The sequence below is a fragment of the Methylophaga sp. UBA2012 genome (assembly GCF_002335235.1).
In the GTDB taxonomy this organism is placed as follows: domain Bacteria; phylum Pseudomonadota; class Gammaproteobacteria; order Nitrosococcales; family Methylophagaceae; genus Methylophaga; species Methylophaga thalassica.
The window spans coordinates 1-57,671 of record NZ_DDCG01000017.1 but is presented as its reverse complement, the minus strand read 5'-3'; the positions used below and the strand labels follow the sequence as shown (position 1 = coordinate 57,671).

Here is a 57,671-nt window from a genome sequence, read left to right as displayed (position 1 = left end):
GTTTTATCTCCCCAACGCTCAGCCACATAATTGATGACTTCAGCAATTTCTTTAGAACTTAACCCCGTACTGACCACGCCAGGTACATGCATAAGGTAAGCCCGTCCCTTCGCATCTGAAGTAAAGGTTTTTATCAGCTGTAGAGGAGGGATACCACCTGTTTTTGAGCCAGTGCCATCCATTGCATGACAGCCGGCACAACGCAAAATGTAATTCGTCGAGGCATTGTAATGTGCTGGTTCGGCCATTACCGACGTCACTGACAGCATCGTGATGACTAAACCTAATAACTGTTTGAAGCGTTGCATCAGCATATTAATTTTGTTTCCGTATCTCACGTAGTTTTGTATGGCTCATGGGGCTCGCTTTTAGTTTATCGATAAGCGCGACATCCGGTGATGTTTTACTGCCGTTTAAAGTGACCAGTACATACTCAGCAATTTTGGCCAGATCCTCACTTGGAATCATCGATTGTGGCGGCATCACCATGGCGCGGTATTTGGTACCGGCAACAGTGATGGTGCCACTCATTCCAGCGGTCATGACGCCAGCAATATACTCATTGCCTTTGCTACCAAGACGTTGCCAAAGTTCAGGGTTTTGCAAGGGTGGGGCTAAGCCTGGCGTGCCCACACCTGCTTCGCCATGACATGCTGCGCAGGTATTGGCAAACAAGGCTTGACCACTGTCAGCAGCAAAAGCGCTCGATACGCTACTGCCTAGCAGCAAAACACATGAAATGAGGCGCTGGCGATAATTGAGGTTATTCCTCATCAGCAATACCCACGAGAAGTGCGACCGTGCAGTAATAGCCTTTATTATCATTGGCCATACACCAGTTAATATCATTGTGCAGCCCCATACGATAACCGGGTTTTTCACCTTCACTGGTAAAGCAGTAAGTGCTGCCCACCAAGGCTGCTTTACCGCAGCAATCGTTGTAAGAGACCAAATAATCTTTGCCATCATCCGGGTTAAGACAGGTGCCTACCCATGAGACTTTTGATGCTTCAGAACCAGGTGGGCATGAGGTTGTGGTGCCACCTGAGTCATTACATAAAGTCCCATCCAGCGAGCAATAACGCCAATAATCACATGAGGTTTCATCGGCCACCTCAGCGGCTTCAGCCCGACCCATGGAACGATCGAAGGGAAGAACAGGTATCATGGCACTGGCGACCATTAATCCGCCGACTTTTGATAAAAAGCTTCTTCTTCCGTGTGTTTCAGCACTTTTACGGGCTTGCTTTTCTGCTCGGTTATCAAGCAATTGGAGCATTTTTTCTAGTTTAGTCAACATGGATGTCTCCTTGGTCTAATAAGTATTTTTAGTTAATCGTGTTTTGTTTGGCTAAGTCTTGGATAGAGGCATATCCTGTTTCTGCCGCATTAAATAAGCTATCCAGTTGCTCGCGCGTATTGACTAAACCTTTGGCAAGCACAACACCGTCTTTATTGAGTAACACTGCAAATGGCAGTCGTGAAACCCGGTAGGTTGTGCCTAAAGGCTGTGATAAAACATAAGGGAAATTAGTAATATCGTGTTTTTGAATAAACTCGCGATGTTTGGTCGCATCACCATCACTGGCTAAAATCACATTCAGCGAGCGAGCTTCACTGCTTTGAATTGATTTAATGGCCGGTAACAGCTTGTTACAGATTGGGCAGGTGGGAGATAAGAAAAACACCAGCGTGCTTTTATCACCTTTATAACCAATCTTCACATCACCGCCGTTTAAACTTGTTAAATCAAAACTGGGGCTGGCTGAACCAATTTCTGGGCCTGAGTCGTTAATCATGGCGCCCACCGGCGAAATTCTTTCAAACAAAATGCCAATCTGGCGTGTCATAGCGAAAACCATAATCGTCAGCATAATCACGATGATGGAGAGAACGGCGACAAGAAAAATAAGTGTATTAATCATGGTGTGTATTTACCGGTTTAAATGATGTGAGTGATGAAAGTTGGCCAGTAGTTTTTCAGCGATGGTGAACATGAGAAACAACAGGGCACCACAACTGACCGCGATGAATGTATCGAGCATGTTTATATTAGTGACCGGTGAAAACAGGGCCGGTATGGCTATCAATACAAGCAAGCAATTACGTAATACCAGGTCATAAGATAAATACATCACTGGCCCGCCGCAGCCGCATTCAATTTGGGTATTGCCTCGGCGGATATTGATCAACATAGCAATGGCATAGCCCAATAACAGCAATATTGCAGTGCTCATGGCAACAGTATTAAAGGCAGGAATCATCAGTCCAAGACTGATCATTATCTCAATACTAATGAGCAGATAAGTGACGGGCTTGATCCATGCCTCTGGTAAGAGGTCATAATTCATCACATAGCCAGAAAAATGCGTCACATCGGAGAGTTTATGCAAAACCGAGATGACGAATAACAACAGCAGAAATGTTGTTGCTGTTATCGAGGTCAGATGTAAAAGCTGAAGCGTATCCATTATTTGTCGATCCAGATAGTATCGTAATACCCCACATCTTCAGCCTGGTCTTGCTGTAGTGTTGCAGCGAAGCCAGCTTTTGGATCGATGGTGAAGCGGTAGACCACGCCCAGTTCAGCATCATGAGCAAATAACAAAGGCTCTTTATCATCTGTGACCGCGAGAGAAGCGATGCCAGAGTCTTCTATCTCAACAGCCGTACGTGACAGCACTTTTTTACTATCCAGACCAATCGCCCAGATTTCTTTCGCTCCATCTTTATGGCTGCCGTCATAGGCATCAGGATGCATAGTTACAAACAGCACATTATTGGCTTTGTTGTAGGTCATAATGGCAACACCACCGGGTGCCCAGCCACCATCGATACCTTTTACATAGGAATAGCTATCAACCAGTGCTGGTTTTTCTTTGGTATCAGACACGCGGTAGAGCGTGCCATTAAATGAAGTAAACAATAGATCGCCATCAGCACGCACACTGTGAACATAAACAGGGTCCGTATCGGCATCAAATATTTTTGCACTTTTTACTGGCGCACTGGCTTTGCCATCATCTGAGAAGGAATAACTGGTTAGCGTACCATCACCACATAATGTGCTATAACGATTACCTTCCGGAGCGGGGTAAATTCCCACACAGCCTGGGTTAGGAATTTCGGTCAACACTTTGCCTGCTGTTAAATCAACCACGGTGACCGACGTGGCTGGAGTCGCGTTTTGCACATAGGCGTAATGACCATCAGCAGAAAATTCAAGATAACTTAGCTGTGGCGATGACTGCGCCATTTTGGGAGAAATAATGATTTCACGTTTCTTGACGAGACTATCTGCATCAAACTCTTCTAATACAGCTTCCGTTGGCCCCGACATGATTCTTTTGGCGTAGACCGATGTCGTGTAGGCTGTTTTTCGGTCTTTACTCATAGCAAATTGAGAAACAACCCCGGAACTCAGGCTGCCTTTAATGGAGGTCAGATCTTCAGCGGAGAGAACATGAACCCAACTGGAACCATCCCAGCTTTGATCCAATACAAAAATATTAGGACCAGGCCGGATAGTAGGCTCAACGGTTAATACTTCAGGAACAAACTCATCTTCTGCATAACTCAATGTTGTGCTTATTGCGCCTATCAACCCCAAACTCAGCATCAACATATTTTTATAGTGCATGATTTATCTCCCGATTAACTGAAAAAAATTTATTACATCAAATGAGGCATTAAATATGCCAAGGTGTTTAGTTAATTCAGATTAATAAGTGTTTATCTTTAATAGGTTGATTGTTAAAACTATTTTTTTTGTTGATAAGCACTGAAATACAGAAATGAAAGTCGGCTGTATAAATTTATGCTTTATATCTGTGCATAAGCCACGTTGAGTGCACTTTTTTGAGTGGTTTGCGTGTTTAATAAAGTGGCTAAGCTTGAAACATTGGCCATGCAAAACTGTATGACGTCTTATCGCAGTGTTTTTTTTAATTGAGGTTTTTATTCAATGATTATTATTTACGGTATTAAAGAGAGGCTTAATCCAATTAAAGCGCAGTTATCAGATGTTATTCATCGATGTATGCAGACTGTGTTGGGATTACCTGAAGATAAACGGGCTCATCGCTTTATTCCGATGGATAAAGATGATTTCTATTATCCCGGCGGACGAACAGACGCTTATACGGTGATAGAAATTCATATGATGTCAGGGCGACAAGTTGATACACAAAAACAATTGATTAAGACTTTATTTCAAGAAATTGAAACACGGCTTTTTATCTCTCCCAGTGATATTGAGATCACTATTCACGAACAGGCACCTTATCAGTGGGGATTTCGAGGTATGACAGGAGATGAAGCCAGAGATCTCAATTATAAGGTGAATGTCTGAGCATCAAAGCTCACGTATTTATTGAATATTGATATGATCCAGCCTTTTTCATTTGGAATGTAAACAATGGCATCTTCACCGTATATCACTGCCGAAGGCTACGCAGAGCTGAACCAAGAACTCACTGCGCGTTGGGCACGACGCCGTGATGTGGTGAAAGCGCTTTCAGCGGCGGCAGCTGAGGGAGACCGTTCTGAGAATGCTGAATATATTTACCGTAAAAAAGAATTACGTGAGATCGACCGTCGAATTCGTTATTTGCAAAAAAGATTACCTGATTTGAAAGTGGTGGATCAGGCGCCCGATAATAAAGATCATATTTTTTTCGCTGCCTGGGTCACTGTTGAGACAGAAGAGGGTGATGAAAAGGAATATCGCATTGTCGGCCCGGATGAGATTGATGCCTCAAAAGGCTATATCAGTATCGATTCGCCATTAGCGCGAAAGTTACTGGGTAAGACGATAGATGATGAGGTAGTCATTGAGGTTGCTGGTCAGAAAAAAGTCTACTTTGTCTTGGCAATACGCTATTAGTTCAGTGATGTTTTTTCTAAACGTCTAATTCCATTTTTAGTTTGAACCATGAATTTTCTTGCATCTGCTATTTTTTAACAATATGATACGATATATCATAAATTAAGAGGTGCTTATGAAAGACAATATTGCAATTGCTTGTTCAGGCTTGTGCTTAGTGCATTGTGTTATTACATCGATGTTAATGGGGTTAGCGGCATTAGGTGCTGTCAGTGCCTGGCTGGACTCACCCTGGATACATCAGGTGATGTTAGTACCGGTTATCTTATTTGCTCTGTTGAGCTTACCTTTTGCCTATATCAAGCATGGTAATCATGTACCCATGATTCTAGTAGTTCTGGGAATCAGTGCCATGGTGTCGACCTTTTTTCTGCCCGAGCATTATGAGTTCTGGATTACGATTCCATCGGCGCTTGCGATTATGAGTGGGCATTTCTGGAATCGTAAGTTAGTCACTAAAAAATCCTTAGTGATGGAGCCAAGTAATGGATGAAAAAGCCTTGTTGGCTATGGACCAGGCTGACTATATGAATGCTGAGCAGTTAGCTTTTTTTGATGCCAGGTTGCTTGAGTTGAGGCAAGAGACACTGGATGAAATTGAAGCATCAAAGGTGGACATTAACGATGAAAGAGTCAGTGATGTATCGGATCGAGCGACTCTGGAAGACGAGGCTCAGCTTGCATTAAGACTGGCCGTTCGTAAGCGTCAGCTGATTCCTAAAATTGACAAAGCCAGGCAGCGGATACGCCAGGGAGATTACGGCTATTGCATAGAAAGTGGGGAACCGATTGGCATAGCACGGCTATTGATTAGGCCAACGGCAGAATACAGTACCGATATCAAGAATATAAATGAAAAAAGAGAACGACGTTATGAAGACAAACGATAAGCGCCTGCCAGTGACTGTTTTGTCAGGTTTTCTTGGCGCAGGCAAAACCACTGTACTCAACCATATCCTGAATAATCGTGAGGGTAGGAAAGTCGCGGTTATTGTGAATGATATGAGTGAAATTAATATTGATGCTCAGCAATTAAATAACGAAGTGGATTTTAATCGGGCAGAAGAAAAGCTGGTTGAAATGAGCAATGGCTGTATTTGCTGCACTTTACGTGAGGATTTGCTGATTGAAGTCAAACGTTTGGCAGATGAAGGTCGGTTTGATTATCTGGTGATTGAATCAACCGGTATATCCGAACCCTTACCCGTCGCCGAGACGTTTACCTTTGCCGATGAAGAAGGGGAGAGTTTATCGACGATTGCCCGGTTAGATACGATGGTAACGGTGGTCGATGCCGTCAACTTTTTAAAAGATTTTCGTGAAGCGCAGTTATTACAAGATACTGGCGAACATCTCGGTGAAGACGATATGCGTAGTGTGGCGGATCTGTTAATAGAACAAGTCGAATTCTGCGACGTGATTCTAATCAGCAAAACTGACTTATGTAGCACCGCAGAGTTGAATGAGCTGACATCCATACTGAGAAGCTTAAATACGCTCGCCGAAATTATTCCCCTGAAACATGGCCAGGTACCACTGGAAAAAGTCTTGGCCACACATAAGTTTGATTTTGATAAAGCGTCACAAGCACCAGGCTGGTTACAAGAGGCCCGTGGTGAGCATATTCCTGAAACGCAAGAGTATGGCATTAGTAGTTTTTCATATACAGCACGCAAGCCTTTTCATCCGCAGAAGTTTTATGAGTTTCTGCATCAGGAGTGGCCGTGTGGAAAATTAATCCGGTCTAAGGGATATTTCTGGTTAGCCAGTCGCCCGCAGTTTGCCGGGCAATGGAATCAGGCCGGTGGTATTGCCCATCATGGTTTCGCGGGTATGTTCTGGAAGGCTGTCCCTACTGAACGCTGGCCACAAGATGATGCATCAATTGAAGTCATTATGGAGAACTGGCAAGAACCCTTTGGTGATATGCGTCAGGAGTTGGTTTTTATCGGACAGAATCTCAATGAAACTCAGGTCAAAAAGCAATTAGATGCTTGCTTATTGACGGATGAAGAACTATTAGCGGGTAAGTCAATGTGGCAGACATTACCTGACCCCTTTCCAGCGTGGCAAATGCAATGACAGCATTAAAAAGGCAAGAGGTTGAGTTTCCAGGTAACATTAACTATGTATCTGAAGTGTATGATTTATCAAGTATATATAGTGAAAATATTAACTTGGCTTTATGGCGCAGAAATAGAAGTTCAGCATTGCTTGATGATATTGCTGGCTTAGTGAATACCCATTCAAGTTTTGCGCTCAGGGCGGTGTTGAAACCCAGTGAAGTGAAAGAATGGTTGAGGGCCTCATTAAAACAACAGGCATTTACTGCACTGGAAAATGATATGACGTTTCTGGCGGAAGTGTTTGCAGATTTATTTGATTTAACGCATGTCGGCTTAAGACTGGAGTTATTAGATAAAACAATGTGCCCACGCTTTCATGTCGATAAATTATTATGTCGCCTGGTCACAACCTATACAGGTGATACAACACAGTGGTTACTGGAAGATAATGTCAATAGAGACAAGCTTGGTGCAGGAGCGAATGGTCAGCCTGATGAAAGCTCAGGCATTTATTGGCATGAGGATGCCATACAAAAAGCCATGCCAGGTGATGTTTTATTGATGAAGGGGCAGGGCTGGACTGAGTCCAGAGTGGATGGTTTAGTTCATCGATCGCCACTAGCCAGTCCAGATAACCGACGTTTGTTTCTCGGTATTGATTTCGCATAGGAATAATTCATAGTCTGTTTCGGAGTTAGTTCCTGATAGGATGGTTAACTGTTAAAATTCCGTTATGATTGACCTGTCATCGTTAATGTTCGCGCCTGATGACCGCTACACCTTTAAGTGATGTTATGGATAAAGAGAAAGCAATAAATCAAGCTGAAAAAAGTTGTATTGAGCATGGAGGCAAACTGACACCTAAACGTAAAGTGGTGTTGGAGCTTCTTCTTGAAAATGCTCATCCTCAGTCTGCCTATGAACTCGCTGATCTCTATCAGCAAAAATTGGGTGAAAAAATTCCAGCAATGTCAGTGTATCGAATGCTCGAATTTCTTATTGAACAGGGCCTGGTCCATAAATTGGCCTCAACCAATAAGTTTCTTGCTTGCTCTCATATTACTTGCACACATAAACACGAAACACCACAGTTTCTGATTTGTGATAATTGCCAGTCAGTCAGTGAAGTTGGGGTCGATACTAAGCTTATTGAAGCATTAGAAAAAAGCATTCAACAAAATCACTTTCAATTAAATAGTCCCCAGTTGGAATTACATGGGCTATGTGAGCACTGTCAGCAACAATAAAAACCCAGAAACGCTGGGTTTTATTTATAATTAAATTTGATATGATATATCAATATCTTGAGAATGATTATCAAATAATAATAGGTCATGGACACGAAACTACATGTTAGAAGTCAGTAATTTGAACAAATATTATGGAAAGAACCATGCTGTAAATGAGTTAAATTTTACAGTAGATTCTGGTGAAATTTTATGTCTGTTGGGTGCTAATGGTGCTGGAAAAACAACTACACTCAATATGTTATTAGGATTTGTTAAACCAGATTCTGGTCGTGCTGTTCTGGATGGTATCGATATGTATCATCAGCGGACTGAGTGCCGTGAGCAGATGATGTATATCCCCGAAAATGTTCATCTCTATCCGAGTTTTTCTGCCGTAGAAAATATCAGCTATCTCGCTGAGCTTGCCGGTGTAAAAGTTATTCAGTCAGATATCAAGGATGTGCTGCTTAGAACAGGGATTACAGAAGCACAATTAGAGCGAAAAATCGGTAGTTTTTCTAAAGGCATGAGACAAAAAGTGGCGATTGCCTTTGCACTGCTAAAACATGCCAAATTGGTTTTGATGGATGAACCCACATCCGGGTTGGATCCTGTTGCCACTCAAGAATTTATCGAGGTAGTCAATACCATCAAACAACGCGGTACTGCGGTTTTGATTGTCACCCATGACCTGCTATGTGCTCATCAATTAGCAGACCAGATCGGCATTATGAGTCAGGGGAAATTAAAACAGCTAATAAAAAATGATGATCTGACGTTACCTGATCTAACAGAACAATACTTTGAGCAATTCTCAGCTTAATTTAAGGATTATTTTAGTGAAAAAAACACTTCCCTCAACACTGGTTGTGACAAGTTTATTCCCAGTACTTCTGATGGCTGATAGCGATTTACCTGCTGAAATTGCACCGATGGTTGTTACAAGTGATGCGCCCGATTATGTGAAAGATAATCTGGCGGGTTCTGTGAATGAAATAAGCAAAGAAGAGATTCAGATACAACAAGTGACTAATGTCATGGAGTTATTTACGCGGGTACCTGGTGTGTATTTGGCTCGCTATAACCAAGGCATTGTTGACTCTGAAATAGGTATCAGAGGTTTTTCTGCTGAGGGAACGACTCCTCATGCGGCAACACTGATAGACGGGATTCCATCTAACACACACTCTGGTTTCAGTGAAATGAATCAATTATTTCCAGCTGATATCAGTAATATTGATGTTTATAAGGGAAATAGTGATCCACGATATGGATTATTTAATATTGCTGGCAACTACAATATCGAAACACGTAGTGATATTGGCCGAGAGGTCACTTTAACTGCAGGTAGCTATAACGAAAAACAAGTACAAGCCTATGCGGGCGAGCAGACTGGCAATTTAAGACATAATTATTTCTTTGGTTACCGCGACGCTGACGGCTATCGAGATAACGAGAAAACTGAAAAATACAGTGCTTCAGGCCGTTGGTTCTATGATTTTAATGATGATACCTCACTCGGTTTTATCGCACGTTTTTCAGGTATAGATGCCGATGCAGCCGGTTTTCTGGATCGTGACGTGGCAAAAAAACACCCAACGCGATCAGCTGATTATGCTGCTCAGGATGGTGGTCAAAAGCATACCAACTCATTTAGTTTGCATTTTGACCACGCTTTCTCAGACAGCCTCGACTGGTCACTAAAATCGTATTTCAATCATTATGAACGTGAGCGTTGGGTTAGATTTAAGCAAGATACCGCTTTACAGAACAGAAATGATGAAGAAGATCATTATGGATTTATCTCTACACTGAGCTGGGAAATCAATCCTGAATGGAAAGTCCAGTGGGGTGCAGATGTACAAAAGCAAGAAGTATTAGAGCAACGCTTCGGTACTGACGGATTTCAACGCGAACGCGATCGCAATGCGGTGAACCGTGATCGTCATTATGACTTTGTCAGCTACGGTAGTTATATACAGATCTCAAACTCTCCGGTTGACTGGTTATCCTGGAATGCTGCCATGCGTGCAGATCGACTGCGTGGTGAGTACTGGGATAAGGATTTGAATTCAATCAGTAAAAACGAACGCAATATCTATGATTTTGGCACCATTGTTCAGCCTAAATTTAATGTGTTTATTTATCCGACAGATGATGTCACCGTGTTTTTTAACTATGGCCAAAGCTTCCAGCATCCGGTTGGAAAAAATGCCTATACAGCTGGTAATACTTCAGCACGTGATGTGTCGATGAATGATGGTTGGGAGCTGGGCAGTAAATGGGCAGCTCTATCAACTTTAGAGTTGAGTCTTTCTTATTGGGAGCAGCGAGCCAGTGATGAATATATACAGCTAGTTGATGGCTCATTTAGCAATGTGGGAAAAACCCTGCGTCAGGGCGTGGATTTGAGCTTTAGCTGGCAGGCTAATACGCAAACAACAGTTTGGGGTAATGTTTCAAAAATAGAATCAGAAATTCAAACACCCGGTGCAACGGATGGTAATCAGTTAATTGGCGTGCCAGATTATACGACTTCAGTTGGTGTAAATTACCAGCTCACACCAAAGCTGATGTGGCAAACCACGCTGGATTCGCAAAGTGGTAGTTATGTGAACTCAGCTAATGAAGGCGGAAAGTTTGGTAAATACAACCTCGTTAATACCAGTCTGAACTTTGACGCGGGCTGGGGCGATATTAATTTCCGGGTCAATAATTTATTCAATGAATATTATGAATATGTTTACGACTGGGGTACTGATGGTACTGATACGATTCATTCGCCCGGAAATGGTGTTAATGCATCATTATCTGTTTCATATCGCTTTAAGTAAGTAGGTCAGTAAAATGGTTTTTTCTATTGCTCGTCATGAGCTTAGCGAGTTATGGCGACACAAAACGTTAAAAGTTCTATTGCCATTGCTGATCTCTCTCACCTTGCTGGTCGCTGTCAGTCACTGGCAGCAACAGCAGGATTTTATAGCGGTTCAGCAACAATGGCAGCAAACCAACGATGAAAAGTGGGAGGCTCAGCCTGATCGTCATCCACACCGGGCTGCACATTATGGGGCGATGGTGTTTCGCGTTATTTCACCACTGAGTTTTATGGATGCTGGGGTGAACCCGTTTGTAGGTAATGTGTTGTTTCTGGAAGCACATCGACAAAACAGCAGCCAGTTCAAGCAATATCTGAGTAGTCACAGTTACATGCAATTGGGCTATTTATTCGGGGCGACCTTGATATTAGTGGTGTGGCCATTGGTACTGATCGCTCTGGCCTATAAGAGCATCAGTGGTGAGCGTCAGCAGGGCACGCTACGTCAAATTATCTCGCTGGGTGTGAGTTTCAGGCAGATGATTGTCGGTAAAGCGCTGGCATTTTTATTTATCTCATTACTTTTCCTGGCATTGGTGTTTTCGGTCGCTGCTATCTTTTTAGTGATGGCTGAGGTGGAAGCTGATGTCTATGTACGTTTTGCTATGTTATTTGTGTTGTATTTTCTGTATTGCGTGATATGGGTCAGCCTTATCCTTTTCGTTTCAACGCTGTCTCGCGCTAATAATCAAAGTCTCTCAACATCCTTACTATTGTGGTTAGTGATGGTGGTGGTTTTACCAAAGCTGGCCTATGCCGTTGCCGAGTGGCGTTATCCACTTCCAGATAATGCAGTGTTTGATATTCAGACAGCTCAGGCCGTTGCCAAAGTCGGGGATTCTCATGATCCGGATGATCCGTATTTCAATGATTTTCGTGAACAAACATTAAAAAAATACGGTGTTGAACGTGTTGAAGATTTACCCGTGAATTGGAAAGGCTTGTTGATGCAGGAGGGTGAGCGTATCACCAGCGAAGTCTTTGAAGAGCAGTATGGACAGCTTTTGAACCAGATAGCTAAGCAAAATGCCTGGGTATCACGCTGGTCACTGTTCTCGCCTTTTTTAGTGACAAGTCGTTTATCTAACCTGCTGAGTGCCACCAGTTACCAGCAGATCAGACAATACGAACAAGCCGCTGAAGCCTATCGTTATCAGTTGATTCAGTCATTGAATGATTTACATATCAACGAAGTGGATATGGCACATGATAATAGTGACCATCGGATCTCAAAATCTCATTGGGCTGAGCTTGCAGAGTTTGACTATCAGCCAGCTAAATTAGATGAGGAGTGGACATTTATGTCATCGTCAGCTGCCATGATTGGACTTTGGTTGCTGAGTTTATTGGCAGCGATTATGGTTATTAGGCCGAAGGTGACCATAGTATGAGTCTGTTTTCTTTTGAATTTAAATTATTTTGGGCGAATCGGCTGAACAAATGGTTGTTACTGACTTATCTCGTTGCTGGTGTGATTGCCATTGCGTTAAGTCAGGCAAAAATTGAACGTGAACTCGACCATTACCAATTTTCTCAAGCCCATTATCAGGATGATATTCAACATTATCGTGATCAGTATGATAAAAACCAGCTTCTTCCGGGCTATATGGGCTATTACTTATTTCATCCTGTGTCACAAACGCCGCAAGCCTGGTCTGCCATATTTCGTGGTGAACGTGATGAAACTGCGACGCATCTTCGGGTGAGGTTATTAGGCTTACAAAGTCAGGTCAATGCAACTGCACCAGGCAATGTGGATGCTCAACGGTTTGGGCAATTTGATTTGTCCTTCCTCTGGTTATATTTGATGCCATTACTGATAGCCGCAATGAGTATCAATGTCTTAGCAGATGAAAAGAATACCGGACGCTGGCCCATGTTAGTCGCCCAGGTTCCCAAAGGCACCCGGTTGATCTTCAGAAAAATGACAATACCGGCGTTGATGGTACTGTTCGTCAATGTAGTTTTGTTAGTTGTTGCCACGGTAATCACATCAATCAGTCTTGATAGCAATTGGTTTGGCGTATTAGCTCAGATTATGCTGTATCAGCTGTGTTGGTGGTTTATTTGTGGCTGGATTGTGTTTTTGAATAAAGAAGCCAGTTTTAACTATCTGTCATTTATTAGCATCTGGCTGATTTTTACTTTTGTCGTACCCGGTTTAGCTTATCTTTATCAGATTCAACAACAGGATGCCGGTAAAAATGCGGCTATTGTATTTGAACAGCGTCAGTATATGAATGATAGCTGGGATAAAGATAAAAAAGCAGATTTTGCTGCGTATCTCGCTCTATTTCCCCAATGGACTCCTACGGCACCATTGGGTGATGAATTTGATTGGCGTTGGTATTACGGGCAGCAACAAATGAGTGATGTGATTGTGGCTGATTTAGTTAGTCAGCGCCATCAGACACAGTTAGCGAGCTATCAACAAGGGCAAGCCTTTTCCTGGTTTTCGCCAGTGATGAGTATGCAATATGGTTTTAATCGTTTAGCCAATGCGGACACGCTGGCCAAGCTCGATTTTAATCAGCAGATTGAACAGTACCATCAACAAATACGTCATTTTTTCTGGTCAATTTATTTCCCTGACAAAGCCTTCGAAGAAGCAGACTTTGATGAAATTCCTGCGTTTAACTACAGCAGTAATATTGGATCGGGTTTATGGCAAAGCCTGCTGAAACTACTTGTGATAACTGCTGTATTTGCTGCCTTGATGTGGCGCCAGCTACGCCGGTTTCATGAGCACTAAACCGCGGAGAAGCGTACCTACCAATATCATTACCGGCTTTTTGGGCGTGGGTAAAACCACATCCATTAATCATTTATTGGCAAAAAAGCCAGTCTCTGAACGCTGGGCTGTATTAGTGAATGAATTTGGACAGATAGGACTGGATAAAACGCTGCTCGAAGCGGAGTCAGCTTCTCCTGGTTTACTCATTAAGGAAGTCCCCGGCGGGTGTATGTGTTGTAGTGCTGGCTTGCCTGTCACAGTGGCATTAAACCAGATTTTACGTGAAGTAAAGCCCGATAGATTATTGATTGAACCGAGTGGGCTGGGGCATCCGAAAGAAATTCTCGAGATACTCTCTGGTCAGCAATATCAGAGTTGGATTGAGTTAGGCGCGACGATTACCTTAGTTGATGCCCGTCATTTCAATGATGAACGTTACACAACTCATAACATCTTTTTGCAGCAACTAGCGGTGGCTGACCTGATTGTCGTCAATAAATACGATAAGCAAAATCCGGCTGACTTGCTTCAGATGCAGACTGTTTTAGCTCAGTCTGAAGCTCAGGCCACTCCCATACAGATGACAGAGTGGGGGCAATTATCTCCTTCATGGCTGGATATACCATCCTTATTTAAACGCGCCATCTGGCAAAAAGTGACTCAGACAAAACAACAGCAGGACGTTATCAATCAGTATTCAGAAGCTGGCATTGTGGTTTATGAGCACCAAAAAGAGAGCTGGGCTAGCCTTGGGTTTCGTTTCGATAGTCGACATCAATTTGATGAGGCGGCGTTATTGCATTTTTGTGGGCAGCTGAACGTAGCGCGTATTAAAGCTGTTGTAAGTACTCAGTTAGGCACACTTTTTATCAATCAGGTGAGCACAGAGCTTAATTTTAACCAAGGTGATGCCGTGTTAACCGAAAGTCTGATCGAATTTATCAGCATCACTGCGTTATCAACTGAAGCTATAAAAGCCGGATTATCAGACTGTCTTATTTTTAAGCATCAGTGAGGTTTTATGTATTCGTGTATAAAAAATGCTCGTGCCTATGATCCTGTTCAAAACTGGCATGGGGAGATACGTGATATCTGGTTCAGACATGACAGAATCTGTGACACACCCGCTATAGAGCAACAGAAAAAAGCCACTATCTATGATGTGAATGGTGACATCGTGATGGCGGGAGGGATTGATATTCATAGCCATATCGCTGGTGGCAATGTGAATACGGCACGATTACTTCTGCCTGAACAGCACCGGAAACACTTAATGAGACAAGCAGCAACACCTTTTGCCAATGCACGATGGTCTTCGTTTGAAACGGGGTATAAATATACTGAGATGGGCTATAGCATGGTGGTAGAGCCTGCCATGTTGCCAGTGAATGCGCCACAAGTGCATGCCGAATTTGCTGATATTCCTATTATTGATACTGCGGCCCTGGTCATTCTCGGTAGTGATGATTTATTGGTCAATTTAATAAGGCAGGGTGCCAGCCAATCACAAATCAATGATTATGTTGCTTGGACGCTGCATAAAACCAAGGCTTTGGGATTGAAGGTGATCAACGCCGGTGGTTCTCAGGCATTTAAAGAGGGTGCCGAGACATTCAATCTGGATGATGTATTGAGTGATTACGGTATTTCGTCTCGTCAATTATTACAAACCCTGCAAACAGCTGCTGTGCAGACTGGCTTACCGCATCCTGTTCATGTTCATTGTAATAATTTAGGTACACCAGGCAACATTCAGACGATTGTGGATACGATGGAAGCTGCACAGGGATTGCCTATGCATTTGGCGCATGTGCAGTTTTATGGTTATGGCAACGAAGGTAAATTTGGTTTTTCTTCAGCTGCGGCACAATTGATGGCAGCGTTTAATCGCTATCCCAATATTACGATGGATGTCGGGCAGGTGTTATTCGGCCAAACCGTGACCTTATCAGGTGACGTGATGGCTCAGTTTGCTCGCCGTGGTGATGCCAGCCCGAATAAATGGCACGTCTGGCATGCTGAGAATGAGGGTAGTGGCGGTATTGTGCCTTATCAGTACAAACAAACCAGTTTTGTGAATGGTTTGCAGTGGGCGATAGGTCTGGAGATTTTCTTATTATCTGAAGATCCATGGCGACTCTTCTTTACCACTGATCACCCAAATGGCGCGCCATTCACGCGTTATCCTGACTTATTACATTTACTGATGAGTTATGAATATCGAATGTCCTGTCTGGAAAATCTGCATCCTGAAATTACCGAGATGACCTTATTAAAAGATCTCAAAAAAGAATTCAGCCTGTATGAAATAGCCATTATGACGCGAGCTGCTCCAGCAAGATTGTTAGGGCAAAAAGACAGGGGCTCATTGGAAAAAGGGGCGAAGGCTGATATTGCGATTTATCGAGATCAGGAAGATAAAGCGGCGATGTTCCGTCATGCTGAAAAAGTGTTTAAGAACGGTGAGCTTGTGCTTGATGATGGCCGGATAACACAACGCACCAATGGCCGTACAGTTACGGCTTCTGTTGGTTTTAATCAGCAAATTGAACAGACCGTGCAAGATTACTTTGATCGGTTTTACACAATGAAACTAAGCCACTACGGTATAACTGATGCCTTTATGGAAGAGCAGCACAGGGATTATTTAGCGACAAATGTATCAGGCCAATATTCCGCCTGAGCTTAATAAAAAAAGGGCATGGTATTTACCATGCCCTTTGACTTTAGAAGTCTAAACGTAATCCAGCAAATACCGTTCTTGGTGCACCGACAGAGATGCGATATGCGCCGCCCGACGCTGTGTAGTATTCTTCATCCGTGATATTTTTGACGCCTAAGTCTACTCTTAGAGTTGAACTGCCAATAGCCGGGAAGTAGTACCAAATACCGGCATCAACCAGTGTGTAGTCACCTAACTCAAAGCTATGTTCGCTATCACCATAGCGATTACCGACATGGGTAATACCACCGCCAATACCAAATCCACTTAAGGGATTATCTACGCCTTGGAACTCATAACTTGTCCATAGATTAGCGGTATGTTCTGGCACATTAGTGGGACGGTTACCATTGGTTTCAGTATCTTCGCTGACAATTTCGGCATCAAGCAGCCCGAGTGATGCCCGGATATTCCAGCCAGAAACTGGGCTCCCGGTAACACTGAATTCGACACCATTGGTATCAATGCCCCCAGTCAGTTCAGCTTCGCCATTAACACTTTCATAGACATTTTCTTGTTTAATATCAAAATACGCCATCGTCAGCAGAAGTCTGTCATCAAAGGTTGACCACTTTACACCCGCCTCGTATTGTCTGCCTTCCTGTGGTGGCAGGGCAGTTTGTTGCTGCTGACCCGTATAGACATTTTGTGCCATGAACGTATCAGCATAAGAGGTATACAGTGATACTTCTGGAATAACGTTCCAGACAATCCCGGCACTTTTTGTGAATTTACTATCACGCGGTGTATCGGCTGTGGTGACGACACCTGAACTAAGTACACGACGTTCAAAATCTGCCGAATAAAACTCTTCTCGAAAGCCTAGCGTGATGGTGATGTCATCAGAAGCTTGCATATCAAGCTGAGCGAATGGGCCGTATGACTTCATATTGACATCACGGTGATCACGGCTTGCTATTTCGATATCGTTGATTAAGCTATAGCTGTTTGGATTGGTTACGGTGCCACCTGTTTGATTGCTACCTGCAAAGTTAATCCATTCTTCATCCTGTTCGTGATATTCAACACCGCTCACCAGTGTCATTGGCAAAAATAAGTCAAATTCGCCACGAGCTTGTAAACGTGCAAAAAAGGTATTTAATTCACGATCTTCATTCCCTTGAACACGACGCGTTATGGTTCCATCGGATGTTACCGCTCCTACTTCAACATGAGTATCGTCCGCTTTTTCACTGTTATAAAACAGTTTGGATTCGATATTCCAACCGCTTTGCTTGATGGGGAAAACAGTGTCGATTTCTACCAGATTGGATTCCACTTCATTAAAGCTAAAACCGGCGTCATAACTTGTATCGCTAGACACATCAGCAATTTTCCGTTTGCCATTTGCTAGAGGTACTGTAATCAGACCACGGTCAAACGATCGTTTTTCTTTACTGTACTCATAATTCACATTGATATATTCGCCCTTATCACCAAACCAGGATAGTGAGGTAGATAAAAAGCGTCTGTCGATATCTGAGTTGTCACGAAAGGTTTCACTGTCTTCCCATGAACCAGTGACTCGATATGCCAGATTATCGCTATCGGCAATTGCGCCTGTTGAGTCAAAAACAGCACGTTGCTGACCATACTCATCAAAGCTGGTTGAGAGATGATTTTCATTCTCTAGCTGAGGTTTTTTAGTGATAATGTTAACAAGACCCCCCGGCATCATTTGTCCTATATCTGCCACAGGGCCTTTGATAATCTGAATATTATCAACGGTGGCGGGATCGATACGTCGGCCTGTTTTGAGGCGAACACCGTTGCGGTAAATATCCGCAGGTCGTCTGAATCCCCTGATCAGATAGTCTTCGCGGGTGCCGCCATAGCCGTCAGAGTTGACCACGTTTGGTGATAACTTATACACATCTTCCATTTCACGCGCTTGTGAGTCTAATAACAGTTGCTCAGGGATAATATCGACACTGCGCGCCATTTCTGTCACATCTTTAGCAATACGGGTGCCTGTTTTAACCTCACGACTGTCATAACGAAATTGGGGGGTTCCCATGACCATTAACGCATCCAAATCAACGGAGTCAGTACTATCATCCAGCGTGAAGTTTTGTTGTTGCTTTGGTGCCGGTTTTCTTTCTAAATAATAGCTATTGTCAGCAGATTTAGTGAACGTGAGTCCGCTGCCGGCCAGAATCAGGTTTAACCCTTGTTCGGTTGCATAGTCGCCGGACAGGCCTTGACTGGATTTACCGCTGGTTAATGCAGCATCTGCTGAGAGTAAAATCCCGGCACGGCTGGCGAATTGGTTCAATACCGTCGCTAAATCACCTTGTTGAATTTCATAATGTTGCTGAGCGTTGTCGGCAAAAACGCTCTGGGGCTGGTATAACAAACTACCGCTCAGAACGATGGAGCTTAAAATGATCTGACGGGCTTTGCGTCGTTTATTAATCGGTACCGCAGCCATCTTTTGGTTTTTCATCTTTTTCCTCATCTGCTTTAGTGTCTTTGATAGCTATGCCGGACAGCAGCAGAAAAAGGGAAGCAAGTCATAAAAAAATTAACGTGTTTTATCGATACGCCATATTTTTTCGTTGACCTGCCAGATATGTACAGGCAATGAGTGCTCAACGGCCGTTAACACTCTGGGAATATTATTGAGTGGGTAGCTGCCCATCAGTCGCAGTGTATTGAGTTCGTTTGGACAGATAATCATTGATTCCTGGTAACGATTGAACTCAGTAATAAAGTCACACAGGGGCATATCGTTGGCGAGCAATATGCCGTTGGTCCAGGCTTCATTGACCGGATCTATAGGCAATGAGTTTGTCAGTATCTTTTGTTGATTAAAAATGGTTTGTTCACCAGCTTGGGTGATGATCGCCGTTGGCTGTTGGCTTGGCGCTGTTTTTACAGCACCTTCGAAGACGCTCAGCGAGGTTTTATTATTTTCATAACGAACATTGAAACGCGTACCCAGGGCGGTGAGTCGGCCATCTTTTGTATCTACTACCAATGGACGATGATGATATTCCTTATCTTTACCACTGCTAATAAATATTTCACCTTTATGTAAGATGATTTGACGTAAATCAGCACTGAATTGAGTATCGACCCTGCTATTGGTATTAAGCCAGAGCTGAGTACCATCAGCCAAGTGAATCAGGCGTGTTTCTCCCACGGCTGTCTGAAAATGCCTTTTATCCATTTCTGAATAAAAAGGAGTGAAAAAAGAGAAAGTTAACAGTGAAACGATGATGACCAGTACAGCACTGAAAAGAGAGGTCGTTTTAGAGGTAAAAAACCGCGAGGGTGTCTGTTTAATAACGTATTGTGATGTAGATGAGTTTGCCGCTTGATTAAATTCTGCCTGAATACCTTCTATTTGTTCCCAGGCCAGTTGATTCGCGGGGCGCTGCGATAGCCATTCCCGCCATTTTTGTTGATCTTCTCTGCTGACATTTTCGCTTTGTAATATGGCGAACCAGGTTGAGGCTTCCTGTAATACCTGATCTTCAATAATGGCCTGATGTTTGGGATGCATATTTATGAATAGGCGTTTTTAACACGTAAGCATTGCAACATGGCATCAGCCATATACGTTTTTATTGTGCGTTCGGAAACACCGAGTTTGTCACTGATTTTCCGATAGGTAAGGCCTTCTATCTGAGATAAAATAAAGGCATCACGAACAGGCTTTTTCATATTTGCTAATAAGCTGACTAATTCCATTAATGTGTCTAAAGCGATAGCACGGTGTTCTTCAGATGGGCAAAGTTCTTCCGGATATAAAGCCAGCGCCTCAAGATAGGCTTGCTCTACATGCTGGCGGCGCCAGTGATCATTAACCAGGCCGTGTGCGATGGTGGTCAGATATGCGCGTGGCTGTTTAAGTTCGTTAATCGTTTCAGGTTTAAGCAATAATCTGACAAACGTCGATTGCACCAGATCACGCGCTAACTCATCACATTGAAGCTTGTTACGTAGCCAACGGTGTAGCCAGCTCTTGTGCTCAATATAGAGAGCAGTGACTTCTTTATCCTGTTGGTAGGTAAGATTGTTCAAGACTAGCCTTAATGTTAATGTGAATTATTATCATTATTTATTAAGGCGTGCTGACTGTCAAACTGCGACGGTTTTATGCCGTCGATATTCTATCTATTCTGTTTTTGGGGAAATACGGTAGATATCACCAGAGTCACTGCTGATCAGCAATGCACCATCGGGTGTTTCAATGACATTTCTAATTCTACTGGACAGTGTGTTTAATAAACGTTGTTCATCAGTGGCTTCATTCTTATCATTGAGGCTGACAATATTCAGATGTTGCAAGCTGAGTGCGCCGATGATGAGCTTTCCACGCCATTCTGGAAATAATGTACCTTGGTATTGGATAAGACTGCTGGGTGCGATGGAGGGGATATAGGTTTTAATGGGCTGTTCCATACCTTCCTCGTGAGTACCATGTCCCACAGAAAGCGGTGCCCAGTATTCTTTGCCATAAGAAATTTCAGGCCAACCATAGTTTTTGCCGGCTTCAATTAAATTGATTTCATCGCCACCACGAGGGCCATGTTCAATTTCCCATAACTGCTGGGTTTGCTGGTTATAAAACAGACCCTGAGGATTTCGGTGGCCATAACTCCAGATTTCCGGCAGGGCTTCATTTTTGCCAATGAAGGGGTTATCAGCTGGTGCCGTCCCATCCATATTGAGGCGTAAAATCGTGCCGGCATGAGTCATTAAGTTCTGCGCATTGGGACGTTCACCGCGTTCGCCGACTGATAGGAAAATATGGCCATTGCCGTCAAACGTAATGCGTCCACCGTAGTGTACATCGTTACCGGTACGCGATTGTGTCACCAGTAATTCCTGCCAATGGGTGAGAGTGTTGTTTTCAATTTTCGCTCTAGCCAGAGAAGTGGCACCTTCGTCATCCACATCTTTGGCATAACTCAGATAAATCCAGCCTGTTTTTTCATAGTCTGGTGAGCGTTTGACATCGAATAAACCGCCTTGGCCCTGCACCAGAATATCGACGGGTAAGCCGGTAATTTCATGTAATCGTTTTGTATCCTGATGAAATTGATACAAGTGTCCATCGCGCTGGCTGATCAGCAAAACATTATCACTCAGATAATCCATGCCCCATGCGACAGGAATATCAGACAGTATTTTTTCAATATTAAGATCTTTATCCCGACTGATATCGGCAGCAACAAATGAGCTGCTAATGAGAAAAGCGAAAGCGGAGAGCGTCTTGACCAGGTTCACTGTCATTTCCTTAATAAATTACAGACTATGAACTACATGAGAGCATTGAGCAGCCGGGTTTGTTCCTGGCCCAGTCAGGACGTTTTGCTGCATAGCTTTCATATTGTGGTTGTTCATCATAGGGGCGACGCATTACCTCCATAAGTTCATTGATTAGGCTTGGTTCGCCTTGTTCAGCTTTATCGATGGCAAGCTGCGACAAATAGTTACGCAAAACATATTTGGGGTTAACAGCATTCATCTTTGTTTTACGTTTTTCGTCACTGATGCCTTCTTCCTCAACACGTTTGAGATAATCTCTGACCCAGTTGGCGATGTCTTTTTTATCTGCCTGACTGAGTGCATCAGGTGAATAAAAAGCCACCATTAAGGGTGAGAGAAGCTCATCATCGGTTTTATTTTTATCAGTGACTTTTACATCAGCGAGGTGCCGATAGAACAAGGTCATATCGGTTTCGGTGAGTTGCATAACGCGATTTAGATCCTGATGTAAGGCTTCATCTGCAGGCTTAAATTCAGCCAAACCTAATTTATCGGCACGCATTTGTTGCCATTTATCTGTATAGACAGTGACATAGTCATTCAGAATATTTCTCAAAGCTTCAGCATCATCAATTAGTGGATAGATGGCGTTAGCCATTTGCAATAGATTCCATTGGGCAATTTGTGGTTGTGCACCAAAACGATAACGCTTACCGGTTGCGTCAGTGGTGTTGGGCGTCCAGTTGGGATCGTAGTCATCAATCCAGCCATAAGGGCCGTAATCGATAGTCAGGCCGAGCACGGATGTGTTATCTGTATTAAACACACCATGCACAAAACCCACTCGCATCCAGTCAACCACCATATCGGCTGTGCGTTCACAGATTTCTCGGAACCAATCTAAGTAGCTCTGTTTACTTGGCGTACCTAAGTGAGGATAAAACGTATCAATGGTGTAATCGACCAAGGTTTTTAAGGTTTCGCTGTCGCCACGGGCACTAAATATTTCATAACTGCCCAGACGCAGAAAGGAGGGCGCAACTCGGCAGACGACTGCACCAGGTTCGCTCTGTGGCCGGCCATCATAAAACATATCCCGAATCACATCGTCACCTGTGGTGATAAGGCTCAATGCTCGGGTTGTCGGAACGCCAAGATGGTACATGGCTTCACTACATAAAAACTCACGTACGGATGAACGCAACACGGCCAGACCATCAGCTGTACGTGAGTAGGGCGTATCTCCTGACCCCTTAAGTTGCAAGCTCCAGCGCTGGCCTGACTCACCAATAACTTCACCCAAATTGATAGCACGACCGTCGCCTAGCTGACCAGCCCAATTACCAAACTGGTGACCGCCATAACATTGGGCATGGGGTTGCATGCCTTCAAGTTGTTGGTTGCCGACAAAAACCTGCTTGAATAAGTCGCTGTGACAATCCTCATCACTAAGCCCAAGTTCTTCGGCCATTTCTGCTGAGTAGGCTATCAACGTCGGTGATGTTGCTTTTCTTGGTGTGACATAGGAAAAGCAAGCACCGAGCACTTGCCTGCGGAAATTACCTGTTTCTGGATCAGCAGGTAAACGCTGAATAAATTGATTATCAAACTGCCAGTCAAGCAGGCTATTTGTGATGTTGCTTTCATTTGTCTGTGTCATGTCACCATTACACCAAAGTTAGGCGAAACAAAAAACCTGTTAAACGTGTTGTTAATCAACACAAAAACACTAATTTAGCTGAGGGTTAAATTCGACAGCTGGATTCCATATCCGTTGCCACACCCAGTGAACACCTTCCTTACGGTGATTGCTGCTTGCGAATCGGTTCGGAATGCTGGGTATATATTGGTGCTGACCTTTTTCTGCGATGTTAAAGCGGAAAAAATAACTGGGCTCCATCCCCATGCGTAAATCTGAAGCCACGATATGATCACCTTGCAGTTCGAGTTTGAATAAGCCGTTGGTGAACCAGTCTATGCGTTTATAAGCCGGGTAATGTTCTACTTTATCAATGAGCTCAGCACCACGATCATATGTTTTGAAAATGATGGGCTGACGACCCTCGAATACAGAATGAAAGCCCTCAAAGTAGTGTTCATCATTGACAGCAATCACTCGCCACAAAAGCGTATTAAAAGCGGTTGCAGAGACTTGCATATGATCGACCTCAATACCTTGCTCTGCAAAAGCAGTTTCAGCTTCATGCTCAACCCACTGTTGAGCAAGCAGTCCCCAGGTTAGATACACACAGCTAAAAGCAAAGGTATAACGCATGAGTTTCGTACTGGTGATTTTATCTGGTGCAATTAATACCGTTAAAAAACCAATTAAAAGCGGGATGGAGTAGGTCGGATCAATAATGAACACACTGCCACCAGAAACCGGACTCGGCATTAACGGCCAAAATAATTGCGTACCATAGACGGTGAGCGCATCCAGCCCTGAATGGGTAATTAAGGCCAACCAGGTTATCAAAAACCAGCTGAAGTAGCTGAAGGTTTTATCAAAACGATGGAATAATATCGCGAGTAGAGGAGCGACTGCCGTCTGGACAAACCAGGAATGACTCCAACTTCGGTGCATTGTCATTGAAGCCAGATCAGTCTCATGGGGAATAAAGATATCTAAATCGGGTAACACGGCAATTGCCGCTCCCCATAACACCGCTTTTCGTGGGGATTTTTTACCAGCAACCATATAACCTACGGCACCGCCGAGTAATGCTTGTGTTACTGTATCCATCTGATTTTTATAACCTTAAAATATGTAAGTTGATTAATGTGAGATTTTACGTTTTGCCAACGGTTGCGGGAAAATATTCCCTGGGCTACATTCGGCTATCTTAAATGATATCGATAATCTCTGAATTCAAGACGCTGAGCTCAATATGAAAAAGAACGCGCCCCTAAGACCACTATCTCAAGCAGAAATTCAACCCATCATCAATGCGTTAAATTCAGGTCAGTTAGCGATGGCGGAAGCCATGTCGAAAAAACTGCTTAAACAGTTTCCTAATGCGTTTGTTTTACACAACCTCTATGGCAATGCCTTAGCGGGACAAAATAAAACAAAAGAAGCGGTTGAGGCTTTCCGTAAGGCGATAAAAATCGATCCCAGTATTGCCGAAATACATTTTAATCTAGCGGCGCTTCTCACCAATATGAACCGTCATGAAGAAGCTATCCAGAGTTATAAAAAAGCCGTCAGTCTTAAACCGAATCTCGTCGATGCTTATTATAATATGGGTATCGCTCATCAAGCCTTAAAACAATATCCGCAGGCAAGCCAAAATTATCAAAAAGCCATTGAGCTTGAACCGGGCTTTTATGAAGCCATGGTGAATCTGGGCGTTGTTTTGCAAGAACAGGGCATGTTGATTGAAGCCATCAACACATACAATAAGGCTTTACATATTCATAACGATGCACAGATTTATTTCAACCTCGGCACAGCCTACAAAAATCAGGGTAAATTAGGTGATGCCATCGCTGCATATAACAAGGCTTTAGAGCTTAATCCGAATTATGCCGATGTGTATCGCAGTGTCGGGGAAGTCTTGCGTGATCAAGGCCGATATGACGAATCGGTTGCTGCCTACAAACGGGCCTTAGAACTCAATCCTGATCTACCGATGGCTAACTACAGTCTGGCTGTGTATCTATACGATAGTGGCGATCTGGAAGGTGCATTGGAACATTTTCAACGTTCGCAATATGCTGACTGGCAGGAGCGATCCTTATATTGTCTTTATAAAACAGGGCAGTTTGAGGAGTTTAAGAACGGCCTTGATGCATTAAAGCGAAGTAAAGATAACTCGCCATTTTTAGCCACATTAGCCGGGCATTATGCTGAAAACTTTGGCACCGAGAATGACTACAATTTCTGTAAAAATCCACTGGATTTTGTGTTTCATACCGAAATCCCCGAGCTTAAAAATAATAGCGAGTTTTTAGACCAGCTTTTACAAGATATTTATACCTGCGATGTGGATGAAAAGTCTCAGGGACGACTCTACAACGGCGTGCAATCTTCCGGTAATTTATTTAAACGCCCCGAAGCATCATTTAGACAACTGGCAGAATATGTTGCTCAAGCAGTAGAACGATATCGTCAGACTTTTGCCGGAGAAAACTGTCAGTTTGTTAAAGCTTTCCCGAAAACCACCGAGTTCGCCAGTTCCTGGTATGTGAAAATGAAAAGTGGTGGTCATCTGACCTCTCATATTCATGAAGAAGGCTGGGTCAGTGGCTCGCTGTATTTATCATTACCCAAAAATAAACAGCATGAACATGAGGGAAGTATCGAGCTAAGCACCCATGGTGACGACTATCCGAAAAAGCATGACAACTTTCCAACAAAGACTATTGCTCCGGAAGTCGGTGACCTGGTGATGTTTCCTTCATCCTGTTTCCATCGCACCATCCCATTCAGCTCAGATGAAGAACGTATCTGTATTGCGTTTGATTTGAAACCGGTGTGATAGCAAATTAAAAAAGCCAAAAGGATATTGCTTAATGCAAAATCAATCATTATCACCCAGCAGAATTCTTGAAATTTTGCTGTTTTTACTTTTTGTCGTTTCGCCGTTTTACATTACGTCGAGTATCGGTGGTACAGGTTTTGATTTACCTTTTAATATTTCGGTTTGGTTTGCTGCAACGTTGGTTATTGCTTATATGCTCTGGCATATCGCTAGTAGTGACACGATTACCCTACCCAAAAATTACCTTTATCTGTTGATGTTGCCAGCGGGAATTTTATTATCCGCCGTCATTGCCGGCGTGGTTGAACCCGTCACCTGGTTATTCAGAATTTTATATATCCTTGCCGGTGTTATTTTCCTATTTGGTTTGTTTCAGTTTAAAAGCCTGTCGGTTGAGCGGGTATTGTTCTTTATTGTGCTATCAGGCTTGCTTGTGTCCATCTATGGTGTTGTTGAAATTCATCAATGGCAAGCTTTTATTGGGGATTGGATACCTAGATCTAATGACACTTTACCAACCACTATTTTTCAGCAGGTGAATGTCACGGCCAGTTATTTAGTCACTGGAATTTTGATCGCTGTATTTCTTTCATTTGATAAGTGGACTGAGAATAAAAAAATAATTCAGAGCGTACTATTTGTAACTATTGCGTTGTGTATATATGTAGTAATTTCATCTGGATCAAGGCTAGGACTCTTGTCTTTAGCGTTGGGAGGATTACTGTTGATTATTGGGTCACTTGAGTCAATAGCCAAAAGAAAATATAGCTCTATATTGTTAATTTTGATATCTGTTCTATCAGTTTGGATTGCTACAGCTGATTTTGCAGAAAAAACGACTGGGTTAAATTACGCCCTTGATAAAACTTATCAACTGACAAAGGCTAATCATACCGATATAAGAGCGATTTTATATGGTGTTTCTATAGATGCAGTGAAATCATCACCACTTGTTGGTCATGGCATCGGAAGTTTTGGTAAAGAGTGGGTAATTAATGCAAGTAACTGGTATGAAAATTATCCATCTGTAGAGAACATGCCTTACACAATCGACCATCCACACAATGAGATATTGATGTGGGCAGTGGAGGGGGGCGCAATAGCTATTTCTGGCATTTTGATTGCTATCTTTTCAACAGCTTGGGTAGTGATACAGTTTTATGGGAAGACAAGTCTTGTCTTCTTTGCTTTATTGCTACCTATATCGATTCATACCCAGTTAGAGCAACCTTTTTACTTATCTTCCCTTCATTGGTTTTTATGGCTTTTCCTCATTTACCTCGCGCTAAAACACATAGTGTTTAATATCAATAATGGTCTTAGCAGAATGGCCAAAGTAACTTTAAAAAGTTTAGCTTTGTTTTTCTTATTTGCGACATCATTGTTTTTATATCAAACAGTAAAGGCTCAGAAAGACATAGCAAATTATGTGCTCGATAAGCAGGTTGAGCATCCCCTTCAGCAAGCATTGGTTAATCCCTATTTTCAGAGCAAGGCAAGAGATATGGCCAACCGTAGCGTGCTTTATCATGCCATTGAAAATGGCAATAAACAAAAAATTAGTCAGTTGCTGACTAACATACAAATGCAGTTGAAAAACTCGCCAGATTTGAAGTTATACGAAGACATGATCAATGGGTATGAAGCCTTATCTGAAAAGCAGCAGAGCTGTTCAATAGCTGAGCAGGCATTAAACTTTTACCCTTGGAACGTTGGTTTAAAAAAATATTATTCAAACTGCCCTCAAGAGTGACGTAATTTGTCACTTATTGACATTTAGTGGTCGCTTAAAAATATCTTGATTAAATCAGTTTTTATTAAGTTATTGATAAATATTATTAAAATAATTGGCATGATAACTGTAATAGCTAAACGCAAGCACAGTGCTTAACTAAAGTAATATGGAGATAAATAATGAATAAAGTCCAACAAGGTTTTACATTAATCGAACTGATGATTGTTGTAGCTATCATCGGTATTTTGGCGGCTATTGCTCTGCCTGCTTATCAACAATACACACAAAAAGCGCAGTTTTCAGAAGTCATTCTTGCGACATCTGCTGCAAAAACAGCCGTTGAAATTTGTGCACAAACTAATGCATCAACTTCACCATGTATCAGTGCGAGTGCTGGTTCAGTGAAAGCAGCAACAGATGGTGCTGCCGGTGGTGCTAATGTTACTTCTGTGGTTGTGACTGCCCCGACAGCTACTAGATCTTTAATTACTGCTACAGGTGCAGGTCCTGTTGCGAATGAGACTTATATTTTAAGGGGAGATCTTGCTAATGGTGCTGTTTCATGGTCTATTGATTCTAGCAGTACATGTGATGATAAAGGTCTTTGCTAAGCTTAAATTATTAGAGAAAAAAGCCCCGCAATGCGGGGCTTTTTTTTGCCTGAAATTTAAGTGAAGCTTATTTCACTCTCATTCCTGGCTGAGCACCCTCATCAGGATTCAAGATAAACAAGTCTTTTCCACCCGGCCCCGCTGCCAAAACCATACCTTCCGATAAACCAAAACGCATTTTGCGTGGTGCCAGATTAGCGACCATGACGGTTAATTTACCGATAAGGTCTTCTGGCGAGTAGGCTGATTTAATACCTGCAAATACGTGGCGTTCACCTAAGCCAATATCTAAAGTGAGTTTAAGCAGCTTATCCGCACCTTCCACATGTTCTGCATTCACAATTTTGGCTATACGTAAATCAATCTTGGCGAAGTCATCAAACTGGATTTCATCGGCTATTGGATCAATATTTGTATTGCTTTTTGTTTGTTTCTCTGCCGGTTTTGTTTCTGTCATATTTTCTTTTGATTCTTCAATGATGGCATCGATTTTTTCTTTTTCGATACGTGTCATCAACGGTGTGAATTTATTAATCGTATGGCCAAGTAGTGGTGATGCAATATCAGTCCAGTTCAATGGTTCGATATTGAGGAAGGATTCAGCTTGCTCAGCAGTTTTCGGTAATACCGGTTTTAAATAAGCGATTAATACACGGAATAGGTTAATGCCCATGCTGTAAATGGCTTGAACCTCTTGCTCTTTACCTTTTTCTTTGGCTAGCGCCCAAGGCTTCATTTCATCAATATATTGGTTAGCACGATCGGCGAGCGCCATAATTTCACGCATGGCTTGACCAAACTCTCGTTTTTCGTAGCGTTCAGCTATTGGTTCAGCCTGATTGACAAAGCTATCAAACAAATCCGCATCGGCTAGTGAATCACTTAACTGGCCATCACATTTTTTACTCAGATAACCGGCGCAGCGGCTGGCGATATTGACGACTTTACCCACTAAGTCAGCATTAATCCGGGTTTGGAAGTCTTCCAGACTTAAGTCAATATCATCAATACCACTGCCGAGTTTGGCAGCAAAGTAATAACGTAGATATTCTGGGTCAAGGTGATTCAAATAGGTACGAGCTTTAATGAAGGTACCGCGAGATTTCGACATCTTCTTGCCATCGACGGTCAGGAAACCGTGTGCATAGATATTATCTGGTTGACGGAAACCTGCACCTTCCAGCATCGCTGGCCAGAACAGGGCATGGAAATAAATAATGTCTTTACCAATAAAGTGCACCATTTCGGTATCGCTGCCTGGTTTCATAAAGGCATCAAAATCAACGCCGGTACGATCACAGAAGTTTTTGAAACTGGCTAAATAGCCAATCGGCGCATCCATCCACACATAAAAGAATTTATTCTCTGTATCCGGGATTTCAAAACCGAAGTAGGGCGCGTCACGTGAAATGTCCCAGTCTTGCAAACCGCTATCAAACCATTCGCTGAGTTTACGTGTCACTTCTGGCTGAAGATGATCACTGTTGGTCCATTCTTTTAATGTTTTTTCAAAATTACCGAGTTTGAAAAAATAATGCTCGGATTCTTTGGTAATCGGCGTAGCGCCAGAGACAGCAGATACCGGGTTTTTGAGTTCGGTGGGTTCATAAGTGGCACCACAGACTTCACAGTTATCACCATATTGATCGGCAGCACCACATTTTGGGCATTCGCCACGAATAAACCGATCGGGTAAGAACATTTCTTTTTCTGGATCGTAGGCTTGGCTAATGGTTCTGGCTTCAATATGACCCGCATCTCGGTTAGCCAGATAAATCTGACTGGCTAAGGCTCGGTTTTCATCACTGTGGGTACTATGAAAATTATCAAAGCCAATATTGAACTCAGAAAAGTCAGCCTGATGCTCTTTGCTGACATCGCTAATCAGTTGTTCTGGTGTGATGCCTTCATTTTGAGCACGCAGCATAATCGGTGTGCCATGTGCATCATCTGCGCAAACATAAAAGCATTGGTTGCCACGCATTTTCTGGAAACGTACCCAGACGTCAGTTTGGATGTATTCCACCATATGGCCCAGATGTATTGAACCATTGGCATAAGGGAGAGCGCTGGTGACCAGAATTTTTCTTTGCATGTGTGAACCGAAATTAACCGTGAGAAAAACGATAAAAGATACCAGAATTAGGGTGTTTACACCACGTATCAGTCAGCTTTGTCGATGCGATTTATCCGTATGTTGAAAAGCATCAGGCTTTGCATTAGATTGAACCCAACACGCAATATCTAATTCACGCTTTCTCGGGGTTATCAATGGAGCTGATTTTACACAACATTCATGCTGACTCGGTTGAGTTGGCATTAGAAAAAGCTCGCCAATATCGTTCTTTAAATGAGCCTGAGATTGCCGAAAGCATTTGCTTGGATATTTTGCACATCGAGCCTGATAATCAAAAAGCCATTGTTTTGTACATTCTGGCTTTGAGTGATCAATTGCATCATGCAGGTAAAAAGACGCAAGTGAAATCGATTGAAGAAGCCATTGAAAAGTTACAAAGCCGCTATCAGCAATTTTATTATACCGGGCTGCTTCACGAGCGGCGTGCACGCTTTATGCTGACTCAGAGTATGGCGAGAGTGTTCGCTTATGACTATTTTATAGAAGCTTTACAGTTTTATCAGAAGGCGGAAAAGATAAGGCCGGAACATAACGACGAAGCCACACTTCGCTGGAACAGCTGTATCCGTACCATTGAAAAAGAAAACCTGAAACCTCGTCCTGACAGTAAGGATGCCAGATTGGATATGGAAAGCTGAGCATGACGTTATTACAGATTCAAAAACGCACGATGACTATAGCAGGAACGGTATTAAGCGTTTATCTCCTGTTTCATATGTTATCCAATCTCAGCTTCTTTTTTGGCGATAGCTTTAATCAGTTTTATCAGATTTACAATTCAGCCTGGATACGTTGGCCTGTGTTAGCCATCGTTCTATTCTGTTTGTGGATTCATGTTCGGGCAGCAGTAAACATACGCCGGAAAAACAATCAGGCTAGGCAGGTTGGCTATAAAAAACATGACAAATTTTATATCCCGGCAGCACTGGTTACGCTGAGTATCATCTTATTATTCTTATTTATTGTTATTCATATTATTCAATCTTTATATGTGAATCCGGATGATGTCAGAAGCTCAGTAATGAGTTGGTTTAGTTCTGTAATAATCACGCTGTTTTATCTGACTGGTGTGTTTATATTGGTTATGCACTTACAGCACTCCTTGATTAATGTTCTCCAAACCTTAGGAATTTCAGCAAAAATGCACCATATCGCTATTCATTCGACCATAGCGTTTTTGGGAGTAGGGTTTGTTTCTATTCCTGTTTATGTATGGTTAATGTCATGAGTGAGTTTGAGTTAGATAGCCACGCGCCAAAAGGGCCATTACAGGATAGATGGAAACAGCATAAATATAATTCTCGTGTTGTCAGTCCGGCGAATCGTAAAAAATATACAGTGATTGTTGTTGGAACTGGGTTGGCTGGCGCTTCTGCTTCTGCTTCATTAGGCGAAATGGGCTTTAATGTAAAAACCTTTTGTTTTCAGGATAGTCCGCGCCGAGCTCACAGTATTGCTGCCCAAGGTGGTATTAATGCGGCCAAAAATTATCAGAATGATGGAGACAGTGTCTGGCGTTTGTTTTACGACACGATTAAAGGTGGCGATTTCAGAGCTAGAGAATCTAACGTTTTCCGTCTGGCTGAATTAAGCACCGCCATTATCGATCAGGCAGTGGCACAAGGCGTACCTTTTGCCCGCGAATATTCGGGATATCTGGCAAACCGTTCGTTTGGTGGTGCTCAGGTGTCGCGGACGTTCTATGCCAGAGGACAAACCGGGCAACAACTGTTACTGGGTGCCTATCAGGCCATGAGCAGACAGATTGCCGAAGGTACAATTACCCATCAGTCTCGCTGTGAAATGCAGGAGCTGATCATGGATGGTGACAGAGCCGTTGGCATTATCACTCGTGATCTGGTTACCGGCGAATTAGAAAGCCATATTGCTGATTGTGTGGTGTTATGCACGGGTGGTTACAGCAACGCTTTTTATCTGTCGACCAATGCCAAAGGCTGTAATACCTCGGCTATTTGGCGTGCCCATAAAAAAGGGGCTTTATTTGCCAATCCCTGTTTTACCCAGATTCATCCCACCTGTATTCCACAGCATGGTGAATTACAGTCAAAACTGACATTAATGAGTGAATCTCTGCGTAATGATGGCCGTGTATGGGCGCCTAAAAATAAAGCCGATTGTGATAAACGGCCTGAAGATATTCCAGAACAAGATCGTGATTATTTTCTGGAACGCATGTACCCGTCATTTGGTAATTTGGTACCGCGCGATATTGCGTCACGCGCCGTCAAGCTCATCTGTGATGAGGGCCGTGGTGTCGGTTTTGAAATTGAAGGCAAAAAACTGGGTGTCTACCTGGACTTTGCTCAGGCAATCAAAAAACAGGGATTAGCTGCGGTTGAAGAAAAATATGGCAATTTGTTTGAGATGTATCAGCGAATAACCGCTGAAAATCCGTATGAAACCCCAATGCGGATTTATCCTGCTGTGCATTACACCATGGGCGGCTTGTGGGTTGACTATAATCTGATGACAACCATCGATGGCTTGTTTGCCGGAGGCGAAGCGAATTTTTCAGATCACGGCGCCAATAGATTGGGCGCCAGTGCATTAATGCAAGGGCTGGCCGACGGCTATTTTATTTTGCCTACGACCGTAGCGGATTTTTTAGCCAAGCATAAGCCTGTTAAATCAGAAAATTATTCAATGCAGATTGATGAAGCCATGTCGTCAGCCAAAAGCCGAATTGATAGCTTAATGAATGCACCTGAACCATCTGTTACCCCCGATGAGTTTCATCGTCAATTGGGACAGATTCTCTGGCATGCCTGTGGTATGGCAAGGACAAAATCATCACTTGAACAAGCCCTTAAGGAAATACAAACGCTGCGCCAGCAGTTTTGGCGGAAAGTAAAAATTTCTGGTTCTGAAGGCGGCTTAAACCAAACCTTAGAACGCGCAGGACGTGTTGCCGACTTTTTTGAATTGACGGAATTGATGTGTATTGATGCACTGGACAGGGAAGAATCCTGTGGCTGTCATGCACGCGAAGAGCATCTGACAGAAGAGGGTGAGGCCAAACGAAACGATATGGATTATTCCTACGTGGCGGCCTGGCAGTATAGTGGTGATATCAGCCACCCAACACTTTATCGTGAATATCTGCATTTTGATTTCGTTCGACCCAGCATAAGAAATTACCAATGATTTTTAAACTGAATATCTGGCGGCAATCTGGACCCGATAAAAAGGGTGATTTCGAGACATATGAAATTGAGGCGAGTGAAGATTCTTCATTTCTGGAGATGATGGATGCTCTGAATGAAAAGTTGATTCTTCAAGGGGATGACCCGATTGCTTTTGACTTCGACTGTCGTGAGGGGATTTGTGGCTCATGTAATCTGGTTATCAATGGCACACCGCATGGTAAACAACGGGCAACGACCACCTGTCAGCAGTACATGCGTGACTACAAAGATGAAAAAGAATTATGGATAGAGCCATGGCGAGCCAGCGCTTTCCCGATTATCAAAGATCTTATCGTTGATAGAAGTGCCTTTGATCGTATTATCCAGGCGGGCGGATACATCCCCATCCGCACTGGTTCGGCCTGTGAAGCAAATACTTTACCCATAGATAAACAGGTTGCAGATGATGCATTTGATGCGGCGACTTGTATCGGCTGTGGTGCCTGTGTCGCTGTCTGTCCAAATGCCTCAGCTACATTATTTGTTGCAGCAAAAATCTCCCACCTATCGGTCCTCCCACAAGGAGGTATGGATAAACAGCGACCAGCTAAATTACTAAAAGCCATGGAAGATGAAGGTTTTGGTAGTTGCAGTAACTATCGTGAGTGCGAAAGCGTTTGCCCGAAAGAAATCAAAGTCAGCGCGATTACCACCATGAATCGCCTTCTTTACCAAAATCGTTGATGCATTCTACGGAGTGTTATCATCCCTCACTAGAGAAAACGAATGGTTACCATCGGATGACAGAAGAGCAAAGTAAAGCAGGATTATCGGAATCTATTACTGTGGGCTGGCGCGAGTGGTTGAGCCTGCCGCAACTTGGTCTCACCAGAATCAAAGCAAAAGTGGACACCGGAGCAAGGACCTCAGCTATCCATGCCTTTTCAGTTGAAGAGTTTGAGCAGGATAAGCAACTCTGGGTTCGATTTGGCGTGCATCCTAATCAGGGAGACAATGACACTATCAAATGGTGTGAAGCCTTAGTCATTGATCAGCGCAATGTGACGGATTCGGGGGGGCATACGGAAAAGCGTTATGTGATTCAGACTGAGCTATCACTGGGGCAAAAGCAATGGCCTATAGAAGTCACTCTGACAAACCGCGATAATATGCTGTTTAGAATGCTGTTAGGTCGAACCGCCATGACTGCCGGCAATCTTATTGTCAATCCTGCCATGTCATTTATGACTGGCCAAAGTGTTCAGGAGCATGATGAACAGCCTGTTAAAGAATTTTTTGATGGAGAAAGTTGATGAAAATCGCCGTTCTTTCTCGTAACCCCAAGTTATATTCAACCCGTCGTCTGGTTGAGGCCGCAGAGGCTCGTGGTCATGAAGTACATGTATTAGATGTGCTTCGCTGCTATATGAACATTACTTCATTAAAACCAGAAGTTCACTACAAAGGTGAAATTCTGACAGGTTATGATGCGGTCATTCCGCGGATTGGCGCTTCTGTCACTTTTTACGGTACTGCTGTGCTGCGTCAGTTTGAAATGATGAATGTGTATCCGCTCAATGAGTCAGTGGCTATTAGCCGCTCACGAGATAAACTACGTGCGCTGCAATTGCTATCCCGAAAAGGGATTGGTCTGCCAGTGACCGGATTTGCACACCGACCGGATGATGTTGATGACTTAATCAAAATGGTGGGCGGTGCACCTTTAGTTATTAAGCTGCTGGAGGGAACGCAAGGTATCGGTGTTGTTTTAGCAGAAACAGAACAAGCGGCAGAGAGTGTTATTGAGGCCTTTATGGGAATGAAGGCCAATATTCTGGTTCAAGAATTTATCAAAGAAGCAGGCGGTGCCGATATTCGCTGTTTTGTGGTGGGGGATAAAGTGGTCGCCTCAATGAAACGTCAGGGAAAAGAAGGCGAGTTTCGCTCTAATCTACATCGTGGTGGTAGCGCTAATTTAATCCGTATTTCTCCCCTAGAGCGAGCAACCGCAGTTCGTGCCGCAAAAACGATGGGGTTGAATGTCTGTGGTGTTGATTTATTGCGTTCAAATCACGGTCCGGTTGTAATGGAGGTGAATTCATCACCAGGCCTGGAAGGCATTGAAAATGCCACCGGTAAAGATATTGCCAGCATGATTATTGACTTTATCGAGAGAAATGCACGTTCAGGCAAAACAAAAACGCGGGGCAGGGGCTAAACATGTCCGATGTGCTGGTGCTGGCTGGTGAAGAAGTCAGATTAGGACAAAGTAAGATTATTGATGTGCCTTTGCCTGATCTCTACATGCAAACAGCATTGAGTATGCCGGTACATGTCATTCGTGGACGTCGTAAAGGGCCTATCCTGTTTGTTTCAGCCGCGGTACATGGTGATGAAATCAATGGTGTTGAGATCATTCGCCGTTTGGTGAAAAGTAAAAGTCTTAAAGGTCTGAAAGGTACAATAATCGCCATCCCCGTTGTCAATGTGTATGGTTTTTTAAATCAGTCTCGTTATTTACCAGACAGACGTGATCTCAATCGTTGTTTTCCTGGTTCGGATGAAGGTTCACTTGCTGCCAGATTAGCGGATTCTTTTATGAAGGAAGTCGTCAGTCAGTGTACCCATGGTATTGATCTGCACACGGCTGCCATCCATCGCGATAATTTACCGCAGATACGCGCTGATTTATCCAATCCTGATGTTGAAATGATGGCCCATGCTTTTGATGCGCCGGTGGTGGTGAACTCCAGTTTGATTCAGGGGTCATTACGTTATGCCGCTGCGGCTTATGATGTGCCGGTTATCGTTTATGAGGCTGGTGAAGCCTTACGTTTTAACGAAATGGCTATTCGTGCAGGTGTTAAAGGCGTGTTAGCCGTGATGCGTCACATTGGGATGCTAGCCATCACAAGACAAAAAAAGCGTCCTCACGAACCCTTTGTAGCACGCAGTAGTGTTTGGGTCAGAGCACCTGAAAGTGGTATTTTCAGAATGCTGGTGCCTATGGGGGCCAGTGTCAATAAAGGCGATCTACTAGGCATGGTGGCCGCACCCTATGGTAAGGGAGATTCGGAAACTGAGGTGCTGGCAAGCAGTTCTGGTATCGTCATTGGTCGCACAAATATCCCTTTGGTCAATGAAGGGGAAGCCTTGTTTCATATCGCAAGGTTTAATAAACCGGACGAAGTCGCTGATAGTCTGCTGGCTTTTCATACGGACTTGGATCCAGCGACAGACACTGCAGTGCCTGATGAATTACCCATAATTTGAGCCGATGTCACTGTGGTGTCATCTCGGTAATGTAATAATTGAAATAATTCTTTGCTTTTTCACTGCAAACTAGTGAAAATCGCGCCCTTTAACTAACCAAGACGGGAATAATCGTCAATGCAGAAAACGCCTTTTCCTCCTATCGATAACGAGCTGGATTTAAGTACTGAATGGAGTGCTGAACATAGTGCTCGCTTATATGGTGTCAGGGACTGGGGAAGCGACTACTTTGATGTGTCAGAAGATGGTAATGCTGTCGTCACCGTGCAGTTTGGTGAGAAAACCATACAGGTACCTATCATTGACATCGTCAATGGCATGCGTGAGCGTGGACTGGATATGCCAGCTGTGTTACGCATTGAAAATCTGCTCGATCAGCGCATCACTCAACTTAATGAAGCATTCTCACGGGCGATTGATGAAGCAGGTTATAAAAATCATTACCGTGGCGTATTTCCTATCAAAGTTAATCAGCAGTGTCATGTTATTGAAGAGATTGCTGACTACGGCAGTCGTTACCATCATGGTCTGGAAGCGGGCAGTAAAGCGGAATTAATTATTGCTCTGTCACAGCTACGTGATCATGACAGTCTGATTGTCTGTAATGGCTACAAAGATGAAGAATTTATCGATCTTGGTCTTTATGCTCGTCAAATGGGAATCAAGTGCTTCTTTGTGCTGGAAACCGCCATGGAGCTGGACATTATTCTTGAGCGTAGCCGTGCTCTGGGTGTTGATCCCTTAATTGGCGTGCGTATTCGTCTGGCTTCTATGGTGGAAGGTCACTGGAATGAAGACAGTGGCGATCGCTCGATCTTCGGTTTATCTACCAGTGCTCTATTAGGCGTGGTTGATAAGCTTAAACAAACCAACATGCTGCACTGTTTACAATTGCTTCATAGCCATCTGGGATCTCAAATTCCTAATATCCGTAATATCCGTACTGGTGTGATGGAAGCCTGTCGATTTTACGCTGGCCTTATCGAAGAAGGCGCTCCAATGGGATATATCGATATGGGCGGTGGTTTGGCTGTTGACTATGAGGGGGCCAGAAGTAACAGCACGCATAGTATGAACTATGGTTTGGACGAATATTGTTACAACATTGTAGAAGCCTTACAGGAAAGTCTGGACCCATTGGATATCCCACACCCAGTGATTATTTCTGAGTCTGGTCGTGCGCTGGTGGCCTATTCTTCAATGTTATTATTCAATGTGCTTGAAGTACGTGAGCATAAAGCTGAACCGATCCCTGCCGAAGCCCCAGAAGATAGTCATGACCACATTATCAATCTATTTAGTGTGCTTGAGTACGTCAGTCCGGAAAATTTGCAGGAGTGTTATAACGACGCTTTGTACTACCGTGATGAAATGCGTGAATTATTTCACCATGGACAAGCGACCATTCGTGAACGAGCATTAGCAGAAAACCTGGCACTCGCTATTCTGGAAAAGATTTCTAATCTGCTGCCACAGGCAAGACGCGTGTCTCAGGAGCTGGAAGCATTACCCGAATTGCTGTCTGATATTTACTATGGCAATTTCAGTCTATTCCAGTCATTACCGGATATCTGGGCCATTGATCAGCTTTTCCCGATCATGCCAATCCATCGATTAAACGAAGCGCCGGTTAGAGATGCAGTTTTAGCGGATATGACCTGTGACTGTGACGGTAAGATCGATAACTTCATCTCACCAACCGGAGTGAAAAAAACACTACCGCTGCATGAACTGAAACATGGTGAGGAATATTATTTAAGTGTTTTCCTGGTCGGTGCGTATCAGGAAACCTTGGGTGACTTACACAATCTGTTTGGTGATACCAATGTCGTCAGTGTGCATATCAATGAGGAAGGTGGTTTTGATTTCCGTCGTGAGTTCCATGGTGACAGCATCGCCGACGTATTAAGCTACGTTGAGTACGATCCTAAACACATGTTAGAACAATTCCGTCGCATTGCTGAAGAAGCGGTGCGTGATGGACGAATTTCGGTGCCGATGCGCCAACAAATGTTGCATGCTTTTAAAGAAAGTATGCATGGCTATACTTTTTTTGAACGTTAATTGAGACGAGTTAAAGGAATTCAGCAATGTCTAAAGTCCTGATTATTGGTGCCGGCGGTGTCGGTGGCGTAGTCACACATAAATGTGCACAGTTACCAGAAGTATTCTCTGAAATTGTTTTGGCAAGCCGAACAGAAGAAAAATGCAAAGCTATCGCTGCCCAATTGGATCGCCCGATTAAAACAGCGAAAGTGGATGCAGACAATGTCGCTGAGTTAACGGCATTGCTTGAACAGGAAAAACCTGACTTAGTGATTAATGTCGCTTTGCCATACCAGGATCTGACCATCATGGATGCGTGTCTGGCAGCGGGTGTGGATTATCTTGACACAGCCAACTATGAACCTTTGGATACTGCCAAGTTTGAATATAAATGGCAGTGGGCTTATCAGGATAAGTTTAAAGAGGCTGGTTTAACAGCATTGCTGGGAAGTGGTTTTGATCCCGGTGCAACCAATGTCTTCACCGCCTATATTGCTAAACATTATTTTGATGAAATCCATGAACTGGACATTATCGATGTCAATGGTGGTGATCACGGTTATCCGTTTGCAACCAACTTTAACCCGGAAATTAATATCCGCGAAGTGACTGCTGAATGTCGTCATTGGGAAAATGGTGAGTTTGTTGAAACACCTGCTATGTCGAAAAAAGCGACATTTACCTGCCCTGAAGAAGTCGGTACCTACAATATCTATCGTATGTATCATGAAGAGCTGGAATCATTAACTAAAAACTTCCCGACCTTAAAACGTGCTCAGTTCTGGATGAGTTTTGGTGACAGTTATCTGAAACATCTGGAAGTGTTGGGTAATGTCGGCATGACTGGCATTGAACCGATTGATTATAACGGCCAGAAAATCGTACCGATTCAATTTTTGAAAGCCTTATTACCTGACCCATCTACCTTAGGTCCACGAACTAAAGGTAAAACATGTATTGGTTGCGTGGTAAAAGGTATTAAAGACGGCAAAGAAAAAATTGTTTACCTCTATAACATCAAAGATCATCAGGATTGTTATCAGGAAGTGCAATCTCAGGCGATTTCTTACACCACAGGTGTACCTGCCATGATTGGTGCCAAAATGATGTTAGAAGGCAAATGGAAACAACCTGGTGTTTGGAATATCGAACAGTTTGATCCCGATCCATTTATGGAAGACATGAATAAATATGGCTTGCCATGGAATGTGATTGAGCTCGATAACTTTAATCTGGACGACTAATCTCGATGCAGTTTACTGATTTTGGCAAACTGGATTTATCCCGTTTGCCATCACCTTGTTTTGTGGTTGATGAAGTTGCCGTTGAGCGTAATTTACGCATTTTGCATGATGTCGCAGTGGCCAGTGGCGCGAAAGTATTAGGTGCTTTAAAAGCCTTTTCAATGTGGTCACTAGGCGATTTAACCCGCCAATATCTCAATGGCACCTGTGCCAGTGGTTTGCATGAAGCTCGCCTGGGGTATGAAGAATATGGTGGTGAAGTGCATGTGTTTGCTGCAGCGTTTAGTCAGGCAGATATTGATGAGCTGTTAACATTTGCGAATCACATTGTGTTTAATTCATGCAGCCAGTGGTTGCGGTTTAGAGATCAATGTCTGGCCGTTCAAAAACAGCGTCCTGATCTGGAGTTTGGTTTACGAATCAACCCTGAACATTCAGAAGGTGCTGTGCCTATTTATGATCCATGTTCGCCAGGATCACGTTTGGGCATAACTTTATCGCAGTTGGATGAGAGCGCACTGGAAGGCATTAGTGGGCTGCATTTTCATACGCTGTGTGAGCAAGGATTTGAGCCTCTACAACGCACGGTCGCTGCTGTTGAATCAAAGTTTGGTCATATCCTGCCACAAATGAAATGGGTCAACTTTGGTGGTGGTCATCATATTACCGCTGAAGGTTATGATATTAACGGGCTGGTGGAATTAATTCAGGCATTTCAAACACGCCATCAGGTGCAAGTGTATCTTGAACCGGGTGAAGCAATGGCCATCGGTACAGGTATTCTGAGCTGTGAAGTATTAGATATTACCTGGAATAAACTGAATCAAGCCATTCTTGATACATCAGCCACATGCCATATGCCGGATACCCTGGAAATGCCATATCGCCCCGATATTCGTGGTGCTGGTGAAGCAGATGAGTTTGAATATACCTATCGTTTAGGTGGATTAACCTGTCTGGCCGGTGATGTGATTGATGATTACAGCTTTAAAACACCCCTCGAAGTCGGTCAGCGGCTGATTTTTGAAGATATGGCGCATTACACCATGGTCAAAACCACCACATTTAATGGCACAAAATTACCAGCCATTGCGTTGTGGAACTCAGAAACCGATGCCTTACGCATTGTGAAAGAGTTCGGCTATGACGACTTTAAACACAGATTATCTTGAGTTGATACAAATGGAAGATTATCCAATTTTTCTTGGTTCAGAAATTGAACAGCCAGAACCCGAACAAGCGCTATTTCATGTGTTACCTGTGCCGTATGAGAAAAGTGTGTCATATGGTGGCGGTACAGCTTTGGGTCCTAACGCTATTTTGCAGGCTTCATGGCAGTTAGAAGAGTGGGATGGCAAGAGCAAACCCTGTGACGAGGGAATTTATACGTGTGAGCCGGTGGATTGTAGTGTTGCGCCACAACAAGTGATCGACAATATCGCTAAAGCAACAGCTGATATCGTAAAGAACGGTGGAATGCCGGTTGTGTTGGGCGGTGAACACACAGTCACGTATGGCGTAATAAAAGGCTTGCGTGATGCTGGTATAGAGGATTTTGGCATTGTGCAGATCGATGCACATGCCGATTTACGTCATGCCTACGAAGGTGACTTTCTGAGCCATGCCTCAGTGATGAAACGTGCTGTGGATATGGGTATTCCACTTTATCAGCTGGGTATTCGCGCTTACTGTGAAGAAGAAATGGCCTTCCGCGAAGAATTTGGCGTGTTATATCAGGATGCCGACGAGTTAGTGCCTAATCGGATTCAGTCCATCGAGCTACCTGACGATTTTCCACAAAAAGTGTTTTTTACACTGGATATTGATGGCATGGACCCTTCCGTTTTTCCATCAACTGGCACACCAGTGCCTGGTGGCCTTGATTGGTATCAGACACTCAACTTATTTGAGTCGGTTGCAAAACAGCGCGAAATCATTGGTTTTGACATTATGGAATTTGCCCCTATTGAGGGTTTCCATGCCTATGATTTTTCTGCTTCTTTGCTGACCTATAAATTGATGGGTATCGTGCAAAGAAATCGTCATTAATTAATAGGGCTTGTGCGCGACTCAAAAAACGAATGAATCAGATAGCCTGGTTATAGGCTAAGGATATGAGGCAATTAACAAATTAAGTCTTTTCCTCATTCCATGAAACAGATAAAATTCGGCCTTTTTCTAATCTTTGGGATTTTTTCATCATGAATCAAGCTACAGTAAAACTGTTGGAAGACTACTACAATGCATTTAACCGCGGCGACATGGATGCATTTCTTAATATGCTGACAGACGATGTCATTCATGATGTAAACCAAGGTGGTCGCGAAATCGGTAAAGAAGCATTCAAAAAATTCATGGATCGTATGAATGCTCACTATAAAGAAAATATCGTTGATATTTCGATCACAACCAATGATGCTGGTGACCGTGCTGCGGTTGAATTCACTGTATTAGGTGAATACTTGTCAACTGATGAAGGTTTACCAGAAGCCGCAGGTCAAACATATCGTTTACCAGCAGGTGCATTCTTTGTGATTCGTGATGGTAAAGTCGCTCGTATTACTAACTACTACAACTTAGAAGACTGGATCGCCCAAGTCGCAGGCTAAGAGGTGTGCGATGTTAAGACTGGAAAGACTGTCTGGCGATAAACTCAATCAATACATTCCGGAGCTCGCCGAGCTCCGGATTCGTGTTTTTCGTGACTTCCCTTATCTTTATGATGGGGATCTGACTTACGAAGAAAAATATCTTAAGACATATATCGAAGCGCCTGACAGTGTCATTGTATTGGCCTTTGACGGTGAGCATGTTGTTGGTGCGTCTACTGGCATCCCACTCAAATACGAAACAGACGAAGTCAAAGCCCCATTTATCGCTGCTGGTTATGATATCGATAAGATCTTTTATTGTGGTGAATCGGTATTACTGTCTCAGTACCGTGGACAAGGTGCCGGTGTTGCGTTTTTTGATGAACGCGAAGCGCATGCGCATGAAGTCGGTGGATTTGAATACAGCTGTTTTTGTGGTGTTCAACGTCCAGAGGATCATCCACAGCGACCCGCTGACTATCAGCCATTAGATAATTTCTGGCGTAAACGCGGTTATGAAAAACACCCTGAACTCAATACCACATTCAGCTGGAAAGAAGTTGGGGAGACAATTGAATCGCCTAAGCCAATGACTTTCTGGATGAAAAAAATTTAAATCTCTTTAGCGTCTGGCTTTTAACACTCAAGCGACGTTATACCTAATTCTCTGGAACATGAATGAGCAAAGTAAAAGCGGCAGTTGCCCAATATGATATTGGCTTTTTCGCGCAATGGTTTGAATTTGAAGATAAATTAACACAATGGGTAAGCCAGGCAGCTAATAATGGCGCTAAGTTACTGGTTTTCCCTGAGTATGGCAGTATGGAACTGGCTTCCCTGTTTGGTGAGTCGGTTTATAAAGATTTGGGAAAACAACTGCATTCCATGCAAGAAGTCTATGCCGATTATGAGGCACTTTATGCTCAGTTAGCCAAGCAGTTTGATGTGATGATATTGGCCAGTTCTTTCCCTGTACTGCAGTCTGATGGTAGCTTCCGTAACCGCGCTAATCTGTATGGTGTTGATGGTCTTATTGACTATCAGGACAAACTCATCATGACACGGTTTGAAAATGAACAATGGTTAATTCATGCCGGACAAGACATTAAAGTTATCGATACAGATATTGGTCGCCTTGCTATCAATATTTGTTATGACAGTGAATTTCCGTTAATCGCGCATCAGCAAGTTCAGGCTGGCGCGGATGTGGTACTGGTACCGAGCTGTACTGACACTCAAGCGGGTTTTTATCGTGTCAGAATCGGTTGCCAGGCACGTGCGCTTGAAAACCAGTGTTATGTATTACAATCACCGACATTTGGTGAAGCATTGTGGTCAGAAGCCGTCGATGTGAATACAGGACGTGCCAGCATCTACACACCCGTAGATTATGGCTTCCCAGATAATGGTATTCTGGCTGAAGGTTCTGCGGATACTGCACAGTGGGTCTATGCCGATTTGGATTTGAATGAGATTGCCCGTGTACGTCAGCAGGGACAGGTATTTAATTATCGTGATTGGCCCTTGCAAAATGAACTACGTGGCCCCAGATTAGATTGATATTAAACGCCGTCTTAAAGATGGCGTTTTTTTTAGATAGCCGTTTTAGCCAAACCTTCAGATTTAGCGTCTGGCATGCCAATAAAAATAGAATAGATGCGTGTCTTCAGGCGAACGCATGAAATAGACAGGAGTGCTCCATGTTAGATAATGCTCAGATAAAGCAGATTATTAACGACTTTCAGGACCCCTCGACCGAAATAAAACTCGGAGAGACGAACCCAGCGATTATGGTGGCAGAGAATGCAGGTAAACAAACTGTTTCTGTCGTTCTGCGTTATCCGGTCAAAGGCTATATTGAACAACTCAACACAGCATTAACATCTGCTTTACAACAAGCAGGAGCAGACAATGTCAGTGTTGTCGTTTCAAGCGAAATTATCAAACATAAAGTTCAGCAGGGCGTCCAGGCACTGGATAATATTAAAAACATCATTGCTGTTGGCTCTGGTAAAGGTGGCGTCGGTAAATCAACCACGTCAGCCAATCTCGCTCTGGCACTCGCTGCAGAAGGCGCAAGCGTCGGTGTGCTGGATGCCGATATTTACGGACCAAGCCAACCTCGAATGCTGGGTGCCAATCGCCGTCCTGAATCTCCCGATGGCAAGTCGATGAATCCCGTCGAAAGTTACGGTATTCAAACCATGTCGATTGGTTTCCTCATTGATGAAGAAGAACCGATGATCTGGCGTGGGCCGATGGTCACTCAAGCCCTGCAACAATTATTGGGCGAGACAAACTGGAAAGATCTGGACTACCTGATTATCGATCTGCCACCGGGCACAGGTGATATTCAATTAACCTTGTCGCAAAAAGTCCCTGTCAGTGGTGCCGTTATTGTAACGACGCCACAAGACATTTCTTTGCTGGATGCTCGTAAAGCATACAAGATGTTTGAAAAGGTCAAAGTACCGGTACTGGGCATTGTTGAAAATATGAGCACCCATATCTGTAGTCAGTGTGGCCATGAAGAACACATTTTTGGTGACGGTGGCGGTCAGCGTATGGCCGAACAGTACCATCTTAATTTACTTGGCAGTTTACCTTTGGATATTCGAATCCGTGAAGATGCTGATTCGGGTAAACCCAGTGTGGTGACCGAACCTGACGCTGAGATTTCAATGGCGTATCGACAGATTGCTCGTCGCGTTGGTGCCAGACTGGCCATGCAGGGCAAAGATTACTCAGCAGCGTTTCCAAACATTGTGATTAAAAATGACTAATGTTTAGCTAAGACACGATAAAGCCTGTTTAAGATATGTTTTAATAGGCTTATGATTGGACATTTATAAAGGTATAACCAAGCAACTATGATTAAGTCAGATAAATGGATCCGTCGTATGGCGGAGCAGGGAATGATTTCGCCTTTTGAGCCAGGCCAGGTTCGATATCGTGATGATAACCGTATTATCTCTTATGGCACCTCCAGCTATGGTTATGATGTTCGTTGTTCAAACGAGTTTAAAATTTTCACCAATATCAACTCAGCGATTGTTGATCCTAAAAACTTTGATGAAAGCAGTTTTGTAGATGTGACGTCTGATGTTTGTATCATTCCACCGAATTCATTTGCTCTGGCCAGAACCGTTGAAACCTTCAAAATTCCGCGTAATGTTTTGACCGTATGTTTGGGTAAATCTACTTATGCACGCTGCGGCATCATTGTGAATGTCACCCCGCTGGAACCAGAGTGGGAAGGGCAGGTAACATTAGAGTTTTCTAACACAACCCCATTGCCTGCCAAGATTTATGCTAATGAAGGTGTGGCGCAGATGTTATTTTTCGAATCTGATGAAGTCTGTGAAACATCGTATGCCGACCGCGGTGGTAAATATCAAGGCCAGTCTGGTGTGACCCTTCCTCGTTCCTGATGCCGATGTCTTTTTTTACTCTGAATGTAATACGAACCCTCAGTGCTGCACTGTTAGTGCTTTCAGTGTCAGCCTGTACAGAAGAAAGAACACCGACAGAATCCTGGAAGTACAGTGAAAATGGCAGTTATGCGTCGAGTTTCTCTCCAGATGGTCGTTATGTTCTGGTGGGAGACATTGATTTACCGGCCAAGCTTTGGGACCTTGAAACGAATAAGGTGAAATACACTTGGCAAAATACGCCAAACGATAGCGGTACTACCACGGATGTGGCTTTTTCTGATGACAGTAAAGTCGCTGCCACCGTAGAGTCTAAAGTCATTGTGTTATGGAATATGGAAAACGGTGAGCCGATGATTCGGCTTGAGTTTCCTGTCACTATTAAAGACATTGCTTTATCGCCCAGAGGTGATCATCTGCTTTTGGCTTTGCAGGACAGAACCGCTGTTTATTTTGATGTCATCAGAAATCGTGTGGTGCAAATTTTTAAACACGATGGCAAAGCCGTAAACTCACCGATTGACCAGCTTATTAATACAGTGGATATTTCACCCAATGGTAAGTATGGACTGACAGGTGGTGATGATCACACAGCAAGAATGTGGAATCTGGAAACTGGTCAGCAATTACGCATCTGGCAACATAAGAATGATGTGAGTTTTGTCTCGTTTGACCCGAGAGGTGGTAATGTCATTAGTTCTGCAGGTAATGCTCAAACTCGTATCTGGAGTGTAAAAAGTGGTAAGCAAGTCGCTGTGTTGACCACTTCACCAGTGGATGTAGATGGTATATGGGGTGACTTCCCAGTTTTTAAAACGACGACCACGGCGATAGCTTATTCACCTGATGGTAAATATGTTGCTACGGGTCACCCAAATCGTGAAATTTGTGTCTGGCGAGCACAAAATGGTCAAGCCTTGGGCTGTTGGTTAACACCACGTAAAGATGTGTTAAAACCGGGTGTGGTAATTCAAGCACTGGCTTTTAGCCCTGATGGCCGCTCAGTATACAGTGAGCTTGGCAATGGTCTCGCACAGAAATGGCGTATTCGATAATTGATGGCGGACACATTATTAAAACTGGTTTTTTTTGTCCCTGAATCTCACAAAGAAGTGGTTAAACAGGCAATTTTTGCTGCGGGAGCCGGACAATATGATGGTTATGATTCCTGTTGCTGGGAATCGCAAGGAATGGGGCAGTTTCGTCCTCTAGCTGGAAGCCAACCTTATATCGGCCAACAAGGTCAGGTGGAATATGTACCTGAGTTCCGGATAGAAACCGTTTGTCCCAGCCAAAAGATAAAGCCTATATTGCAAGCCTTAATTTCTGCACATCCTTATGAAACCCCAGCCTACGAAGTCTGGTCTGTAAAAACACTAGACGACTTTTAATAGAGAAATATGATGGATCTTTCTAACGTGGAACAGTCACCAAAAATGACCTTATTAGCCAACTATCAGGTACCCCGTTATCTGGTGGATGAGGCATTACTTCATTTTGATTTGGATAAATCAAAAACAAGGGTTATCAGCACGTTAAAAATGCGGCTTAACCCGGAATCATCTGCTGGTGAGTGTGTGCTCGATGGTGAGTCACTGGATTTGATTAGTATCAAATTGGATGGAAAATTACTTTCTGATAGTCAGTATGAGGTGAACAGCAACTCACTGACTATTGCAGATGTGCCTGAACAGTTTGAATTAGAAATTATTACCGAGATACATCCCGATCAGAACACGGCCCTGGAAGGCTTATATCATTCGGGACGCTTATTGTGTACTCAATGTGAGGCAGAAGGTTTTAGACGCATTACCTATTACCCTGATCGTCCTGATGTAATGACGGTATTTACGGTGACGATTGTTGCCGATGCAAAACAGTGGCCGGTGATGTTATCGAATGGTAACCTGGAAGAACAGGGCCAGTTTAATGATGGTCGCCATTGGGTGCGCTGGCATGATCCTCATCCCAAGCCGAGTTATTTATTCGCGCTGGTTGCTGGTGACTTATATTGCCAGCAAGATCACTTCACAACGATGAATGGTCGCGATGTCACATTACGTATCTACGTTGATCCTGAGAATAAACATAAATGTGACCATGCATTAGTGTCGTTAAAACAATCAATGAAATGGGATGAAGAGGTCTATGGCCGTGAATATGATCTAGATGTATTCATGATTGTGGCTGTTAACGACTTCAATATGGGGGCTATGGAAAACAAAGGCTTGAATATCTTCAATGCTGCCTGTGTATTAGCCACACCCGAAACAGCGACCGATGACGATTTTTACACCATCCAAAGCATTGTTGCCCATGAATATTTTCACAACTGGTCTGGTAATCGGGTTACCTGCCGTGATTGGTTTCAGTTAAGTCTGAAAGAAGGCTTTACTGTGATGCGCGATCAGAGTTTTAGTGCTGATTTGAACTCAGCTGCTGTACAGCGCATTGACGATGTGAATGGCCTGCGTAGTATGCAGTTTGCTGAAGATGCTGGCCCAATGGCACATCCAGTTCGCCCAGACTCCTATATTGAAATCAGTAACTTTTATACGGTGACGATTTATGAGAAAGGCGCTGAAGTCGTCCGTATGATTAAAACATTGGTTGGCGATGAAGGTTTTAGAAAAGGAACAGATCTTTACTTTGATAGACATGATGGTCAAGCTGTCACCACCGATGATTTTGTCAAAGCGATTGAAGACGCCAATAATGTTGATTTAAGTCAGTTTAAACGGTGGTATGAACAAGCTGGTACGCCGGAGCTATCGGTTATGACACACTACGATCCTGTGCAACAACGTTTCAGCCTTACCCTCCACCAATCCTGTCCAGCTACACCAGGCCAAGAGAATAAGTTAAATTTCCATATTCCTGTTACTGTGGGCTTACTGGATAGTGATGGTAATAATATGCCAATGCAGCTAGCGGAAGAAACAACACCCTATGACGGTGATACCCGTGTTTTGTCATTAACAGAAACAGAGCAGACGTTTGAGTTTATCCATGTTTCTGAAGAGCCTGTGGCATCAGTGTTACGCGGGTTTTCAGCTCCGGTAAAACTCAAGTATGACTTAACGAATAAGCAATTAGCCTTCTTAATGGGCCATGACACCGACAGCTTTAATCGTTGGGATGCTGGTCAGCAATTAATGATTAATGTGTTGTTGGAAATTGTTGATGATATTCAAAAACAGAATACATTAGCCTTGTCACCATTATTGCTGTCACAGCTTGAAGCTGTCTTGAATGACGAACAGTTAGATCCGGCACTTGTGGCAAAAATGTTGACTCTGCCAACGGAAAACTATTTGGCTGCACAGATGCCTGTAGCTGATGTAGATGGCATTCATCAGGCTAGAGAGTTTGCAAAGCGACAGATTGCCATATCACTGAAGCCATTATTCAATGCACGTTATGAAAGTCTGAGTAAAAAGAAAAAATATCAGTTTAACGCAGAAGATATGGCTGCACGTAGTCTTAAAAATCTATGTTTATCCTATTTGGCCGCCACCGATGATCCGCTACAAATGCAACGCTGTCTGCGTCAGATGAAAGTGACTGACAATATGACAGAATTATTGGCCGGCTTACGTTTGATGGTCGATCAGGCTGGACCTGAACGCGAACACGCATTACGTGCGTTTTATGAGCAATGGAAACATGATCGTCAAGTAGTTGATAAATGGTTATCAGTGCAGGCGGTATCGAAACTCCCTGATACCTTGTTACGTGTTAAAGCGTTGATGAAACATGAAGCATTTAACATTAAAAATCCAAATAATGTTCGTGCGTTAATTGGCCAGTTTTGCCGTAATAATCCTGTCCATTTTCACGCGAAAGATGGTTCAGGCTATCGATTCCTGGCAGAGCAAATATTAGTGTTAGATAAGCTCAATCCTCAAGTTGCAGCAAGAATGCTCGGCGCGTTAAATTCATGGCGTCGTTATGATGTTGAGCGTCAAGAATTAATGAAAGCGTCATTGGAAGAGATTGCTGCGCAAAAAGACTTATCCGCCGATGTTTATGAAATCGTCACAAAATATCTGGCAGCATAATAATGTATGAGCTTCATCCACAATTAAAACAAGATACTATCCGGATTGGCGAGTTTGAACTGTGCGAAGTACTGTTAATGAACGATATGCGCTATCCATGGTTGATACTGGTGCCGAAACGTGAAAATAAAGCTGAGATTTATCAGCTGACTGAGCAAGAGCAGCAGCGTTTGTCGATCGAGTCCAGTTTTGTGAGCAAGGCTATGTCGGTTTTATTTTCAGCCGATAAAATGAATATTGCAGCTTTGGGAAACATGGTTGAACAACTGCATATTCATCATATTGCTCGCTTTAAAACGGATGCTACTTGGCCAAAACCGGTCTGGGGTATAGGACAGGCCGAGCCTTATTCTGAGATGGCGAAAAACGCGATGTTGTCACAGCTGATACAAGCACTAGGTGACTATTTAGTGTAGAAGATAACTGCAATGACCCGATTACGCTTTCGAATGCATCTTACTCCTGAACAAGCGCTTCGTTATTATCAAGGCATGGCCAAAACGGTCATCGTTACTGCTGAAACGGGACAAAGATTAAGTTTCCCTGCTGAAAATATTCGTCAGTTCGTTGATAGCAGAGGCGTGAATGGTTTGTTTTCCATTGAGTTTGACGACAATAATAAGCTGATAGGTATAACACGCCTGACTCACTGAACGAACGTTATTGGTCCATCAAGTAACGTGGGCTGGGGCTTTCCAATGTAATATCCCTGAGCATAATCGACACCAAGTTCAGCCAAAACTTCGAGAATCTCAGCACTCTCAACAAACTCTGCCACCGTATTTTTTCCCATGCCTTTGGCTACAGAAACCAAGGCTTCCACAAATAGCTTGTCATCATTATTTTCTGTGATATGGGTGATAAACATGCCATCAATTTTCACCATATCAACAGGTAGTTCTCGCAAATAACGGAACGAGGCAAAGCCAGAGCCGAAGTCATCTATAGAGAATCGACAACCTAAATCACGCATTTCATTCATCAATACACGTGCTTGATTAATATCAGCGACGGCTGCCGTTTCTGTCAATTCAAATAATAAATGATCTGGACTGGCATTATATTGTTCTAAAAGATGTTTTAAGAGCGGTATAAGATCAGCATCAAGCATTGCGTGGGCAGATAAGTTCAATGATAAAGTGATGTTTATGCCTTGTTGTTCCAGATCCGCTAGTTTGGCAATGCCTTTTTCTAATACATAGTGATCGATTCGGTGGATTAAGCCTGATTGTTCAGCAATTTCAATAAACATGCCTGGACTGTGTATTTCACCATCCTCATCTAGCATGCGTAGCAGCACTTCATAATGACTCACCGCTTGGGTTTGAATCTGCATGATAGGTTGGAAATAGAGTATAAAACGGTCGTCTGACAATGCATCTTCTATTTTCTGTTTCCAACGCATACGTTCCTGGAGTTGTTTTCCTAGCATGTCGTCATGAGTAAACAGCCGCCATGTGTCTTTACCATGTGACTTCGCTTGATACATCGCCAAATCTGCACTGCTTAAGAGGCGATCCACATTGAACTCATTGAGTGGAAAAGGCACGATGCCGATACTGGAAGAAATGCTGTAGCGAACTTGTTCAAATTCAAAGTGCAGAGTATGTAATCTTGCACTGATTTGTTCACACAGAATAATAGCAGTATTTAAATCAGTTTCAGGCAAAATGATGGCAAATTCATCACCGCCTAATCGCGCTAATACATCTTTATCACGACTGACCTCAGTGAGGGCTCTTGCTACATTCTTGAGTAATTGGTCACCAATATTATGACCACAACTGTCATTGATATCTTTGAAATGATCTAAATCGAGCACCAGTAAAATACCCTGTTGGTCATTGAAAATTGTTTGTTTAAGAATGTGTTCAAACTGATTCTTCAGTTTTTTTCGATTATAGAGTTCAGTTAATGGGTCATGGGTTGCAAGCCAGCGTAACTCCGTCTCATTTTGTTTTTTTTCTGTTATATCGATGCCTACTGAGAGAATCACAGCATTATTGGTGGGCACGCGAAAATTAGAATGTATCCAAGAGATAGTATGGCTCTGTCCATCAGTTGAGAGAATATCGGATTCCATGTGAACTATCTTTTCACCATGATTGGACAGTTGCTGAAGTGATTGATGGACCCTCTGCCAATCAGAGGGATGAAAAAATTGTTCAAATGACTGATTTAATACGTCACTTGCTAGATTGCCGGTGATGCGGGTCGCAAGTTCATTGAAGCTAGAGATACAGTGATTTTTATCCAATGTAATAATGATTAACTGGGCTGTGTCTATCAGATTACTGACAAAATCCCTTTCTTGTATCAGCTCTTGTGTCCGCTTATTGAGTGAATCTGTCTGCTTGTTAACAGAGCTTTCCAGATCTTCCAGTTGTTCTGAAAGTACTATGGCAGACTGTTCAAGGATATTCAGCTCATCAATGTAACGTCTTGGCAATGTATGATTCAGCATATTTCTGACTTGAAGGTATTTTTTCTCGGCCAGAAGAGGCAGGGCTTTGGAGACTGCTGATAATCGCCTCAGTGGCGCTGATAATAGTAAGAATAGACTGCCACCAATGGCGATTAAGCCAATAAGTGACCAGGCAATGGTCCTATAAGTAAGGCTGCTAAGCTCATGTTGCTGATTAGCGATATTATCGATTATCACCAGTACTACATTGCTCACTTGTTTGAGCTTAACAAACTGAAATTCAACCGGTAAATTCGAATCGCGTAAGATCAATTTATCGTGATCAATGTCTTGATAACGATAATGTTTTGCTAGATATCTTAAATAAGCGATATTGCTATTGAATGAGGTGAGTACATTGAGATGACGCTCCCAGAGCGATGTATCAGCTTGACGTAACTCCTGTGTGTTGGACTGATCAGAAATAATGGCAATATCGGCACCCGTTTGTGCCCGAAAATCCAACAATGATTGCGTCAGATTATAGCCCAGCACTAAGACATGATTAGTCGGGCTATCCGCCAGAATAGGTAATAAGAGGTATTGTTTGCAACTGACTTCACAGTTGAGTTGATTCTGAGCTAGTTCAGTTTCTGCGGTGAGTGTAATAATTGATTTTATGAATTTTGGTGTGGGCGGACCCCATCCACCTAGGTTTCGACCAGTACTATCAAACAATTGTACTTGGGAGACATCCCAGTTCAGTTCAAGGTCACTGCGGTAACGCTGAATACGCTCTAAAATATCTTTGTGTTTTCCTGATGCTGCTTGTTGCGTGGTATCAGGCGAAATAAGCAACTCAGCGAGTCGTTGTAGCTGATCTCGTGTGGTCGTGATTTGTCCGAGCAGCTGTTGATGATATTGCTCCTGTAACTGAGAACGAAAAAAAACAAATTTTTGCTGAACGTTCCAGTAAATAATGACATGAAAAATCAACAGAAAAACCAATAAAATAGAACTGAAAAATAAACCAGCTTTCCATCGAATACTTAAAAATGGGTTGCTAGTATTCATCTGTAGCACTAAAACCGATATGACAGAGATACAGCAAACATATCCCACCTTTTATTAGTATCTGTCACATCGTTTTCCCGTGGTGATAGTGTCGCTACACCCTCCACAATGTGATACTCGGTCCGAAGCATTAAGTTTTGTGAAATATGCCAGCGTCCACCTAACACCCAACTCTTTGAATAATATTCATGTGCTGGAACGGGGGCTCGATTGATCCCATTTGCAGCCAGTTGCTGACTATTGATGCGGTTTTGTCTAGCTGCTTTTTTTCCGTTCCAGTCATGTTTATTTAGCTGGAATTCTTCATAACGGATGAAGGCTTGCCATGCAGGCGTAAAATTGTAATTTGCCTGTAAGTAATAACCAATGGAATTAATATTCATCTGTGATACGGGACCACCGATATCAATATAATCAACATTTTCAAAGGCAACTTCACTGGTAAACTGCCATTTCTCACCGTTATATTGACCTGAGAGGACGGTATAATCGATTTCAATTTCGCCTGAATTCATTCCCGGACCGATAGGAAAGGGTACGCGGTCACTCGCACCAGCATCAAAATCGAGCGTGACTCTTGTCCCAGTGATTGAATATATCCATTGACCGCCATTATGCTCATAAAGGAGTTTTCCGAAGATACCCAATTTATCGTTTTGGATTGAGCCTGCCCAGTCATCACCCATATAGGCATATTCAACATTTTTATCTGCCAGGGTATAGCCTGTGCCTACTTCCATAAAGACTGTACCGCTATCTAGATCAAGGTTGTTATAAAAGTGCACACCATCGGCTGCCATAATGGTGTTTCTGACTTTATCGAAATAAATCACTTGAGGTAGGAATATAGCGCTTCTTGTATGAGCCACGTCCCGCGTTTCGTTATACAAACCAATTTCGTTTTTGATTCTGCCGATGTAGAGTCCAGAAGAGTAGCTGGTAGAGGAATACAGGGAAATATCAATTAAGCCATAATCAAGTCGTGGCGAGCCGTTATCAAATCTACCTGCTTGTCTGGACAATAGTTGGGCAGATAGCCTGAGTTTGGGATTGAGACTCAAGCTGCCATTGATACCAACTTCAGTGAATTCAAAACTACCCTCATCACTCGGACCAAAAAAATGATTGTCAGTTGTATGTATGTAACCTTGAGATGCAAAACCGTGTAACACGATCCGTTCAAACCAAGGTGTATCATCATCGGCAATCGCAGCTGTCGAAATGCTGAGAAAGATGGATAGTAGTATTACTCTCATAAGTCCACCTTAATCATTTGAATACCTTCGTGTGTATCAGCGTTGTCCAAACTGATATAGCCAATTGCCCCTTCCGTACTGGCAACAGCATTAAGCATTTCCTGTTCGGAGTTAACGACTACGGGAGCAGCGCCTGTTCCAGAAAAAACCTGCCGGTCCCAAATTCGTCTGAGCTGGTATGGAAACATGCCCAATATAGACTTACAAAACTCATTATGCGTAGGGTTCTGATCTTGAAGAACGAAGACTTTGATTGGTGTGCCATCAGACCATTGATGAACTCGCATGGCAAAGATCGAACGAGCAGTGGTTTTGCTTAATTGCTTGGTTTCAACCTGAACGTTGGCAATAACATTTTGAGCTGGTAGATCTTGCGATACCAGAAACAATAAAGTGATGAGGATTCTGATGCTTATCCATGTCATCAGCCTTGTTCCTTAAGCTGTGTTGAACCCAATTCTAGGCATGAATACAAAAAAAAGCCATGCTAAAAACAACTTTATGTTGTTCGGCTTATTCCTTGACAAAAATAAGAGAGGTTTTTGCTATTTGGTTATACCAGCTTTGTTTATCTTTACTTAGCCATTGCCACCAGAATCCCAAGCCCAGACAGAGCCAGGATATAACGCCTAAACTAAAACGTATGGCTGCCTGTTTCCAAGAGATTGACGGTGTAGTTAAGCTAATAAGTTTTATTTTCCATGCTCGCATACCGAGGGTTTGTCCTCCATGAGTCCAGAACCAGCCATAGAATAAAAAACACACTGACAGTAAATATAATAAAAAAAACACATTGCCCGGTGTAATGGCTTCACCACCATTTAGCGCAACCGGAATAATAGCGGCGAATAATAAGGCGGATAGTAAAAGTAAGAAGTCGTATACCATCGCCATTAATTGACGAATTGGCCCCGGTCGATTGTGAACAGCTACATTCATTATGATTTCCAGCGGATTTTATTTGGGCGTTAAACCTTACATAAAGTATCATTATCGCTTTAGTTTATCTTGAATTGGGATCCGCATGCTGCAATTGATTGGCCGCCCGGCTTTTTCTGCTTTCCGTCTGGAGAAATTACTAAACAGCATTCAGGCTGAAGTGCCTGTTGTCACGGCTGTTAGAACTGAGTTTCGTTATTTTATTGAAATTGATGATGAATGTATTTTGCCTTCGGCGGAGCATCAGATTCTTGAAACCCTGCTTGAAGCAGAAGCGCGCGAAAGCGAAGCAAAAGACAATGAAAGCTTTTTCCTGGTGACACCAAGACCCGGCACTATTTCACCCTGGTCAAGCAAAGCCACCGATATCACCATTAACAGTGGTGTGAAAAATGTTGAACGTGTTGAGCGGGGCGTTGCTTTTTTTGTTGAATCCTCTGAAACACTCAGTCAACACCAGAAAAATCGCGTTGCTAGTTTCTTACATGACCGTATGATCGAGACGGTGTTTGAAAGTGTCGATGAAACCGATCGTTTATTCATGCATGGTGAGTCACGTTCATTAGTCAGTGTCGATATTCTCAATGGTGGCCGTGAAGCATTGGTGCTGGCTAATCAGCAAATGGGCCTGGCTTTAGCCGAAGATGAAATTGATTATCTTTTTGAAAACTTCACCTTATTAGACCGTAATCCCAACGATATTGAATTAATGATGTTTGCTCAGGCGAACTCAGAGCATTGTCGTCATAAAATTTTCCGTGCTGACTGGATCATTGATGGCGAGACCCAGCCTCATACCTTATTCAATATGATCCGCAACACCCATGATCTTCATCCGGAAGGGGTTGTGAAAGCCTATAGTGACAACTCATCTGTAATTGAAGGCCCAAGAAGTCATCGGTTTCAGGTGGACATGGCGACTGGCCATTATCATTATGAAGGTGAAGTTCAGCACATCCTGATGAAAGTGGAAACGCATAACCATCCTACGGCCATCTCTCCATTCCCTGGTGCATCCACTGGTGCAGGTGGTGAAATCCGTGACGAAGGTGCAACAGGACGGGGTTCAAAACCGAAAGCAGGCTTAACCGGGTTTTCTGTTTCCAATCTGGAAATTCCTGGTTTTGAACAACCTTGGGAAACACCTTACGGTAAACCGGCTCGTATGGCCTCTGCTCGTGAAATCATGATTGATGGTCCTTTGGGTGGGGCCGCCTTTAATAATGAATTTGGTCGTCCCAATCTGTGCGGTTACTTCCGTACTTATGAAGTGCAGGTGCCGACGGATAATGGTTTTGAAGTACGTGGGTACCATAAACCGATTATGGTTGCCGGTGGAATGGGCTCTATCCGTCCACAGCATGTTGAAAAAGGCATTATGGATCCGGGCGTACAATTAATTGTACTGGGTGGTCCAGCCATGTTAATCGGACTTGGCGGTAGTGCGGCTTCATCCGTCAATTCTGGTGCCAGTGATGAAGGGCTCGACTTTGCTTCTGTACAGCGTG

At 43.3% G+C, this 57,671-nt stretch carries 54 protein-coding genes and 1 pseudogene (1 of these 55 running past the window's edge); 38 read left to right on the top strand and 17 right to left on the bottom strand.

Annotation, left to right across the window (positions count from 1 at the left end; genetic code table 11):
• The 6 genes in view from B2248_RS12625 to B2248_RS12600 are tightly spaced (at most 28 nt apart) and all read right to left on the bottom strand, a layout consistent with a single transcriptional unit that may run on beyond the window.
• Positions 1-314 carry the 5' portion of a c-type cytochrome gene (locus tag B2248_RS12625; protein ID WP_273180848.1) on the bottom strand. 142 nt of this gene lie to the left of the window's left edge, so the window shows 314 of its 456 coding nt (coding positions 1-314); its start codon is at positions 312-314; its stop codon lies off the left edge, out of view.
• Position 315: 1 nt separating this feature from the next.
• Positions 316-774, bottom strand: coding sequence for a c-type cytochrome (locus B2248_RS12620; protein WP_273180846.1), 459 nt, complete (start codon positions 772-774; stop codon positions 316-318).
• A complete protein-coding gene (locus B2248_RS12615; RefSeq protein WP_273180844.1) occupies positions 764-1,300 on the bottom strand; it encodes a methylamine dehydrogenase light chain in 537 nt (178 codons plus the stop codon). Before B2248_RS12615 ends, B2248_RS12620 begins: the two co-directional genes overlap by 11 nt.
• 28 nt (positions 1,301-1,328) lie before the next feature.
• Positions 1,329-1,925, bottom strand: a complete 597-nt coding sequence (mauD, locus tag B2248_RS12610; RefSeq protein WP_273180842.1) for a methylamine dehydrogenase accessory protein MauD — start codon at positions 1,923-1,925, stop codon at positions 1,329-1,331.
• 9 nt (positions 1,926-1,934) lie between these two features.
• Complete coding sequence (locus tag B2248_RS12605) at positions 1,935-2,471, bottom strand: MauE/DoxX family redox-associated membrane protein (RefSeq protein WP_273180840.1); 537 nt, start codon at positions 2,469-2,471, stop codon at positions 1,935-1,937.
• Positions 2,471-3,640, bottom strand: a complete 1,170-nt coding sequence (locus tag B2248_RS12600; RefSeq protein WP_273180838.1) for an amine dehydrogenase large subunit — start codon at positions 3,638-3,640, stop codon at positions 2,471-2,473. Before B2248_RS12600 ends, B2248_RS12605 begins: the two co-directional genes overlap by 1 nt.
• A 324-nt stretch (positions 3,641-3,964) precedes the next feature.
• Between B2248_RS12600 and B2248_RS12595 the strand changes: the two genes are divergently transcribed.
• The 13 genes from B2248_RS12595 to B2248_RS12535 all read left to right on the top strand — a co-directional run bounded on the left by B2248_RS12595 (position 3,965) and on the right by B2248_RS12535 (position 16,472).
• Positions 3,965-4,351 carry a tautomerase family protein gene (locus B2248_RS12595; RefSeq protein ID WP_273180835.1) on the top strand — a complete coding sequence of 129 codons (387 nt, stop codon included), beginning with the start codon at positions 3,965-3,967 and terminating at the stop codon, positions 4,349-4,351.
• 66 nt (positions 4,352-4,417) lie between these two features.
• Positions 4,418-4,885 (top strand): transcription elongation factor GreB, encoded by a 468-nt coding sequence (gene greB / locus B2248_RS12590; RefSeq protein WP_273180832.1) that lies wholly within the window; start codon positions 4,418-4,420, stop codon positions 4,883-4,885.
• Positions 4,886-5,000: 115 nt separating this feature from the next.
• Positions 5,001-5,378 carry a MerC domain-containing protein gene (locus tag B2248_RS12585; protein WP_007144802.1) on the top strand — a complete coding sequence of 126 codons (378 nt, stop codon included), beginning with the start codon at positions 5,001-5,003 and terminating at the stop codon, positions 5,376-5,378.
• On the top strand, positions 5,371-5,775 hold the full coding sequence (locus tag B2248_RS12580) for a TraR/DksA C4-type zinc finger protein (RefSeq protein ID WP_273180830.1): 405 nt from the start codon (positions 5,371-5,373) through the stop codon (positions 5,773-5,775). Before B2248_RS12585 ends, B2248_RS12580 begins: the two co-directional genes overlap by 8 nt.
• Positions 5,759-6,967 (top strand): zinc metallochaperone GTPase ZigA, encoded by a 1,209-nt coding sequence (gene zigA / locus B2248_RS12575; protein ID WP_273180828.1) that lies wholly within the window; start codon positions 5,759-5,761, stop codon positions 6,965-6,967. The genes B2248_RS12580 and zigA overlap by 17 nt, the downstream gene beginning before the upstream one ends.
• Complete coding sequence (locus tag B2248_RS12570) at positions 6,964-7,620, top strand: DUF1826 domain-containing protein (RefSeq protein WP_273180826.1); 657 nt, start codon at positions 6,964-6,966, stop codon at positions 7,618-7,620. The genes zigA and B2248_RS12570 overlap by 4 nt, the downstream gene beginning before the upstream one ends.
• A 125-nt stretch (positions 7,621-7,745) precedes the next feature.
• Positions 7,746-8,198 (top strand): Fur family transcriptional regulator, encoded by a 453-nt coding sequence (locus tag B2248_RS12565; protein WP_273180823.1) that lies wholly within the window; start codon positions 7,746-7,748, stop codon positions 8,196-8,198.
• 103 nt (positions 8,199-8,301) lie between these two features.
• Positions 8,302-9,003 carry an ABC transporter ATP-binding protein gene (locus tag B2248_RS12560; protein WP_273180821.1) on the top strand — a complete coding sequence of 234 codons (702 nt, stop codon included), beginning with the start codon at positions 8,302-8,304 and terminating at the stop codon, positions 9,001-9,003.
• A 16-nt stretch (positions 9,004-9,019) separates the two neighbouring features.
• A complete protein-coding gene (locus B2248_RS12555; RefSeq protein WP_273180819.1) occupies positions 9,020-11,014 on the top strand; it encodes a TonB-dependent receptor in 1,995 nt (664 codons plus the stop codon).
• A gap of 13 nt (positions 11,015-11,027) precedes the next feature.
• Positions 11,028-12,446, top strand: coding sequence for an ABC transporter permease (locus tag B2248_RS12550; protein ID WP_273180817.1), 1,419 nt, complete (start codon positions 11,028-11,030; stop codon positions 12,444-12,446).
• Positions 12,443-13,807: a DUF3526 domain-containing protein gene (locus B2248_RS12545; protein WP_273180815.1), complete on the top strand. Its 1,365-nt coding sequence runs from the start codon at positions 12,443-12,445 to the stop codon at positions 13,805-13,807. The genes B2248_RS12550 and B2248_RS12545 overlap by 4 nt, the downstream gene beginning before the upstream one ends.
• Positions 13,797-14,804 carry a CobW family GTP-binding protein gene (locus B2248_RS12540; protein ID WP_273180812.1) on the top strand — a complete coding sequence of 336 codons (1,008 nt, stop codon included), beginning with the start codon at positions 13,797-13,799 and terminating at the stop codon, positions 14,802-14,804. The genes B2248_RS12545 and B2248_RS12540 overlap by 11 nt, the downstream gene beginning before the upstream one ends.
• Positions 14,805-14,810: 6 nt before the next feature.
• Positions 14,811-16,472 (top strand): formylmethanofuran dehydrogenase subunit A, encoded by a 1,662-nt coding sequence (locus B2248_RS12535; RefSeq protein ID WP_273180810.1) that lies wholly within the window; start codon positions 14,811-14,813, stop codon positions 16,470-16,472.
• Between the two features lie 43 nt (positions 16,473-16,515).
• Here B2248_RS12535 and B2248_RS12530 read toward each other — a convergent pair whose 3' ends face one another.
• The 6 genes from B2248_RS12530 to B2248_RS12505 all read right to left on the bottom strand — a co-directional run bounded on the left by B2248_RS12530 (position 16,516) and on the right by B2248_RS12505 (position 24,474).
• A complete protein-coding gene (locus tag B2248_RS12530) occupies positions 16,516-18,957 on the bottom strand; it encodes a TonB-dependent siderophore receptor (protein WP_273180807.1) in 2,442 nt (813 codons plus the stop codon).
• 78 nt (positions 18,958-19,035) lie between these two features.
• Positions 19,036-20,019, bottom strand: coding sequence for a FecR family protein (locus B2248_RS12525; RefSeq protein WP_273180805.1), 984 nt, complete (start codon positions 20,017-20,019; stop codon positions 19,036-19,038).
• Between the two features lie 2 nt (positions 20,020-20,021).
• The gene (locus B2248_RS12520; RefSeq protein WP_273180801.1) at positions 20,022-20,540 is read right to left on the bottom strand and encodes a sigma-70 family RNA polymerase sigma factor; all 519 of its coding nucleotides are present in this window, start codon (positions 20,538-20,540) and stop codon (positions 20,022-20,024) included.
• Between the two features lie 93 nt (positions 20,541-20,633).
• Positions 20,634-21,755 carry a PQQ-dependent sugar dehydrogenase gene (locus tag B2248_RS12515; RefSeq protein ID WP_273180799.1) on the bottom strand — a complete coding sequence of 374 codons (1,122 nt, stop codon included), beginning with the start codon at positions 21,753-21,755 and terminating at the stop codon, positions 20,634-20,636.
• A gap of 19 nt (positions 21,756-21,774) precedes the next feature.
• Positions 21,775-23,391: a protein adenylyltransferase SelO gene (locus tag B2248_RS12510; RefSeq protein ID WP_273180797.1), complete on the bottom strand. Its 1,617-nt coding sequence runs from the start codon at positions 23,389-23,391 to the stop codon at positions 21,775-21,777.
• Positions 23,392-23,460: 69 nt separating this feature from the next.
• Complete coding sequence (locus B2248_RS12505) at positions 23,461-24,474, bottom strand: metal-dependent hydrolase (protein ID WP_273180795.1); 1,014 nt, start codon at positions 24,472-24,474, stop codon at positions 23,461-23,463.
• Positions 24,475-24,619: 145 nt separating this feature from the next.
• Here B2248_RS12505 and B2248_RS12500 point away from each other — a divergent pair, with 145 nt between their 5' ends.
• The 3 genes from B2248_RS12500 (at position 24,620) to B2248_RS12490 (ending at position 28,561) form a co-directional block, all read left to right on the top strand.
• Entirely contained in the window at positions 24,620-26,212 is a 1,593-nt protein-coding gene (locus tag B2248_RS12500; RefSeq protein ID WP_273180792.1) for a tetratricopeptide repeat protein, read from the top strand.
• 34 nt (positions 26,213-26,246) lie between these two features.
• Positions 26,247-27,968 (top strand): PglL family O-oligosaccharyltransferase, encoded by a 1,722-nt coding sequence (locus B2248_RS12495; protein WP_273180791.1) that lies wholly within the window; start codon positions 26,247-26,249, stop codon positions 27,966-27,968.
• A 161-nt stretch (positions 27,969-28,129) separates the two neighbouring features.
• Complete coding sequence (locus tag B2248_RS12490; protein WP_273180789.1) at positions 28,130-28,561, top strand: pilin; 432 nt, start codon at positions 28,130-28,132, stop codon at positions 28,559-28,561.
• A gap of 67 nt (positions 28,562-28,628) precedes the next feature.
• Here B2248_RS12490 and metG read toward each other — a convergent pair whose 3' ends face one another.
• Positions 28,629-30,656, bottom strand: coding sequence for a methionine--tRNA ligase (gene metG / locus B2248_RS12485; RefSeq protein ID WP_273180786.1), 2,028 nt, complete (start codon positions 30,654-30,656; stop codon positions 28,629-28,631).
• A gap of 176 nt (positions 30,657-30,832) precedes the next feature.
• On the opposite strand from metG, the gene B2248_RS12480 reads away from it, so the two are divergent.
• From B2248_RS12480 to B2248_RS12380, 21 genes are all read left to right on the top strand, one after another.
• The gene (locus tag B2248_RS12480; protein ID WP_273180784.1) at positions 30,833-31,336 is read left to right on the top strand and encodes a hypothetical protein; all 504 of its coding nucleotides are present in this window, start codon (positions 30,833-30,835) and stop codon (positions 31,334-31,336) included.
• 2 nt (positions 31,337-31,338) lie between these two features.
• Positions 31,339-31,926, top strand: a complete 588-nt coding sequence (locus B2248_RS12475) for a succinate dehydrogenase (protein WP_273180782.1) — start codon at positions 31,339-31,341, stop codon at positions 31,924-31,926.
• On the top strand, positions 31,923-33,863 hold the full coding sequence (locus B2248_RS12470) for a fumarate reductase/succinate dehydrogenase flavoprotein subunit (RefSeq protein WP_273180781.1): 1,941 nt from the start codon (positions 31,923-31,925) through the stop codon (positions 33,861-33,863). The genes B2248_RS12475 and B2248_RS12470 overlap by 4 nt, the downstream gene beginning before the upstream one ends.
• Positions 33,860-34,588, top strand: coding sequence for a succinate dehydrogenase/fumarate reductase iron-sulfur subunit (locus B2248_RS12465; protein WP_273180780.1), 729 nt, complete (start codon positions 33,860-33,862; stop codon positions 34,586-34,588). The genes B2248_RS12470 and B2248_RS12465 overlap by 4 nt, the downstream gene beginning before the upstream one ends.
• Before the next feature lie 56 nt (positions 34,589-34,644).
• Positions 34,645-35,157, top strand: coding sequence for an ATP-dependent zinc protease (locus tag B2248_RS12460; protein WP_273180779.1), 513 nt, complete (start codon positions 34,645-34,647; stop codon positions 35,155-35,157).
• Complete coding sequence (gene rimK, locus B2248_RS12455) at positions 35,157-36,062, top strand: 30S ribosomal protein S6--L-glutamate ligase (protein ID WP_007144828.1); 906 nt, start codon at positions 35,157-35,159, stop codon at positions 36,060-36,062. Before B2248_RS12460 ends, rimK begins: the two co-directional genes overlap by 1 nt.
• Positions 36,063-36,064: 2 nt before the next feature.
• Entirely contained in the window at positions 36,065-37,117 is a 1,053-nt protein-coding gene (locus tag B2248_RS12450) for a succinylglutamate desuccinylase/aspartoacylase family protein (protein ID WP_273180776.1), read from the top strand.
• Between the two features lie 117 nt (positions 37,118-37,234).
• Positions 37,235-39,181: a biosynthetic arginine decarboxylase gene (gene speA, locus B2248_RS12445; protein ID WP_273180773.1), complete on the top strand. Its 1,947-nt coding sequence runs from the start codon at positions 37,235-37,237 to the stop codon at positions 39,179-39,181.
• A gap of 26 nt (positions 39,182-39,207) precedes the next feature.
• Positions 39,208-40,407 carry a saccharopine dehydrogenase family protein gene (locus B2248_RS12440; protein ID WP_273180771.1) on the top strand — a complete coding sequence of 400 codons (1,200 nt, stop codon included), beginning with the start codon at positions 39,208-39,210 and terminating at the stop codon, positions 40,405-40,407.
• Positions 40,408-40,412: 5 nt separating this feature from the next.
• Complete coding sequence (gene nspC, locus B2248_RS12435) at positions 40,413-41,579, top strand: carboxynorspermidine decarboxylase (RefSeq protein WP_273180768.1); 1,167 nt, start codon at positions 40,413-40,415, stop codon at positions 41,577-41,579.
• Positions 41,551-42,456: an agmatinase gene (gene speB / locus B2248_RS12430; RefSeq protein WP_273180766.1), complete on the top strand. Its 906-nt coding sequence runs from the start codon at positions 41,551-41,553 to the stop codon at positions 42,454-42,456. The genes nspC and speB overlap by 29 nt, the downstream gene beginning before the upstream one ends.
• Positions 42,457-42,608: 152 nt before the next feature.
• On the top strand, positions 42,609-43,016 hold the full coding sequence (locus B2248_RS12425; RefSeq protein WP_007144834.1) for a ketosteroid isomerase-related protein: 408 nt from the start codon (positions 42,609-42,611) through the stop codon (positions 43,014-43,016).
• 10 nt (positions 43,017-43,026) lie between these two features.
• Positions 43,027-43,614: a GNAT family N-acetyltransferase gene (locus B2248_RS12420; RefSeq protein WP_273180765.1), complete on the top strand. Its 588-nt coding sequence runs from the start codon at positions 43,027-43,029 to the stop codon at positions 43,612-43,614.
• 62 nt (positions 43,615-43,676) lie between these two features.
• Positions 43,677-44,558, top strand: coding sequence for a carbon-nitrogen hydrolase family protein (locus tag B2248_RS12415; protein ID WP_273180763.1), 882 nt, complete (start codon positions 43,677-43,679; stop codon positions 44,556-44,558).
• A 140-nt stretch (positions 44,559-44,698) separates the two neighbouring features.
• Positions 44,699-45,781 (top strand): iron-sulfur cluster carrier protein ApbC, encoded by a 1,083-nt coding sequence (apbC, locus tag B2248_RS12410; protein ID WP_273180761.1) that lies wholly within the window; start codon positions 44,699-44,701, stop codon positions 45,779-45,781.
• Between the two features lie 87 nt (positions 45,782-45,868).
• Positions 45,869-46,429 carry a dCTP deaminase gene (gene dcd / locus B2248_RS12405; RefSeq protein WP_007144838.1) on the top strand — a complete coding sequence of 187 codons (561 nt, stop codon included), beginning with the start codon at positions 45,869-45,871 and terminating at the stop codon, positions 46,427-46,429.
• Between the two features lie 5 nt (positions 46,430-46,434).
• Positions 46,435-47,484, top strand: coding sequence for a WD40 repeat domain-containing protein (locus B2248_RS12400; protein ID WP_273180759.1), 1,050 nt, complete (start codon positions 46,435-46,437; stop codon positions 47,482-47,484).
• A gap of 3 nt (positions 47,485-47,487) precedes the next feature.
• The gene (locus tag B2248_RS12395; protein WP_273180757.1) at positions 47,488-47,820 is read left to right on the top strand and encodes an NGG1p interacting factor NIF3; all 333 of its coding nucleotides are present in this window, start codon (positions 47,488-47,490) and stop codon (positions 47,818-47,820) included.
• A gap of 12 nt (positions 47,821-47,832) precedes the next feature.
• Positions 47,833-50,490: an aminopeptidase N gene (pepN, locus tag B2248_RS12390; RefSeq protein ID WP_273180755.1), complete on the top strand. Its 2,658-nt coding sequence runs from the start codon at positions 47,833-47,835 to the stop codon at positions 50,488-50,490.
• 2 nt (positions 50,491-50,492) lie between these two features.
• Positions 50,493-50,906, top strand: a complete 414-nt coding sequence (locus tag B2248_RS12385) for an HIT domain-containing protein (protein WP_007144842.1) — start codon at positions 50,493-50,495, stop codon at positions 50,904-50,906.
• Positions 50,907-50,918: 12 nt separating this feature from the next.
• A complete protein-coding gene (locus tag B2248_RS12380; protein WP_273180753.1) occupies positions 50,919-51,143 on the top strand; it encodes a DUF2835 domain-containing protein in 225 nt (74 codons plus the stop codon).
• Here B2248_RS12380 and B2248_RS12375 read toward each other — a convergent pair.
• The 4 genes from B2248_RS12375 to B2248_RS12360 form a co-directional block, all read right to left on the bottom strand.
• Entirely contained in the window at positions 51,137-53,968 is a 2,832-nt protein-coding gene (locus B2248_RS12375) for a bifunctional diguanylate cyclase/phosphodiesterase (RefSeq protein WP_273180751.1), read from the bottom strand. The two genes, B2248_RS12380 and B2248_RS12375, sit on opposite strands and share 7 nt — an antisense overlap.
• A gap of 8 nt (positions 53,969-53,976) precedes the next feature.
• Positions 53,977-55,224, bottom strand: a complete 1,248-nt coding sequence (locus B2248_RS12370; RefSeq protein WP_273180748.1) for a hypothetical protein — start codon at positions 55,222-55,224, stop codon at positions 53,977-53,979.
• Complete coding sequence (locus B2248_RS12365; RefSeq protein ID WP_273180746.1) at positions 55,221-55,649, bottom strand: substrate-binding domain-containing protein; 429 nt, start codon at positions 55,647-55,649, stop codon at positions 55,221-55,223. Before B2248_RS12365 ends, B2248_RS12370 begins: the two co-directional genes overlap by 4 nt.
• Before the next feature lie 88 nt (positions 55,650-55,737).
• Positions 55,738-56,163 carry an RDD family protein gene (locus B2248_RS12360; RefSeq protein WP_273180743.1) on the bottom strand — a complete coding sequence of 142 codons (426 nt, stop codon included), beginning with the start codon at positions 56,161-56,163 and terminating at the stop codon, positions 55,738-55,740.
• An 85-nt stretch (positions 56,164-56,248) separates the two neighbouring features.
• Between B2248_RS12360 and B2248_RS12355 the strand changes: the two are divergent.
• Positions 56,249-57,671 (top strand): annotated as a pseudogene (locus tag B2248_RS12355) (phosphoribosylformylglycinamidine synthase); the annotation flags it as partial.

Excerpts from the sequence above, each read along its gene's own strand:
- B2248_RS12620 (WP_273180846.1), bottom strand. The coding sequence starts at position 774 with ATGAGGAATAACCTCAATTATCGCCAGCGCCTCATTTCATGTGTTTTG.
- B2248_RS12615 (WP_273180844.1), bottom strand. The coding sequence starts at position 1,300 with ATGTTGACTAAACTAGAAAAAATGCTCCAATTGCTTGATAACCGAGCA.
- mauD (WP_273180842.1), bottom strand. The coding sequence starts at position 1,925 with ATGATTAATACACTTATTTTTCTTGTCGCCGTTCTCTCCATCATCGTG.
- B2248_RS12605 (WP_273180840.1), bottom strand. The coding sequence starts at position 2,471 with ATGGATACGCTTCAGCTTTTACATCTGACCTCGATAACAGCAACAACA.
- B2248_RS12600 (WP_273180838.1), bottom strand. The coding sequence starts at position 3,640 with ATGCACTATAAAAATATGTTGATGCTGAGTTTGGGGTTGATAGGCGCA.
- B2248_RS12595 (WP_273180835.1), top strand. The coding sequence starts at position 3,965 with ATGATTATTATTTACGGTATTAAAGAGAGGCTTAATCCAATTAAAGCG.
- greB (WP_273180832.1), top strand. The coding sequence starts at position 4,418 with ATGGCATCTTCACCGTATATCACTGCCGAAGGCTACGCAGAGCTGAAC.
- B2248_RS12585 (WP_007144802.1), top strand. The coding sequence starts at position 5,001 with ATGAAAGACAATATTGCAATTGCTTGTTCAGGCTTGTGCTTAGTGCAT.
- B2248_RS12580 (WP_273180830.1), top strand. The coding sequence starts at position 5,371 with ATGGATGAAAAAGCCTTGTTGGCTATGGACCAGGCTGACTATATGAAT.
- zigA (WP_273180828.1), top strand. The coding sequence starts at position 5,759 with ATGAAGACAAACGATAAGCGCCTGCCAGTGACTGTTTTGTCAGGTTTT.
- B2248_RS12570 (WP_273180826.1), top strand. The coding sequence starts at position 6,964 with ATGACAGCATTAAAAAGGCAAGAGGTTGAGTTTCCAGGTAACATTAAC.
- B2248_RS12565 (WP_273180823.1), top strand. The coding sequence starts at position 7,746 with ATGGATAAAGAGAAAGCAATAAATCAAGCTGAAAAAAGTTGTATTGAG.
- B2248_RS12560 (WP_273180821.1), top strand. The coding sequence starts at position 8,302 with ATGTTAGAAGTCAGTAATTTGAACAAATATTATGGAAAGAACCATGCT.
- B2248_RS12550 (WP_273180817.1), top strand. The coding sequence starts at position 11,028 with ATGGTTTTTTCTATTGCTCGTCATGAGCTTAGCGAGTTATGGCGACAC.
- B2248_RS12545 (WP_273180815.1), top strand. The coding sequence starts at position 12,443 with ATGAGTCTGTTTTCTTTTGAATTTAAATTATTTTGGGCGAATCGGCTG.
- B2248_RS12540 (WP_273180812.1), top strand. The coding sequence starts at position 13,797 with ATGAGCACTAAACCGCGGAGAAGCGTACCTACCAATATCATTACCGGC.
- B2248_RS12535 (WP_273180810.1), top strand. The coding sequence starts at position 14,811 with ATGTATTCGTGTATAAAAAATGCTCGTGCCTATGATCCTGTTCAAAAC.
- B2248_RS12530 (WP_273180807.1), bottom strand. The coding sequence starts at position 18,957 with ATGAAAAACCAAAAGATGGCTGCGGTACCGATTAATAAACGACGCAAA.
- B2248_RS12525 (WP_273180805.1), bottom strand. The coding sequence starts at position 20,019 with ATGCATCCCAAACATCAGGCCATTATTGAAGATCAGGTATTACAGGAA.
- B2248_RS12515 (WP_273180799.1), bottom strand. The coding sequence starts at position 21,755 with ATGACAGTGAACCTGGTCAAGACGCTCTCCGCTTTCGCTTTTCTCATT.
- B2248_RS12510 (WP_273180797.1), bottom strand. The coding sequence starts at position 23,391 with ATGACACAGACAAATGAAAGCAACATCACAAATAGCCTGCTTGACTGG.
- B2248_RS12505 (WP_273180795.1), bottom strand. The coding sequence starts at position 24,474 with ATGGATACAGTAACACAAGCATTACTCGGCGGTGCCGTAGGTTATATG.
- B2248_RS12500 (WP_273180792.1), top strand. The coding sequence starts at position 24,620 with ATGAAAAAGAACGCGCCCCTAAGACCACTATCTCAAGCAGAAATTCAA.
- B2248_RS12495 (WP_273180791.1), top strand. The coding sequence starts at position 26,247 with ATGCAAAATCAATCATTATCACCCAGCAGAATTCTTGAAATTTTGCTG.
- B2248_RS12490 (WP_273180789.1), top strand. The coding sequence starts at position 28,130 with ATGAATAAAGTCCAACAAGGTTTTACATTAATCGAACTGATGATTGTT.
- metG (WP_273180786.1), bottom strand. The coding sequence starts at position 30,656 with ATGCAAAGAAAAATTCTGGTCACCAGCGCTCTCCCTTATGCCAATGGT.
- B2248_RS12480 (WP_273180784.1), top strand. The coding sequence starts at position 30,833 with ATGGAGCTGATTTTACACAACATTCATGCTGACTCGGTTGAGTTGGCA.
- B2248_RS12475 (WP_273180782.1), top strand. The coding sequence starts at position 31,339 with ATGACGTTATTACAGATTCAAAAACGCACGATGACTATAGCAGGAACG.
- B2248_RS12470 (WP_273180781.1), top strand. The coding sequence starts at position 31,923 with ATGAGTGAGTTTGAGTTAGATAGCCACGCGCCAAAAGGGCCATTACAG.
- B2248_RS12465 (WP_273180780.1), top strand. The coding sequence starts at position 33,860 with ATGATTTTTAAACTGAATATCTGGCGGCAATCTGGACCCGATAAAAAG.
- B2248_RS12460 (WP_273180779.1), top strand. The coding sequence starts at position 34,645 with ATGACAGAAGAGCAAAGTAAAGCAGGATTATCGGAATCTATTACTGTG.
- rimK (WP_007144828.1), top strand. The coding sequence starts at position 35,157 with ATGAAAATCGCCGTTCTTTCTCGTAACCCCAAGTTATATTCAACCCGT.
- B2248_RS12450 (WP_273180776.1), top strand. The coding sequence starts at position 36,065 with ATGTCCGATGTGCTGGTGCTGGCTGGTGAAGAAGTCAGATTAGGACAA.
- speA (WP_273180773.1), top strand. The coding sequence starts at position 37,235 with ATGCAGAAAACGCCTTTTCCTCCTATCGATAACGAGCTGGATTTAAGT.
- B2248_RS12440 (WP_273180771.1), top strand. The coding sequence starts at position 39,208 with ATGTCTAAAGTCCTGATTATTGGTGCCGGCGGTGTCGGTGGCGTAGTC.
- nspC (WP_273180768.1), top strand. The coding sequence starts at position 40,413 with ATGCAGTTTACTGATTTTGGCAAACTGGATTTATCCCGTTTGCCATCA.
- speB (WP_273180766.1), top strand. The coding sequence starts at position 41,551 with ATGACGACTTTAAACACAGATTATCTTGAGTTGATACAAATGGAAGAT.
- B2248_RS12425 (WP_007144834.1), top strand. The coding sequence starts at position 42,609 with ATGAATCAAGCTACAGTAAAACTGTTGGAAGACTACTACAATGCATTT.
- B2248_RS12420 (WP_273180765.1), top strand. The coding sequence starts at position 43,027 with ATGTTAAGACTGGAAAGACTGTCTGGCGATAAACTCAATCAATACATT.
- B2248_RS12415 (WP_273180763.1), top strand. The coding sequence starts at position 43,677 with ATGAGCAAAGTAAAAGCGGCAGTTGCCCAATATGATATTGGCTTTTTC.
- apbC (WP_273180761.1), top strand. The coding sequence starts at position 44,699 with ATGTTAGATAATGCTCAGATAAAGCAGATTATTAACGACTTTCAGGAC.
- dcd (WP_007144838.1), top strand. The coding sequence starts at position 45,869 with ATGATTAAGTCAGATAAATGGATCCGTCGTATGGCGGAGCAGGGAATG.
- B2248_RS12400 (WP_273180759.1), top strand. The coding sequence starts at position 46,435 with ATGTCTTTTTTTACTCTGAATGTAATACGAACCCTCAGTGCTGCACTG.
- B2248_RS12395 (WP_273180757.1), top strand. The coding sequence starts at position 47,488 with ATGGCGGACACATTATTAAAACTGGTTTTTTTTGTCCCTGAATCTCAC.
- pepN (WP_273180755.1), top strand. The coding sequence starts at position 47,833 with ATGGATCTTTCTAACGTGGAACAGTCACCAAAAATGACCTTATTAGCC.
- B2248_RS12385 (WP_007144842.1), top strand. The coding sequence starts at position 50,493 with ATGTATGAGCTTCATCCACAATTAAAACAAGATACTATCCGGATTGGC.
- B2248_RS12380 (WP_273180753.1), top strand. The coding sequence starts at position 50,919 with ATGACCCGATTACGCTTTCGAATGCATCTTACTCCTGAACAAGCGCTT.
- B2248_RS12375 (WP_273180751.1), bottom strand. The coding sequence starts at position 53,968 with ATGAATACTAGCAACCCATTTTTAAGTATTCGATGGAAAGCTGGTTTA.
- B2248_RS12370 (WP_273180748.1), bottom strand. The coding sequence starts at position 55,224 with ATGAGAGTAATACTACTATCCATCTTTCTCAGCATTTCGACAGCTGCG.
- B2248_RS12365 (WP_273180746.1), bottom strand. The coding sequence starts at position 55,649 with ATGACATGGATAAGCATCAGAATCCTCATCACTTTATTGTTTCTGGTA.
- B2248_RS12360 (WP_273180743.1), bottom strand. The coding sequence starts at position 56,163 with ATGAATGTAGCTGTTCACAATCGACCGGGGCCAATTCGTCAATTAATG.